This window comes from Pedobacter nototheniae (assembly GCF_032678625.1).
GTDB classification, from domain to species: domain Bacteria; phylum Bacteroidota; class Bacteroidia; order Sphingobacteriales; family Sphingobacteriaceae; genus Pedobacter; species Pedobacter nototheniae_A.
Map to the genome: position 1 here is coordinate 1 of NZ_JAVTSO010000011.1, position 57,671 is coordinate 57,671.

General features: G+C 38.1%; 40 protein-coding genes (1 of these 40 running past the window's edge). 20 read left to right on the plus strand and 20 right to left on the minus strand.

All coding sequences use genetic code 11. The features are described from left to right. Positions 1-133 precede the first annotated feature (133 nt). From R2Q77_RS20515 to R2Q77_RS20565, 11 genes are all read right to left on the minus strand, one after another. Positions 134-904, minus strand: a complete 771-nt coding sequence (locus R2Q77_RS20515) for a polysaccharide lyase family 7 protein (protein ID WP_316805579.1) — start codon at positions 902-904, stop codon at positions 134-136. A 10-nt stretch (positions 905-914) separates the two neighbouring features. Beyond that, positions 915-3,242, minus strand: a complete 2,328-nt coding sequence (locus R2Q77_RS20520; protein ID WP_316805580.1) for a polysaccharide lyase 6 family protein — start codon at positions 3,240-3,242, stop codon at positions 915-917. A gap of 57 nt (positions 3,243-3,299) precedes the next feature. Continuing rightward, positions 3,300-4,868: a hypothetical protein gene (locus R2Q77_RS20525; RefSeq protein WP_316805581.1), complete on the minus strand. Its 1,569-nt coding sequence runs from the start codon at positions 4,866-4,868 to the stop codon at positions 3,300-3,302. Between the two features lie 23 nt (positions 4,869-4,891). Further along, positions 4,892-6,547, minus strand: coding sequence for a RagB/SusD family nutrient uptake outer membrane protein (locus R2Q77_RS20530; RefSeq protein WP_316805582.1), 1,656 nt, complete (start codon positions 6,545-6,547; stop codon positions 4,892-4,894). 42 nt (positions 6,548-6,589) lie between these two features. Further along, positions 6,590-9,793: a TonB-dependent receptor gene (locus R2Q77_RS20535; RefSeq protein ID WP_316805583.1), complete on the minus strand. Its 3,204-nt coding sequence runs from the start codon at positions 9,791-9,793 to the stop codon at positions 6,590-6,592. Between the two features lie 343 nt (positions 9,794-10,136). Continuing rightward, positions 10,137-10,889, minus strand: coding sequence for a glucose 1-dehydrogenase (locus R2Q77_RS20540; RefSeq protein ID WP_316805584.1), 753 nt, complete (start codon positions 10,887-10,889; stop codon positions 10,137-10,139). A gap of 11 nt (positions 10,890-10,900) precedes the next feature. Next, positions 10,901-12,187, minus strand: coding sequence for an MFS transporter (locus R2Q77_RS20545; RefSeq protein WP_316805585.1), 1,287 nt, complete (start codon positions 12,185-12,187; stop codon positions 10,901-10,903). Between the two features lie 24 nt (positions 12,188-12,211). Further along, on the minus strand, positions 12,212-13,090 hold the full coding sequence (locus tag R2Q77_RS20550; RefSeq protein ID WP_316805586.1) for an alpha/beta hydrolase: 879 nt from the start codon (positions 13,088-13,090) through the stop codon (positions 12,212-12,214). Positions 13,091-13,124: 34 nt separating this feature from the next. Next, on the minus strand, positions 13,125-13,466 hold the full coding sequence (locus R2Q77_RS20555; RefSeq protein ID WP_316805587.1) for a cupin domain-containing protein: 342 nt from the start codon (positions 13,464-13,466) through the stop codon (positions 13,125-13,127). Between the two features lie 5 nt (positions 13,467-13,471). Beyond that, on the minus strand, positions 13,472-15,607 hold the full coding sequence (locus tag R2Q77_RS20560) for a heparinase II/III family protein (RefSeq protein WP_316805588.1): 2,136 nt from the start codon (positions 15,605-15,607) through the stop codon (positions 13,472-13,474). 71 nt (positions 15,608-15,678) lie between these two features. Continuing rightward, positions 15,679-16,416 carry a FadR/GntR family transcriptional regulator gene (locus tag R2Q77_RS20565; protein ID WP_316805589.1) on the minus strand — a complete coding sequence of 246 codons (738 nt, stop codon included), beginning with the start codon at positions 16,414-16,416 and terminating at the stop codon, positions 15,679-15,681. A 224-nt stretch (positions 16,417-16,640) separates the two neighbouring features. On the opposite strand from R2Q77_RS20565, the gene R2Q77_RS20570 reads away from it, so the two are divergent. The 3 genes from R2Q77_RS20570 (at position 16,641) to R2Q77_RS20580 (ending at position 18,543) form a co-directional block, all read left to right on the plus strand. Continuing rightward, positions 16,641-17,222, plus strand: a complete 582-nt coding sequence (locus R2Q77_RS20570; RefSeq protein WP_316805590.1) for a Crp/Fnr family transcriptional regulator — start codon at positions 16,641-16,643, stop codon at positions 17,220-17,222. Between the two features lie 70 nt (positions 17,223-17,292). Beyond that, complete coding sequence (locus R2Q77_RS20575) at positions 17,293-18,264, plus strand: zinc-binding alcohol dehydrogenase family protein (RefSeq protein ID WP_316805591.1); 972 nt, start codon at positions 17,293-17,295, stop codon at positions 18,262-18,264. Positions 18,265-18,393: 129 nt separating this feature from the next. Further along, positions 18,394-18,543, plus strand: coding sequence for a hypothetical protein (locus tag R2Q77_RS20580; RefSeq protein ID WP_316805592.1), 150 nt, complete (start codon positions 18,394-18,396; stop codon positions 18,541-18,543). 110 nt (positions 18,544-18,653) lie between these two features. Here R2Q77_RS20580 and R2Q77_RS20585 read toward each other — a convergent pair whose 3' ends face one another. Further along, positions 18,654-21,881 carry an amidohydrolase family protein gene (locus R2Q77_RS20585; protein ID WP_316805593.1) on the minus strand — a complete coding sequence of 1,076 codons (3,228 nt, stop codon included), beginning with the start codon at positions 21,879-21,881 and terminating at the stop codon, positions 18,654-18,656. Between the two features lie 74 nt (positions 21,882-21,955). Between R2Q77_RS20585 and R2Q77_RS20590 the strand changes: the two genes are divergently transcribed. The 5 genes from R2Q77_RS20590 to R2Q77_RS20610 all read left to right on the plus strand — a co-directional run bounded on the left by R2Q77_RS20590 (position 21,956) and on the right by R2Q77_RS20610 (position 28,315). After that, positions 21,956-23,848: an ATP-dependent DNA helicase RecQ gene (locus tag R2Q77_RS20590; protein ID WP_316805594.1), complete on the plus strand. Its 1,893-nt coding sequence runs from the start codon at positions 21,956-21,958 to the stop codon at positions 23,846-23,848. A 73-nt stretch (positions 23,849-23,921) separates the two neighbouring features. Then, positions 23,922-25,229: an MFS transporter gene (locus R2Q77_RS20595; protein WP_316805595.1), complete on the plus strand. Its 1,308-nt coding sequence runs from the start codon at positions 23,922-23,924 to the stop codon at positions 25,227-25,229. 25 nt (positions 25,230-25,254) lie between these two features. Further along, a complete protein-coding gene (locus R2Q77_RS20600) occupies positions 25,255-25,992 on the plus strand; it encodes a (Fe-S)-binding protein (RefSeq protein ID WP_316805596.1) in 738 nt (245 codons plus the stop codon). A gap of 184 nt (positions 25,993-26,176) precedes the next feature. Beyond that, positions 26,177-27,076: a hypothetical protein gene (locus R2Q77_RS20605; protein WP_316805597.1), complete on the plus strand. Its 900-nt coding sequence runs from the start codon at positions 26,177-26,179 to the stop codon at positions 27,074-27,076. 153 nt (positions 27,077-27,229) lie between these two features. Further along, entirely contained in the window at positions 27,230-28,315 is a 1,086-nt protein-coding gene (locus R2Q77_RS20610; RefSeq protein WP_316805598.1) for an acyltransferase, read from the plus strand. A gap of 1,290 nt (positions 28,316-29,605) precedes the next feature. Here R2Q77_RS20610 and pbpC read toward each other — a convergent pair. From pbpC to R2Q77_RS20625, 3 genes are all read right to left on the minus strand, one after another. Continuing rightward, positions 29,606-31,996: a penicillin-binding protein 1C gene (pbpC, locus tag R2Q77_RS20615; protein WP_316805599.1), complete on the minus strand. Its 2,391-nt coding sequence runs from the start codon at positions 31,994-31,996 to the stop codon at positions 29,606-29,608. Positions 31,997-32,032: 36 nt separating this feature from the next. Further along, positions 32,033-32,998 (minus strand): DUF6624 domain-containing protein, encoded by a 966-nt coding sequence (locus tag R2Q77_RS20620; protein WP_316805600.1) that lies wholly within the window; start codon positions 32,996-32,998, stop codon positions 32,033-32,035. A 136-nt stretch (positions 32,999-33,134) separates the two neighbouring features. After that, the gene (locus R2Q77_RS20625; protein ID WP_316805601.1) at positions 33,135-38,738 is read right to left on the minus strand and encodes an alpha-2-macroglobulin family protein; all 5,604 of its coding nucleotides are present in this window, start codon (positions 38,736-38,738) and stop codon (positions 33,135-33,137) included. Between the two features lie 129 nt (positions 38,739-38,867). Between R2Q77_RS20625 and R2Q77_RS20630 the strand changes: the two genes are divergently transcribed. Further along, positions 38,868-39,293, plus strand: a complete 426-nt coding sequence (locus R2Q77_RS20630) for a nuclear transport factor 2 family protein (RefSeq protein ID WP_316805602.1) — start codon at positions 38,868-38,870, stop codon at positions 39,291-39,293. Positions 39,294-39,378: 85 nt separating this feature from the next. On the opposite strand, the gene R2Q77_RS20635 is transcribed toward R2Q77_RS20630, so the two are convergent. Then, positions 39,379-39,783, minus strand: coding sequence for a hypothetical protein (locus R2Q77_RS20635; RefSeq protein ID WP_316805603.1), 405 nt, complete (start codon positions 39,781-39,783; stop codon positions 39,379-39,381). Between the two features lie 112 nt (positions 39,784-39,895). After that, positions 39,896-42,475, minus strand: a complete 2,580-nt coding sequence (gene topA, locus R2Q77_RS20640) for a type I DNA topoisomerase (RefSeq protein ID WP_316805604.1) — start codon at positions 42,473-42,475, stop codon at positions 39,896-39,898. A gap of 407 nt (positions 42,476-42,882) precedes the next feature. Here topA and R2Q77_RS20645 point away from each other — a divergent pair, with 407 nt between their 5' ends. After that, on the plus strand, positions 42,883-43,395 hold the full coding sequence (locus R2Q77_RS20645; RefSeq protein WP_316805605.1) for a glutathione peroxidase: 513 nt from the start codon (positions 42,883-42,885) through the stop codon (positions 43,393-43,395). Between the two features lie 71 nt (positions 43,396-43,466). Here the strand turns inward: R2Q77_RS20645 and aqpZ are convergent, their stop codons facing one another. Continuing rightward, a complete protein-coding gene (gene aqpZ / locus R2Q77_RS20650; RefSeq protein WP_316805606.1) occupies positions 43,467-44,174 on the minus strand; it encodes an aquaporin Z in 708 nt (235 codons plus the stop codon). A gap of 295 nt (positions 44,175-44,469) precedes the next feature. Next, positions 44,470-45,561, minus strand: a complete 1,092-nt coding sequence (gene mnmA / locus R2Q77_RS20655; protein ID WP_316805607.1) for a tRNA 2-thiouridine(34) synthase MnmA — start codon at positions 45,559-45,561, stop codon at positions 44,470-44,472. A 164-nt stretch (positions 45,562-45,725) separates the two neighbouring features. On the opposite strand from mnmA, the gene R2Q77_RS20660 reads away from it, so the two are divergent. From R2Q77_RS20660 to R2Q77_RS20675, 4 genes are all read left to right on the plus strand, one after another. After that, positions 45,726-45,938, plus strand: a complete 213-nt coding sequence (locus R2Q77_RS20660; RefSeq protein ID WP_316805608.1) for a hypothetical protein — start codon at positions 45,726-45,728, stop codon at positions 45,936-45,938. Positions 45,939-47,148: 1,210 nt separating this feature from the next. Next, positions 47,149-47,580, plus strand: coding sequence for a MarR family transcriptional regulator (locus R2Q77_RS20665; protein ID WP_316805609.1), 432 nt, complete (start codon positions 47,149-47,151; stop codon positions 47,578-47,580). Positions 47,581-47,604: 24 nt separating this feature from the next. Then, on the plus strand, positions 47,605-48,048 hold the full coding sequence (locus R2Q77_RS20670; protein WP_316805610.1) for an organic hydroperoxide resistance protein: 444 nt from the start codon (positions 47,605-47,607) through the stop codon (positions 48,046-48,048). A gap of 212 nt (positions 48,049-48,260) precedes the next feature. After that, complete coding sequence (locus tag R2Q77_RS20675) at positions 48,261-49,448, plus strand: GAF domain-containing sensor histidine kinase (RefSeq protein ID WP_316805611.1); 1,188 nt, start codon at positions 48,261-48,263, stop codon at positions 49,446-49,448. Positions 49,449-49,477: 29 nt separating this feature from the next. On the opposite strand, the gene R2Q77_RS20680 is transcribed toward R2Q77_RS20675, so the two are convergent. Beyond that, the gene (locus tag R2Q77_RS20680) at positions 49,478-49,825 is read right to left on the minus strand and encodes a hypothetical protein (RefSeq protein WP_316805612.1); all 348 of its coding nucleotides are present in this window, start codon (positions 49,823-49,825) and stop codon (positions 49,478-49,480) included. A 79-nt stretch (positions 49,826-49,904) separates the two neighbouring features. Here R2Q77_RS20680 and R2Q77_RS20685 point away from each other — a divergent pair, with 79 nt between their 5' ends. The 6 genes from R2Q77_RS20685 to R2Q77_RS20710 all read left to right on the plus strand — a co-directional run. After that, positions 49,905-50,099, plus strand: a complete 195-nt coding sequence (locus R2Q77_RS20685; RefSeq protein ID WP_316805613.1) for a hypothetical protein — start codon at positions 49,905-49,907, stop codon at positions 50,097-50,099. Between the two features lie 129 nt (positions 50,100-50,228). Next, positions 50,229-50,828, plus strand: coding sequence for an RNA polymerase sigma-70 factor (locus R2Q77_RS20690; RefSeq protein WP_316805614.1), 600 nt, complete (start codon positions 50,229-50,231; stop codon positions 50,826-50,828). An 86-nt stretch (positions 50,829-50,914) separates the two neighbouring features. Next, positions 50,915-52,081 (plus strand): FecR family protein, encoded by a 1,167-nt coding sequence (locus tag R2Q77_RS20695; RefSeq protein WP_316805615.1) that lies wholly within the window; start codon positions 50,915-50,917, stop codon positions 52,079-52,081. Positions 52,082-52,279: 198 nt separating this feature from the next. Further along, a complete protein-coding gene (locus tag R2Q77_RS20700; RefSeq protein ID WP_316805616.1) occupies positions 52,280-55,573 on the plus strand; it encodes a SusC/RagA family TonB-linked outer membrane protein in 3,294 nt (1,097 codons plus the stop codon). Between the two features lie 24 nt (positions 55,574-55,597). Further along, on the plus strand, positions 55,598-57,232 hold the full coding sequence (locus R2Q77_RS20705) for a SusD/RagB family nutrient-binding outer membrane lipoprotein (protein WP_316805617.1): 1,635 nt from the start codon (positions 55,598-55,600) through the stop codon (positions 57,230-57,232). Between the two features lie 44 nt (positions 57,233-57,276). Next, on the plus strand, positions 57,277-57,671 hold the 5' portion of the coding sequence (locus tag R2Q77_RS20710; RefSeq protein WP_316805618.1) for a DUF1735 and LamG domain-containing protein. Its footprint extends 730 nt past the window's final position; 395 of the gene's 1,125 nt are visible here — the first part of the coding sequence; the start codon lies at positions 57,277-57,279; the stop codon falls past the right edge of the window.

The window sequence follows — 57,671 nt, forward strand, 5'->3', positions numbered from 1 at the left end:
GGGTTATATGAGTAACTTTTGGCTGGTGATAACACCCAGCCAAAGGAAAATAAAAGGTCATCCAACTTTTATCAGGGGCAATTAATTATTATCGTGTGTGTATTCCAAACATCCACCTAAAAAGCCGAAACGATTACTCTTCGTGTTTTACCCAAACGTTATAAATTTCAACCTCTCCGTAGGCATCGCAAGATTCGCCCTCAGTTTTTTTCTTGCCTTTGCAGGATGACTGAACATAAGCCCCCGCTTTAAAATAAGCATTGGTGAAACTTCCATCGAATGTATACTTTAACTCATCGTTATAATAACATTGTGTTTGATTATTAGAAACCACAAATTTTACGGTGAAACGAGTTCCCAAAATGTAGCTGGGATCAAGAACCACACGGTCAGCACCATTTGCCGAAACCAGTAACTTTTTGTCTTCCAGTCTGAAGAAAATTACATATTTATCTGCATCATGAATTTGTCCGATTACAATGTGCTTTCTAACATCAGGCAGGTGAACTACCCGTTGATCAATAAATAAAGTATGTTTACCCGCAGATGAAGACCACGCAGCTGAAGTTTTTCCGTTATCCAGCATTTCGCGCAATTCGGTACGCGGGAAATTGGAGCCGCTTGTGGTTTCACCGCCGGCATTTGCCTTAAAACTTACGGCATCTTTATTCTTATTCAGAAAGAAATAATTTTCATCCAAATAAGTCTTTAATTCAGGTTGTTTTATTTCATCAGGGTTTCCATTATGTTCTGTGTTTACCGGAAGCGTAAGTTTCCAGTTTTGTAGATTTAAAACCTGACCAGGCACGGTTGCTTTTACATTAGTCTTGGCAGATTGTGCAAAAGCCATGTGGCTGCACAAACCTGTAAGGAGGAAAAGGAGGGATGCTTTTTTAAAATTCATTTTTATGATGCTATAGGATTAAACTGGCACCTAACCTTCCTTTTTTTGAAGATTGGTTAAGTAATGGAGCGCCTTCCTTTAAATTAAAATTCATGGTTTCGGGTTTAACAAAACCGGGTGTAATATGGTAAATAAATTTTCCACTCACTTTGCCGTAAGTAGAAGTAATTTTTCCGGATTGATAGAAATTACAGTAATTAACCATGACCTGGTCGGCGATGGTTTCTTCAAACCTGATGCTGCTTCCACCTTGCCCTGATTTATAAAATATACTGTTTGAAATTTTTGCATGCTGTACACCAATCAGCCGCAAAGCAGCACCCTTTTCGCGATTATCAACTTCGTTAAAGGTACATTGGTTAATGGTTAAAAACGGACCTAAAGTACTTTCATCATTGCCGCCACGGTATAAATTTAGTGCGCTGCCTAAAATATTACTGAATACACAATTTTCGATTATTGTATTCTCGGCATTGTAAATACCTTTGTCCTCTTTTTCTGCAGATAAATCGATCGCTGTTCCTGAAATGTTATGAAAAACTGAATTTTTGATTACTAAACTATCTGCAAAAGTACTTTTTGAAGCTTTTATAGCACTGAATGTACTTTCACCGAAATTCTTAAAATTGCAATTGTCAACATATAGATTGTAATGCATATTCATCGGTAAGGTGGTGCTTCTGATGGCAGATTGCACATCAGCAAAACTTTCGAATGCACCTGAGAAGGCTAAACCCTTAACGGTTAACGATCCACCATTTTCGATGGTGATGAATGCAGGCAAAGACTGATCGGAAACGCCAACCAATACAGGTTTTGTTTTTAACTCTTTAGCAGCCATTAAATCCAGCTTTGTGTGCACAATGATTTCCTTTGTTAATTTATAATTTCCGCTTTCGGTAAAAACCAAAGTATCTTGACCGCTCATTGAAGACAGAATGGAATTGATACGATCTGCATCACTTGCTTTTAAAAGGATTTTTCTGCCTGTTTTTTCTACAGCATCTTTTTCTGCTTTGTACCATGCAGCACCTGTTACAGCAGCTTTAAGAATAGTTAGTTTAGAAAGATCAGCACCTGCCTGGGTGGTTTCAGGAATCAAAATGCCATCAAGTGTTTTGTTTTTAGGTTTAACAGCGGTGAAGCCCGGAGGTAATTTTATTTTTAAAGCACAGCTTACTGCGTTGTTTTTAAAGCTTAAACCTTTGTCTTTGTTAAAATCTGTGTACACTGAATCCTTGTTGCTGATCATTAAATTATTGCTGAAAGAAACATTTTCTGGCGCAAGGGTGCGTTCCGCATCTTTTCCGGTTCCAAAATCAATATGGTCACAATTGATAAAAGTATTGCGGTAAATGCTGGCATCTTTTACCTGGTAATAACGGTTTATGGCCGAGTTTGGTACCCCATTCATAACAGCAAGGGCAGCGCGGAAAGCCGTGCCTTTAAGGTCTTTGAAAACGTTGTTAAATACTTTATGCCCCGGGTTAATTATCCTTACTCCACCGGTAAAAGGTTTATTGTTGCCCAGGAAAATATTATTTTCTACTACATTATTGCTGCCATGGCGTAGAACCAAACTGCCTTCGCATTCAAAAAAAGTATTATTGCTTACTTCATTCTGACCTGATTTAACCGATATAATCTCTACTTCGCCATTACAACGTTCAAAATAATTGTCTTTAATCTGTGTTTTGGATGGAGTTAAGGAATAACGGGATACGCCGATGCGCATGGTTTCGCCACCATTTGACCCCAGCCGTTGCCTGCCTTTAAAATAATTATGATCAATGCTGTGGAAGTTTTGCTGGCTTCTTTCATCGTTTAATTCGACAATTAACGTTGGGCCTGCATTAATTTTATTGATAATGGTACAATGATCTACCCGGTTATTTTTACCCCATAAAACAATCCAGTTATCGTTTTTGAAACGATCTGCCTGCGAAAAGTTTTCAATTACAAAACCACTTATCCGGCAATGGTTTGCCAGATTATCTGAACCGGTTTTAAAAACGATTAAATCGCCGTCTGCACTATAACCATGGTTAAAATGCAGATCAAAAAGCTCGAGGTAACTACCCGAAATACGCAAATTGGAAGCACCACTAATGGTTACACCGCCTGGTGTTTGCGGACGAATCTTAACCGGATTTTCTGCTGTTCCGTTTGCTTTCAGAATTAAGGTAACATCCTTCCAAAGCCCATCGGCCATTATAATTTCATCTCCGGGTTTAGCTTTAGCCACGGCCGTTTGCAACTCTTTACTATTGTGTACGAGCTGGGCGAAGCCTTTTGAAAAACAAAGCGTAAAGATTAAAAGTGTTACTAATCTCATCATATCTAAGCAAATAAAACCTGGCTAACCGCCGTAACGGCTGGCCAGGAATGAGTGTTTTTATTTTTGAATGTAAATATCGAATTTAATGGTAGAGGTACCTGTTGTTGAGGTAGCCTCTTTAGCACGTAACAGGGCATTTTTATAACCCGTACCACTAACATCAGGAATTCTTACATAAATAAGGTAAGCACTTGTGGTATTAAAAATGGCCGTTGTTGCAGCTGCCGTTGCATCAAATCTTGATGAACTGCTGCCCGGAACCGCAATACCGTTGGCGGTAAAGAAAGCATCGTCTATCACATCGATATTATTTGCATTATACTGCGCATAAATATTATCAATACCGGTTGTGCCTGGTACAAGTACACGGAATCTTGTAGCCCTTAATGCCCCGGTATTGGCTATAGACCACGATGTGCCATTACATTTAAAGTTGCTGGCTACACTGGCTGTATTGGTTGGACTGTAAAATGCCGGGCCCGTACTTGTTCCATAAAATAAGAAAGCCATTGTTGCTTCGCTCGCATTTAAATTACAATTGCCAGCGGTAGTACCAGTTTCAGCAAAAAATATGGTGTTGGTTCCGGTGGTCTGCGCATTCATTACTACATCACGATACAAGGTTGTACCATAATTTATATTGAGCGGAATAACTAACTCTGATTGAACATCTTCCAGGTCAACTGCCACCACTTTAAGGTTTGCAGCGCGTTTACGGTAGGTATAACTATAATTAAAGCTGTAATTTAAACTTGAATTTAAATTGCTTAGGCTCGAAACCAATGCATACGCACCCTGATAATCATCATAAACATCAATGCGTTTTAAACCTGTTACGGATGTAATGGTTCCGGTAAAAGCTGTGGGCGAACCTACGTTAGGGGTTATAGTTGCCGGGAAACTTACAAACTTAGGTTTAAATAAGGTTACATCAACCGGCATTGCAATAATCAGCTCGTTACTTTGTCCGTAAATATCTTTAGCCACAACTTTGATGTGTTGTGCTGCTTTACGGTACTTGTAAGCATAGTTTAATGCATACTGTTTAGCGTTAGATAAGCTGGTTATACTGTTGACCAAAACATAAGTGTTTTCGGTTTGATAATCATCATAAATATCAACCTGCGCCAAGCCATAATCAGAGGTAATGTTACCTGTAATTGCTGTATTGCCACCGTTTAAATCGGCGGTAAGTTTTATTGGGAAATCTTTTAACTGCGGTAAAGCCGGGTCAAAATAAGTGATTTTAATAAAACCCTCAACCGTACTGTTATCGGCCTGCTTTGCCAAAACTTTAACACCTGTTGCCTTACTCATATTATTGAGGGGAAAAGAAGTAGTAGGAATGGTAAAGGTATAATCTGTCGCATTATTTGGCGATGCTACAGCAATAAGCGAATCTGTTGCATTAGTTCTGATGAGATAGGCATAAACGTACCGAATGCCATCGCTGGAAGTAATCTGTGCGCTAACGTCTTTATTGGTGCTGAAAGATTTCGTAGCCCGGTTAAAGGTGTAATCATCGGCATTGAAACTCCCTAATCCGGCAGTTTCGGTTTTTTTGCAGGATGATAATACCACCATGCCTGCAAAAAGGTAGAGTAACGATTTTAATAATGTTCTCATAATTTTAAGTTTAAACAGTTGCATTAATAGCCCGGGTTTTGAGGAATAATGATCTCATTGTTTACATCTATTTCGCGTTGCGGAATTGGTAATAATGCTTTTTGTTCGGTTACATTTGCACCCAGAACATCAGCGGTACCACGTTTATATTTAGTGTAGAATAAAGCATAATCCAAAACATAATGGTTTTTGATGGTGGCAACCAATACTCCGTTGCGCACCAGGTCAAAAAATCGCTGGTTTTCAAAAGCCAGTTCTAAACGCCTTTCATTTAACATCGCCGTTTGGAAGCTTGATGCATCGGTAATGGCGCCTGTTCCTGATGCCGGATATAAGTAAAAGCCTGTATTAAAGGTGCCGGTGCTGTAGGTTCCTGCGCCTGCACGCTGGCGAATTTGGTTAACTATAGCCATGGAGCTTCCGGTTGCGCCATCAAAACCGGTGGCTTCTGCCTTCATTAAAAGAATATCGGCATAACGCAATACCGGAAAATCATTTTCTGCATCATTTTTATAGAGTTCGGCTGATATAAATTTATTGTTATAAAAAGGAGTAGAGGTACTTCCGTAGCTGGCAATGTTTATGGCTTTACGACTGTCGATCATGGTACTTGCCGATGGTGTTTTGTATGCGCTAACCAAATCAGACTGTGAAGGACAGTTATACCAGCTTCCATCTCCTGGTACTACCGCATCGCCACTACCACTCGGGGCAAACGAATTGGCCATTGGATTGCCTAAACCCACTAAGCCGGATTTATACCGCACGGCGAATAAAATCTCTTTGTTCATCTCGTTGTTAATAGAGAAAACCCGGGCGTAGGTAGTTTCCAGGCCATAACCACTGCTCGTAATGATATCGTTTAATATAGGTAAGGCATCTGCTTTTCGTCCTAAGGTTAAATAAACTTTAGCCAGTAAAGCTTCTGCAGCCCATGCGGTAGCGCGGCCTAAATCGGCAGCAGGAATGCTTCCATATGCTGTTCTGGTTAGTTGACTTTTAGCGCCTAACAAATCTGCTAAAATTAACTGATAGGTATCGGCCTGCGATGAACGGTTGATTTGCTTAGCTTCTGAAGGAATAACCGGTTCGGTTAATACAAACATGCCACCAAATAAACGCACAAGGTTGAAGTAGTGATAGGATCTTAAAAATAAAGCCTGGCCAACCAGTTGTGCTTTTTGTGCAGGTGTAACTTTGGCCGTAGCCTCGCCGTAAACCAATTGTCCGTTGCTGTAGCTTACACCTAAGCTTCTTAATACGTAATTAATATTGCGGATGTTTTTGTAAACACTTAAATAATAATTATAAATCTGAGGGTTTTGTGCACTCAAAGTATACAAATTCAGATCGTTAAAATCATCGTTAATGCTTGATGCACTGGTTGGCGCATGTTGCACCACGTTGTCGCTTCGCAGTTCGGTGAGCATCCACTCATAACTTAATGGCTCCTGCAGGCCGTTATAGCAACCTGTTAAAGCTGCATTTACTTCGGTAAAATTCCGGTAGTAATTTCCAACGGTAACGTTAGATTGAGGTTCTACATTGATTAATTTTTTACAGGAGGCCAATAGGAGTAAAATAACTACAGGCATTATAAATGATAATCTTTTTATTGCTGAATAATCCATTTTTGATGGATTTGAAGTGCTTTTTGTCAGCATGTTTAATGTTTTCATATGATTACATTTTTTTTTAAACTTGTCTAAATACTGCATCGTTTAAAAAGTTAAGTCTATACCAAAAGTGAACGTGCGGTTAACCGGAAAACCACCACTTTGATAACCCGATACTAAGGGCGAGGCATAATTTCCGCTTGTAATTCTTGCTTCAGGATTAATGCCCTTGTATGATTTTCCTGTAATGAAAAATACATTGTCTGCCGATCCGTATAACCTGAGGTTATTGATATGGATTTTCTTTAAGAAAGCTGATTTGAATGAGTAACCCAGGATTACGTTTCTTAAATAAGCATAAGATGCATCTTCAACAACATAATCGGTTAACATTACATCCGCATAAGTTCCAATACCGTAATAAGGTGTTTTTCCATCACCAGGGAAAGCCTCGCTAATCCAGCGGTTGTCTACAAATGCCTTGTCGTATTTACGGGTTTCGTTGTAATAAATATCACCGTTAATTAAATCGCCACCTTGTGAGCCTTGAAGCAAAATGCTTAGGTCGAAATTTTTGTAGCGGAAAGTATTGGTTATGCCCCAGGTAAAATCAGGATATGGATTTCCAATTGCCGTACGGTCTTTTTCATCAATAATGTGATCGCCATTCTGATCTATAATTTTTAAACTGCCTGGTGTAAAATAATTAGAAAGGATGGAAGAGGTTTGTCCGCTTGCCGTAATATCTGCCTGCGAAAGCCATACACCATCGGTTTTATAACCAAAAAACTGAACTGCGGGAGCACCCAGTATAGATGCATAAATCTCATTTCGGTTACCATAATTGTATTGATAAGCTTCGCCGCCTAATTTAATCAGCTTGTTGCGGTTAGCCGAAAAATTTAACGAGGTATTCCATTTAAAGTTTTTACTGTTAATATTGGTCGAACTTAATTCGAGTTCCAAACCTTTGTTTCTAACCGTTCCGTTGTTGTTCCAGTAAGAATCAGATCCGGTAAAAGATTCAGTGCCCTGTTGCAGCAATAAATCCTTAGTTGTAGAATAGTAGTAATCAACACCCAGGGTAATCCTGTTTTTCAATAAGCCAATATCTAAACCTATGTTGGCCGATCTGTTGGTTTCCCAGGTAATGTTACGGCCCGCAATTACAGCACCATTTGGAGCTTGGCCGGCATTAACATTTCCGGTTCCTTCCCCGAAAGAATAATTGGCTTTATATAAAAGATCTTCAAAAGAAAAATCGGTAATTCGGTTATTCCCTGTTTCGCCATAACTGGCTCGTACTTTTAATCCGCTTAACCAGTTTTGTGTTTTCTCCATAAATTTCTCGCTGCTGATTATCCATCCGGCCGATACCGCAGGAAACCATCCGTATTTATTTCCATCGCTAAACTTCGAACTTCCATCGGTACGTAAACTCGCCGAAAACAAGTATTTGTTTTTGTAATCGTAATTGATACGGCCTAAGTAGGAGATTAAACCTATCGGACCAACTTTAGCCGTATAAGTTTGTCCCTGATCTATTTGCGCAGCCTGTGCCAGAGTAGTAAAATCGTCGTTAGGCGAATTTAACCCGACCATATTGGATATTTCCTGGGTAGTTCTTTGCATGGTATAACCCAATAAGCCTGTAAAGTTGTGATTCTTGATACTCTTGGTATAGTTTAATGTGTTTTCCCATAAAACATCTACATTTTTTGACGTGTAAATGGTTCCTGAATTTACGTCGCCATCTTTACGGGCATTGCTTTTGGTTAAAATGTTGTTTTGTAACGAACTGTAATACCCACTTAATGATGATTTAAAAATTAATCCTTTAGAAATGGTATAAGATAGGTCTGTACCACCCTGCATACGAAATACTTCAGAAAAGCGGGTTTCTCTTGATGCAATAGAAACCGGTGTATTGTTGCTGGTAGAAAAAGGATTTAATGCGCCGGCACTGGTCCAGTAAGAACCATCGGGCATAAAACCCGCGTAATTTAGGTTGGCAAAATGCCTTGCCTGTACATAATCTCCTGCGCCTACATTTGCCCATTGCGTATTTTGATTTACGAAAGCCGATGTGAAAGTGCTATGATAAACCGGTAAAGAAGAATACCAGCGGTAATAATCGATGTAAGTATTTGCTGGTTTTTGTGTTTTGGTGTAGGTAGGGTTCATGTTTACACTCAGCGTTAATTTTGGCGTTAAATTGGCGTCAATTTTAACCCTTAAATTGCCTTTATTATTTTCGCTGTATTTCATTACCCCCTGATCTTGTTGCATGTTGCCCGAGATGTAATACCTCAGGTTTTTATTGCCACCCGAAACCCCCAACTGAACGTTATAAATTCCTGCGCTACGCAAACCTTCCTCTTGCCAGTTGGTTGGTTCGCCGCTGATTTGGTTTTCGATAACATAGGCCGCTCTTTCTATGTCCGTTATTTTGTTAAACCCAGTAGTTACACTTGGGTCTGTCATACGCAAGGCCGCTTCCTGAAAAAGCAAACTTGTATATTCAGATGTGGTCATTAAAGGATGCAGTTTATAGGCTTCCTTAATGCCGTAGTAAGTTTTAAAGGTATACCTTGGTTTATCAGCAACACCTTTTTTGGTGGTAATTAAAATTACGCCATTAGCCCCTCTGGAACCATAAATAGCTGCCGAAGCCGCATCTTTTAATACGTCAATAGATTCTACATCGTAAGAGTTGATAAAAGCCATCCCATCGGCAATAGGTTGCCCATCTACCACCACCAATGGATCTGCATTTGCACTTAAAGAAGTTGATCCCCGCACCCTTACAGTAGGATCAGAGCCTGCTTCTGAGGTAATGTTCTGGATGGTTAAACCCGCCAGTTTCCCAATTAATGCATTGTCCAGCCGCGAAGTCGGAATCTCATCCAGGTTATCGTTCTTTAATTTACTAACTGCGCCCGTTACCGAAGATTTTTTAACCGTTCCATAACCAATAACCACCACATCTTCCATCGTGGTTTTAAGCTCGGTTAGCGTGATGGTAATTTTTTCACTCTTAGTTACCGGATGACCATGTGGCTGGTAGCCCAAATAGTTAAAGATGAGCGTTTTTCCAATTTCTACAGTAATGGAAAATTCCCCATTGGTATTGGTCATGGTGCCCTGCGTTCCGTCCTTTACCTTTACAGAGGCGCCAGGCATAGTTTCACCTTCTGTATTTTTGACTACACCCTGAACCTTTACTTTGGTTTGGGCTGCAGCCGGATTTAAAAACAGAAAACATGAAAATACTGCCAGCAGAGTGCTTCGCAAATAAAATTGTTTCATATTGGTTATATTTTGGTTAGGTTATGCTTTGCAGCGTTAAATACAAGATTTAAACTGCTTGGCTTTTTTAGAGCCGGGTACGCTTTGTGTTTTTAAAGCCTGCCTTCATATTTTGATATTTCAGCAGGCTTGTGGAGCCACGTTATTCTTATCTGATTAATATTTTATTTCCCTCACATGAGATTCTTCACTTCGTTCTGAATGACAGAAGGGAGCATCTATTTTTCGCTTTTAAGGCATGCTGCAATGATTTAAAGTTCTAACATTGCATGCCCGCCACTTTTTATGTCCGTTTGTGCTTGCCGGAGCATTAGCCCCGGACAAACCCAATCAAACTATTTTTTTACGAGAAGTTTAATCCTCCGTTAATGTCAATGTTGGTTCCGGTAATGTAGCTCGATTCATCCGAAGCCAGGTAAACAATTAAATCAGCCACTTCTTTGGCTTCGCCTTCACGTTTAAGTAAAGTTGCATTTGCTACATTTACCCTTACTTCAGGCTTACTGAAAGTATCATGAAAAGTTGTAGCAATCATACCAGGTAAAACTGCATTTACCCGGATGTTTTTAGGGCCAACCTCTTTAGCCAGTGCCCTGGTATACGTCATAATGCCACCTTTAGCCGTTGCATAAGCGCTTGCACCCGGGCCACCACCATCTCTGCCGGCAAGAGAAGATAAGTTTACAATTGAAGAACCTGAGGGCATGTAAGGAATTGTTGCTCTGGATACCAGGTACACACTTTTAAGGTTTAAGTCCATTACCTGGTCCCAAAAATCTTCATCAAGTTCTGCGGTAGGTTTACGGGCAACCATGCCCCCGGCAACATTAACCAGGATGTTAATGTCCTGACCAAATGCAGCCTGTGTTTCTTTTACCAGGTTGGCTACGTCTTCTGATTTTGTTACATCCGATTTTACAATAATGGCTTCGCCACCTGCATTTTGGATTAGTTTAAGGGTTTCTTCGGCATTTTGCACATTGCCGTGGTAATTGATAACCACTTTAGCTCCCTGTGCAGCTAACTGGCAGGAAACTGCTCTGCCAATGTCTCTCGAACCACCGGTTACAATGGCTACTTTGTTTTTTAAACGCATAGATATTTTTATTATGATGTAATTATTTTTTTTGAAGTGATGTATTTAATACATATCCAGGTTATTGGAACCAGCACTGCGGCCAGCACAAAAAAGGATACATAACTGGTTTTGGTAATAATTGGAACTGCCCAGGTGGTTAATAGGGTTCCGGCAACGGCTGCAGTACCGCCCATACCTGCAACAGTACCCACGTTTTTACCGTTAAAGTAATCGCTTGGCAAGGTTTGGATATTGCCGATCAGAAACTGGAAACCGAATAGGGTAGAACCAATCAACGACATTGCAAGCGTTGGATTATCTTTTAAAGTTCCCAGAAAATAAACAATGGCTACCAGCGATACGAGCATAATGGCACAACCTACTGCGATGGCAGTTTTTCGTGCTTTAACTGCTGATTTACCTTTTTTTATGCACCAGGAAGAATAATAACCTCCAAGTAATCCGCCTATGGCAGCAAATAAATAGGGTACCCAGGTAAAAGACCCAATCTGCTTAATATCAAACATAAATTGTTCTTTTAAAAAGGTGGGCAACCAGGTAACGAACAACCACCAAACAGGATCGATAAAAAATCTGCCCATGATAATACCCCAGGTATTTCTGAATTTTAATAGTTCTTTCCAGGTTAAAACAGGTGCGGTATCGGCAACATTTTCTGCATCAGGGCTTTTATCTAAAATGTAATCTCTTTCCTTTTCAGTTAGCCAGCTGTGTTTATCAGGCGTAGCCTTATTAATAACCCACCACGGAATAACCCAGATTAAGCCTAAAACAGCAATCAGTACGAAAGTCATTTTCCAGCCAAAGGCAAGATAAAGAAGCGCAATAATAGGCGCAGAGATTACAGAACCCATGGAAGCACCTGCCCCAAATATGCCCTGAGCTATGGCTCTTTCTTTTGCCGGAAACCACTCTGCATTGCTTTTTGTAGCGCCTGGCCAGTTGCCGGCTTCACTGAAACCGAGTAAAAACCTGAAAACATTAAAAGAAATCAACGATCTGGCAAATGAATGCAAAGCAATAGAAATGCTCCACCCGATAATGGAAATAGTCATACCTAAACGTGTACCAACAGCATCCATCAGCTTACCCGTAAAGGTTTGCCCTAATGCATAGGCAATCATAAAAAAAGTAGTAATTAATGCCAGGGCACTTTTATTATCTGCATCAGCAATACCAAAATCCTTGTAAATGTAAGGCCACATAATGTTGATAGCACTTCTATCAATGTAATTGATTACTGTTGCCAGTGCAATCAACCCAATAATATACCATCTTAATCCTTTAATCTTCATCTCTCGCTTTTTATTCGGGTATGATTATAGTCCAAGACTCTTTAAAAAGTCCATTATTTTTTCATTCACCATGCTATTGTCTTCCTTCGTGAATTTGCCATGCAAGCCATCCTTAACCGTAATAAATTCGTTTTTTACGCCGAGCTGATCTAATTTTGCCTTTAATGCCACCGATTGTTCGTAAGGAACGGTCGGGTCAGCATCGCCATGCACAATAAAAGTTGGCGGACTTGTTTTTTTAGCCTGATAAAGTGGTGAAACCGATTTCGCAAAATTATCGTCTTTAGATTTAGCGCCCAGCCAGCTGGTAGCTGATTTACTGGTTTTATGTGTTCCATAAGCCCAATCCCAAACATCCGTAATGCCATATTTGTCTATTACTGCAGCAACTTTAATGTTTTCAGTACCCGGGCAATTGGTGTCGAATAAATGGTTGTTTTCCATGTATCCACCCATTAGTGCCAAGTGGCCGCCTGCCGAGCCGCCCATGATTACAATTTTATTGACATCAATATTTAAAGCTTTGGCATTTTTTATAATGTAAATCAAAGCACAGCGGGTATCTTCTACAGCTGCAGGAGCTGTAGCTGCGCCTGTTAAACGGTATTCTATATTGGCTACCGCATAACCACGTTTAAAGAAACCACTGAATCCGCTTTGGGATTCTTTTGTGCCTTTGTTCCAGCCACCACCATGAATGCTGATTACGATTGGCGATACACCTTTACTTGCCGGCGGTAAATACAAATCCATTTTACCTTCCCATCCGTCAACCTTAGTGTAAACCACATCAATTTGCTCGGTAAATCCTGCCGGATACTGAACTTTTTTAACCTCAGTTTCCTGAGCGTTGATCGCTGAATTAAAACATAGCAATCCAATTAACATGAATAAATATTTCATATTTTTCTAATATTTAGTGAGTTATAGGTTTTTTTTAGCTTTTAAGGAAATCTTCGCGGTGAGGGGTAAAAACATCTATCAAAACACCAGGTTCTATACATACACAGCCGTGTATTTCGTGGGGCGGCACATAAAATCCATCGCCTTTTCTGAGTATTTTTTTATTTTCACCGATGGTCATTTCAAAAACGCCGCTATCCACATAAGTAACCTGTGTGTGGTGGTGCTCGTGTAAAACGCCAATTGCTTTTGCCTCAAATTTGGCTTTCACCAGCATAATGCGGTCATCATAACCATACACTTTTCTTTTTACCCCATTGCCTAAATCTTCCCAGTCGGTTTCTGCTTCAATTTGAAATAAGTCGCTCTGTATCATCTTGCTTAATTGGTTTTTATAAAGTTGTTTTTGTCCTGATAATTAATTTGGTATTGATAAACCTGATCCTTCACTTTGAAAGAAATATTTATCTGTTGCTCATTTGCACTTAAAATTTTTAGCCCCGAAACCGAACTGCTTGCGCCTACAGAAGTTTCGCTGATTGGGTTTACCTTACCATGCGCTTCGGTAATGCTAAAGAAAACCTGGTTTTTTGCTTGTTTTTGTGAAAGCATAAAAGCCTTACTGTCTACTAAATTCATATCAGGATCATTAGCCCCTAATGAAAGTTGTTTAACCTGTATTTCCGAATCGGTGGTAAAATGAGTAGTATAAAAGCGTTTATTGTTTAAAATACTGATGGAACCACCTTTAGCATCCACGGTTGATTCTGCATTTAACCAAATATGCTCGTAACCATATTTGCTGCCCAATGCTTTAAGGTTATTTCTGTTTGCACTGATTTTAAAAGAAGAAGCAACCAATTGCCCCTTGTACCAGAAAGGCAAATCGTACTGGTGCGGCTGTTCAGATAGGGCCTGAAAAACATCAATTAATAAAGGTTTGGCTAACCCGGCTACTTTGAGCAGGGCAGTAGTTCTTTTCATTTTTACACCGGGGTAGGCTTCGTTCTCTGATGCACTAACCGACTGAAGATTAGCTTCTGCTTTAAAGAAAAGCTTTTCGGGATGCGATTTCTGCGCCAGATCAGCATCTAACTTAAAATTTGATGTTTCATCAACAACCAAGGTATTATGTGCTACAGTTTGTTTTGCCCAGCTTTTATTTTCAGGTAAATAATCGCCACCCTTTTTAGTTTCAATATTCAGAAAACGCGCTGCACCATAATCAGGGAAAATTTCTACACCGTGATCATAATATAAAATATTCAAGCGGTCGAAATGGCCATGCCCCATACCTTGCGATGCTGCTTTAAACAATACACATTGCTGGTCTTCATTACTTCCGGCTCTTAAAATGCCTAAACCACCATCCATTCCATTAATGCCATCACCAATCCATTGCGGGTTGTATGCAAAAGGCCTTGCTTTACCGGCAGCTAAATCAGCAGAAATTTTTAAACCTGCATCTGAAATAACCACTTCATTCTGTCTTTTGGCAATATCCAGTAATTCTGGTTGTGCCTTAATATCCGAATAGGCAATATCAACTCCGTATATCAGTTCTGCCGATTCGTAAGTTTTATCTTTAATGGCATCATTAATCGGAAAGAAAGTACCATCAGTATAAGTAAGCTGTAGCGAGGTGCTGATGGCTTTAGCCAATAACTGGTTGCGGTAATTAAATATCTGGCGTTTGGGCTCATAATTGTTTATGGCTTTGGCAAAAATCACAAAGGGAAGCAGCGCATAACGTTGGTAGTAAGGGCCTTCGGTGTAATATCCGTCAGGGGAAAAAAGCTGGTCGATTTGTGCTAAGTAACCTGTTTTTCCATCCTTATTTGATCCTTTAATTGCCATGTCTACATACTCGGGCTTATGCAGAACATAACCCGTCATGCCAACTGCTGCAATATCCCAGGTACCATGATTATGAATTTTATCAAAAGTTTCCTTACAATCGATGGTGAAAAACTTTAGCATCGGCATAAATAAATGCGATTCGATTGTTTTTCTGTCTGTAGCATTAATGGCATTATATGCCAGATCATACCCCTGTATGGTATACACCTGCCATACAAAATCGTTCAGGCTTTGCCAGAAAATTTTACCACCCTGGTGTCCTTCCTTACGTTTTGGATGCAAAGGCCATTGCTCATAATCAGCCGCATATTTTAACAAGATATTTTTAACGTAATCCGCATACTTTTTATCACCCGAAATCTGATAGGCAATACCGCAGTTTAAAATATGGGTGTAGTTTTTTTTGTGTTGTTCGTGGGTAAAGCCACCGCCACCATCGGCTGGTAGAGGTACATTTATGGTTTCGGTAAGTGCCATATCGGCATCTGCCTTAACCGATGCGTAAGATTTTTTTAATAATGGGTAAGTTTGAATCCCTTTTCTTATTGCAGCCACATTTTTGCCTGTCATCATGATACTCGGATGCTCCTGCGCACCAGAATACCAGGATAATAAAAGGCAAAACGAGAGCAATACTAACTTTTTTAAGTCGTTCATGTTTGGGGATGAATAATGTAAAATGATTGGTCTTAAACGTTTTTGTTTAAGGGTTTAAATAGTTCTTTTGTTTATACTTTCTGAATAATTTTTTGTGCTAAGTATCCTGCTTTACTAATCTGGTACATATCATCAAGATGTATGGCTATTGCATTTTCTGCGGCATCAATATCCTGATTTTCTATCGCCTTTAAAATCTCGCGATGTTCTCTTTTAGATTGCAAACCCCTGTTTTCGCCGCAAAGTTTGTTCTCGCTGATGTTTTTGATCAAATCCGGAATCAGGATAAGGATCATAGATTCGATGACCGAATTTTTAGAAGCTCTGGCAATTTTAATGTGAAAAATCATATCCTCTTCAACGGCATCCTGGCCACTGTCAATTTTATGCTCAAAATCTTCAATCGCCTCCCGTAAGCTAACCAAATCCTCTTCAGTTCTTCTTTCTGCGGCAAGTTTTATGGCATCCAGTTCCAGATAGTAACGCGCCTCAAGCAAAGCATTAAAATCATCTTTATTAAATTTAATAATATCTGTAATGAGGTTATCCATTACTTTAATGCCCATGCCCGCTACGTAAGTTCCACTTTGTGGGTTGGTTTTTAAAAGGCCGTAAAACTCTAATTTTAAAATCGCCTCGCGAACATAACTTCGGCCTACACCAAATTTTTCAGCGAGCATTCTTTCTGCAGGTAATCTGTCTCCAGGTTGTAGTTGTCCGGTAGAAATGAGTTGTTTCAGCTGGTTGATAATTTTATCAACAGGCGATTCTACTTCAATGGACTTTATGGTCTCAATAAACGATTTCATAAAATTATATTTGGTCAACCAATAATTGGTAGACCAAATATATAAAAGACATTAACAAACCGCAAAATATTTGATAAAAAATTGTTTGAGCTTGGTTGTAGGTATCCTCAATCATTGTTTAAAGCTCATTTTAAAGTTTATTATATTACAAATGATACATAAACAGGCAGAGGATAAAGTTTAATTTATTAATTATTTGCAATTTAGTTTTAAAATTTACGCCTATGTTTTCTCCATTTAACGAAGGATCAGCTTATTTACAACCCTACTGGGAAAAGTATATGGCCTTGCATAAACGTGTGGAGCTGCCTGCGCGCACGGTTTTATTAAACGAAGGTGAAATTTCAAAACGGTCCTTTTTAATTGAAAAAGGCTGTATCCGGGCATGGTTTAATAATCAAGGCAACGATACTACTTTTCAGTTTTTTTTCGAAAATGAGATTTTTTCTTCCAGGGAGAGCTTTAAGAAAAATATTCCGAGCATATGCACCTTCGAAACCATTGAACCCAGTGTGGTACATATTATTGAAAAAAAAGATTTTGAGCAGATAATGGCCGAGCTTGATAAAGACACCACATTCCTGAAGCAAATGCTGGATGTTCTGTTTGAAAGGCAGTTTCATTATATGAAAGAATTTTTATCAATGATTAGAGATACTCCGGAGCAGCGTTACTTAAATTTGTTGAATGATGCTCCATATGTTATTAAAAGGGTACCTCAGCATTACATAGCATCATATTTAGGGGTAAGCTCCGTTCATTTAAGCCGACTTAAAAGTAAGCTGCTAAAAGAGAAAAAAATATAAGCATTTGATAACATATGTTATCGCCCGATAGTGGCATTGTACCCGATCTTTGTTTTAAATATTTTAAAAAATGAAAGCAGCAATTTTATATAAGAAAGGCGAAACGCCTAAATATGGAGAAATAGAGCAGCCTGTTGCTCAAAGTGATCGCGAAATTATACTTACCGTTAAAGCCGCATCAGTTAAAAACCTCGATAAATCCAGGGCCAGCGGTGCACATTACAGCAGTGCAGTTCCTTTAGAAAAACCGCAAACAGTTGGTGTTGATGGAGTAGGTTTTTTAGAGGATGGCACACGTGTTTATGCAGCCGGAATAAGCGGTATGATTGCCGAAAAAGCTTTGGTAAATGTTAAAAGCATCGTGAAAATTCCTGATCACCTGGATGATGTAACAGCGGCAGCATTACCCAATGCAGTTTTAGGTGCTTCTGGCGCAATTCAGTTTAAGGCAAATGTACAAAGTGGACAAACCGTTTTAATTAATGGCGCTACCGGTGTAACCGGAATGGTAGCTGTACAAATTGCTAAACTATATGGTGCAAAAAAGGTAATTGTAACGGGCAGAAATGCAGATGCATTAAAATCCTTGCTTCAGTTGGGTGCTGATGAAGTTATTTCTTTAAAAGATACCGATGAAGTTATCATTGAAAATATTAAAAGGATACATAAACTAAATCAGGTTGATGTGGTTGTAGATTACCTTTGGGGTAAACCAGCCGAACTAATTCTTGCCGCACTTTTGGGTGATGGTGGAAATACACACCGGGTTAAGTTTGTAACCGTTGGCAGCATGGCAGGAGATAAAATTGAATTGTCTTCTTCGGTTTTAAGAAGTTCGGATATTGAACTTTCGGGATCTGGTTTTGGTAGCTTATCAGCTGAAAATATCGAAATCCTCTTTAAAGAAATTTTGCCGAAAATGCTGCAATATGCCGCTGATGGAAAATTGAAAATAGAAACCGTAACCGCCAAACTGGAAGATATTGAAACGGCCTGGAATGCGGAAATACCTTCTGGGAAGAGATTGGTTATTTTAATTTAATCCTCATATTTTTTTTCTGGTATAGTCAGATTTGATTTTTTTGAATGGCTTTAATCGAGTTGGTTAAAGCCGGTTGAAGGTTTAATGGCCTACCATTAAACCTTCATTTTGTAATGTGTTAAAAAGTAGATGATAAAAATTAAGAGTATCGAATTTAAAACCAGCAGTAGCCAGGATATTAATGATTTCCGATCTTTCATCAAGGCAACAAAGGCACTGATGTACGCCATTGCAGTTAAAGCCAGAAACAAATCAATTGTTTGTATACCCAATAAGTAATAGCCTTTATAAGAAAAAACAAGGCAAGCCAATATCAGGAAAACTACGGAGGTTATATTATATATTTTATTGGGTTGCATATTATTTTAATCATAAATTTAAATAAATGTTTAATCACAATGCGGAACGGTAAAAGTCCAGGTTTCGGCTTCAGTATTTGGAATAACATAACCATTTCCTTTAGCATTTTCGAACCATAATTTGCCGCGAAGTTTTTCACGCGTTCCTACTTCATTTAGGGTTGCGCTATCGTAAAGGCGGCCGTTAATCATCACATATTTAATTTTTTCGGAGTTTCTGATGTCATCTAACGGATTGGCATCCATAATTACTAAATCGGCCAGTTTGCCAACCTCCAAAGAACCAATTTCCTTATTCATACCTAAATAACCTGCACCATTTATTGTTGCATTTCTAATGGCCTGAAGTGGCGAAAATCCACCTTGTACCATCATCCACAATTCCCAGTGTGCACCTAAACCCTGTATCTGGCCGTGGGCGCCCAGGTTAACTTTTGTACCGCCATCAGCAATTTGTTTAGTTGCTTTTGCAATATCAATATGATTGTAATCCCCGTATTCGGAAGTTGTTCTGCGGCGCGCCCTGGCATCTATAATTGATCGTGGGGTATAGGTCATTAATTTTTCATTTTCCCATACATTGGTGCGGTCGTACCAATAATTTTCACCCCACTGGCCACCATATGCCACAATTAGCGTAGGGGTATAGCCCACTTCGGTATTGTTCCAGAAATTAATTACATCTTTATAAACAGGTAAAACCGGTATGCTGTGTTCAATCCCCGTATGGCCATCGGCAATCATATTCATATTGGTAAAAAAGGTCGATCCACCTTCTGGTACAACTTCCATTTTGAGCTGTCTTGCTGCTTCTAAAATCTGCTGGCGTTGCTCGCGACGTGGCTGGTTGTACGATTTAACTGAAAATGCACCTACTGCTTTTAACCTGCGGAGGTTGGCAAGGGCGTCATCCAAACTGTTAATAACCACTTTAAAATCGCCATCGGCACCGTATAAAATCGATCCTGTAGAATAAACCCTCGGGCCAATCATCCGCCCGGCTTTAAGCATTTCACTCTGGCTAAAAACCATTTCGGTATTGCTCGATGGATCATGAGAGGTTGTTACACCAAAGGCCAGATTTGCCATATAACTCCAGTCGTTTTGCGGCGTAATTCCATCAGGACTTGTACGTAAATGAGCATGCACATCCACAATGCCGGGCATAATGGTTTTTCCGTTTACATCAATAATTTTTGCATTTGCCGGAATGGTAATCGTTTCGTTTTTACCAATGGCAGTGATTTTATTTCCGTCGGTTAATATGGTGCCGTTCTCAATTACCTCATCGCCTTTCATTGAAATAATACGGGCACCTTTAAGCGCAATAATACCAGTGGGTACATCACTTTTTAAAATTAAATTAATATCTGTAGCGGTTGCGGAGGTTTTTGGTGTATTGCCATCAAAATTAAAGGCATTATTTACATCAATAGTGAAGTATTTTGGCCCCATTGTCCAATGCAAATTTCTACTGTCGGTACTCCATTGCATATAGGTACCACCATCAGCACTCACCTTGGTTACCGGAATTGCTTTATTTCCTGCAGATGCATCCTGAGCAGTTCCAACATTAATCATTGGGGTAATGTAAACGTTAAACAATTCGTTAAAAGCGAGCCATTTATTATCCGGGCTGATTACAAATTGATTGGCATATTGAGATGTAAAGTGTGTGCGTTCATTGGCGCCATTTAAGTCGATACTTTTTAAGGCTTTTTTCCCATCTACATAGCTCTGGAAATAAATTCTGGTATCGGTATTGTTAAACTGTGGTCTGATGCCATTTTCAGTAACTAAAGTTTTTGCACCACCACCCGAAGCCATCATAAAAATTCCGGTACCACGGCCATAACTATAACCTAAAACATCATTGCCAACACCTTTTCTGAATACAATTTTATCGCCTTTGGTGGAGTATTGTGGCGAATAGTAAAATCCTTTTTCATCACTTAAGGTAATTGTTTTACCGGTTTTAAGATCTGTTCTCTTTATGGCGCCTCTTAATTCGTCGTTCCAGGTGGTGTAAACCACATACTTTCCGTCAGGACTAAAGCTGGGTTCAAATTCAAAATCCATACCTGTAGTTAACCTTTCAGGAGTTCCATTTGGCATTTCTTTTTTATAAAGATACCCTGCAGCATTAAATACAACCATAGTGCCATCTGGCGAGGTAACCAGTTGTCGGAGCATTTTAGCTGAAAACTCATTTTTAAATACCTCTTGTTCAGAGTGTAATGCCTGTTGAACGGTTTGTGTGCTGTTTACCTGAAAGGGAATTTCGTCTGTTTGTAAGCTGGAAAGGTCGGTTTTTCTGATTTTCCCTTTTGCATAAAATACGAGTCCTTTACTATCTGGCATCCACCCAAAATTTGGATAAACTCCAAAAATAGCCCAGGTTTCCTGCTGGTCGTGCGACAAATCTTCATATACCGGCCATTCTTCACCAGTTTTCATATTTTGTACATATAAAACCGACTTTAAACGTACACGTTTTACAAAAGCCATTAAATTTCCATCCGGGGAAATCTGTGGACGGCAAGCACCACCTTGTTCGTTTACCAGGGTAGAAAGTTTGCCACTATTTAAATCCAGCTGGCGAATGGCATATATGGTTCCATTGGGGTCTTTACTGTATTCAAAATTTGGCCCCGGACTTATATCTTCGCTGAAAAAAACATATTTTCCATCAGGCGATACATTTGGCTCGCCGGCATCCTGCTGATCGTTTTTTCTTTTAGTTAACTGGATACCCTCTCCGCCATTTATGCTATACATCCACATTTCGCCGGCACCCAATGAGCGCGACGCTGTAAAATGTTTTCTGGCAACTAAATACTCGCTGTTGGGCATCCATGTAGCATTATTTAATAACCTGAAACTTTCTTTGGTAATCTGTTTTTTACCCGAACCATCCCGGTTCATGATCCAAATGTTGTCGCCACCACTTTTATCACTCGTAAAGGAAATGTATTTACCATTGGGGCTAAACCTGGGCTGAACATCCCATGCAATGCCTCCGCTTAACAACTTTGCACTTCCGCCGGTAACAGGTATGGTATAAATGTCGCCTAATAAATCAAAAACAATTTCTTTTCCATCTGCACTTACATCTAAGTTCATCCAGGTGCCTTCATCGGTATTAATGCTGAAGTTTTTAGTCGTTCCCTGGTATTTTTCAATGTCCCATTTTTTTTCCTGGGCCACAGAAGTGAGAACAAATAGAGAAAGCGTTGATAAGAAGAAAAATCTTTTCATTAAATTATTGAGATTAATTGTGCCGCAATTTAGTAATATGTGCCGCTTTTTTATAGTTTTGATACCGCCGATTTATGACAGCAATAGAGATTTTACAAAAGTATTGGGGACATCCGTCTTTCAGACCGTTACAGCAGGATATCATTACCTCAGTTTTGGAGAGGAAAGATAGTTTGGCACTTTTGCCAACAGGAGGAGGGAAATCCATTTGCTTCCAGGTACCTGCTTTGGTAATGGAAGGCATTTGCATTGTGGTTTCGCCGCTGGTTGCATTGATGAAAGACCAGGTAGAAAACCTTAAATCTAAAGGAATAGAAGCCATTGCCATTTATGGCGGTATGGGGAAGCGCGAAATAGACATTTTACTCGATAACTGTATTTATGGAAAAATAAAGTTCCTGTATTTATCTCCCGAAAGATTGCTTTCTGATTTGGTGAGGGTCAGGATTTCTTACATGAACGTTAACCTGATTGCAGTTGATGAGGCACATTGTATTTCGCAATGGGGTTATGATTTTCGACCGCCTTACCAACAAATTTCCAAATTAAGAGAAATTTTACCCGATGTACCAGTTTTAGCGCTTACAGCCACAGCTACAGAATTTGTACGAAAAGATATAATCGAAAAACTGGAGATGAAAGACCCACAGGTTTTTGTTAAAAGTTTTGCCCGGGATAACCTGAGTTATGTTGTTTTAGGACAGGAAGATAAGTATAAAAAGCTCATTGATATTTGCCGGAACGTAAAAGGAACTGGATTGGTTTATGTTCGCAACAGGCGCGAAACCGCTGAGGTTTCTAACTTTCTGAATCGAAACCAGCTTAAAGCCGATTTTTATCATGCAGGTTTAGAACGGGATGTCCGTTTTAAAAAACAGGAAGACTGGAAGTTGAACAAAACCCGGATTATGGTGGCCACTAATGCCTTTGGAATGGGTATTGATAAAGCCGATGTACGTTTTGTTGTGCATTTGGATTTACCCGAAAGCCTGGAAGCTTATTATCAGGAAGCCGGCAGGGCAGGACGGGATGAAAAAAGGAGTTATGCCGTTTTACTGGCCAACCATGCTGATGTTTTAAGTTTAGAATCACGATATATCGACAGTTTTCCGTCGGCAGAAGAAATTAGAAAAACCTACCATTACCTCGGCAATTATTTTCAGCTGGCTTTTGGTGCCGGAGAAGGATTAACCTTTCCTTTTGATGTAGCAGATTTTTGCAAAAGATTTAATTTAAGTGTGTTAAAAACATTGTCTGCTTTAAAATTTTTGGAGCACGATGGTTATATTACCCTTTCCGAAAGTGTGTTTTTACCCTCCAGGTTAATGTTTATCCTTTCCCATGAAGAGGTTTATCGTTTCCAGATTGAGAACCGGGCTTACGATAATTTGATTAAAACCATTCTTCGTTCATATGGAGGCGCATTTGATGGTTATGTAAAAGTTAATGAGGCCGAACTCGCTAAACGAACCGGATTTTCCTATACGGAAATCGTTTCCCTGCTGAATAAACTGCAGTCTATAGAATTGTTGTCTTATTTGCAACAAACCGATCAGCCACAGTTGCAATACGTAAGAGCAAGAGTAGATATGGATCATTTTGATGTGGATGCTAAATACCTTGAACTTAGAAAAGAAATTTTGCTGAAACAAATTAATGCCGTAGTGGCTTATGCATCAGGTTCAGTGTGCAGAAGCATGCAGTTGTTAAGTTACTTTGATGAGAACAATGCACCAAAGTGCGGCGTTTGTGATGTTTGCCTGGCAGAAAAAAAGCTGGAGAACGAGTCGCAGATTAATGATCAGCTTGATTTTGAAATTATTTCCCTGCTACAGCAACAACCGCTGGGCTTAGATGATTTAGTTCTGAATATGAAAATCGGGAATGAAAGTGAACGCTTAGAAGCCATAAGAGAGTTATTAGATGCCGGTAAAATTAAATCAGATGGTAAGAAATATTATCTTTAGACATTAAAAAATCCCCAGATAGTTTAGCAATAAAACTATATTTTAGCAGTTCCAATTCACTCTTTAAAAACAGATGACAGAAAAAAATAATAAAAAAGTAATCCGTTCGTGGGCTTTTTTCGACTGGGCAAATTCTGCCTATAACTTAGTAATTACCTCCACCATTTTTCCGGCTTATTATACCATTATTACTACAACCAAAGAACATGGCGATCATGTTAGTTTTTTTGGCAGAACATTTACCAATACCGCATTAAGCAATTATGCATTATCATTTGCTTACCTGATTATGGCTTTAGCTTTGCCTGTACTTTCTTCAATTGCAGATAACAGGGGCAATAAAAAAGCTTTTATGAAATTTTTCACCTACATGGGCGGATTGGCTTGTGCAGGCTTATTTTTTTTCGAGCTGAATACTTTAGAGCTCGGAATAATTTGTTTTGTATTGGCTGCCATGGGCTATATTGGTGGTGTATTGTTTAATAATTCTTATTTGCCTGAAATTGCAACAGAAGACCAGCAGGACAGGGTGAGTGCCCAGGGTTTTTCTTATGGTTATGTTGGTTCTGTTTTATTACAGCTTATTTGCTTTTTATTTGTACTAAAACCCGAGTGGTTTGGCATTACCGATGGTTCTTTGCCAGCCCGGATTTCTTTTCTTTTAGTGGGAATCTGGTGGATTGCTTTTGCACAAATTCCTTTTAAAAACTTGCCATCTGTTCATAAACAATACGAAAAGGTTAAACGAAACCTGATTAAAGATGGTTTCAATGAGCTATCAAAGGTATGGAACCTGGTTAAAAATATGAAGAAATTAAAAGGCTTCCTGTTTGCATTCTTCTTTTATTCAATGGGTGTACAAACCATTATGCTTGCCGCGGCAGGTTTTGCAGAAAAAACATTAAAACTCGGAACAGCAAAATTAATTGCAGTAATTTTAATTATCCAGTTGGTTGCTATCCCTGGTGCAATGTTAATGTCGTTTCTTTCTAAAAAATGGGGCAATACCAATGTGCTGATTTATGTAGTGTTAATTTGGATTGGCGCTTGTGTAGGTGGTTATTATGTAAGTAATGAATATCAATTTTATGCCTTATCGGCGGTGGTTGGTTTAATTATGGGCGGAATTCAATCTTTATCAAGATCTACTTATTCAAAGTTTTTACCCGAAAACACCCCTGATTCTACCTCATTCTTTAGTTTTTATGATGTTACTGAAAAATTAGCCATTGTAATTGGACTTTTCAGTTTTGCTTATATAGAAGAGGTAACTAGTAATATCCGGTATTCCATTATTGCTTTGGCATCATTTTTTATAGTTGGTTTAATCTTTTTAATGCTTCTCAAAAAAATAGAAGCAAGGCAAGCCCTAAAATTGTAAATTTACCCGCTTAAAGATTTTGTTGATGAAAGTAGAATTATTTGTTCCCTGTTTTGTAGATCAATTATACCCCGAAACCGCTTTTAATACCTTAAAGTTATTAGAAAAATCAGGATGTAAAGTCGAATACAATTCAAAACAAACCTGTTGCGGACAACCAGCATACAATGCCGGTTACTGGGATGAGGCAAAAGAAGTGGGTACAAAATTTTTAAATGATTTTACTGAAAATACTTATGTGGTAGCGCCTTCAGCATCATGTGTTGGAATGATTAAAGGCGGTTATAACGATTTGTTTACCAATACTATTGTACACAATAAGTGCCGGAGTCTACAATCCAATATATTCGAATTATCTGATTTTCTGGTTAATATTGCGAAAAAAGATTACTTCGGCGCAGAATTGGAAGGAAAGGCTGTTTATCATGACTCATGCAGTGCCTTACGCGAATGCAAAATTAAAGATGAACCCCGTCAGCTCCTTTCAAAAGTACATGGATTGGAAATGATTGAGATGAAAGATACCGATATGTGCTGTGGATTTGGTGGTACTTTTGCAGTTAAATTCGATGCCATTTCCTCAGCAATGGCCGAGCAAAAAGTTAACCATGCTTTAGACCAGAAAGCCGATTATATTATTTCCACAGATTTATCTTGCCTGCTACATTTACAAGGCTACATCGATAAAAATAACTTACCCATTAAAACAATGCATATTGCTGATGTTTTAACTAATGGCTGGTTGGAAAGTACCGAATATTAAATTCCGGCTTTAAAATTTCGTAAAAAAAGAGATACAAAATACAGCTCCAAAAGCAATAAATTCCTTTTTATTGATTAAAGGGAGGGTTTAACAAATTTTAACAGGGCAAATGTTAAAACAATAATACTTTTGTTTAAACCATTTCTATATTCCTGAATCAAACAACAAAACAAAATCTTAAAAAATGAAAAAAGTAATTTTTGCTCTTTTTGGTATCTTCTCAATTGTATTTGTTGCAAATGCACAAAAAAAGACCTCAGGAGCTATACAATATGAAGCTACGGTAGATCCGGCAGCAATGGCAGCGGCAAGTGGCATTAAAATTCCTGAACAAATGGCTGCGCGGATGCCTTCGAGCAGTAAAAGTAATTTTGAGCTTTTATTTAATGCTACAAATGCAAGTTATATGCCTGTTGAAGACAACGAGGATAGTAACGGAGCAGGCGGCGGCGGTGGCGGAATGGGACGTATGATGATGCGTTTTGGTGGCGCCGGCGGCAACAGAGAGTATTATTATACTTTTGCCGATCAAAAATTAACGGAGGTATTTGACTTAAATGATACCACTTACTACATGCCAAGTAAATTAACATTATCTACTTCAGGGCCAATTGGTTCTTTCAGAATGGGTGGTGGAAACCCTAATGATACAACTAAGGCAAAACCTGTAGCAGCACCCAAAATTGAAATTGTTAAAACGGATGCAACCAAAAAAATTATCGGATTTGATTGTAAAGAAGTGATTGTTAAATCGACCAGGACAATTAAGATATTAGATATGGATAAAGACGTAACCGAAGAAACACACATCTGGTATACAACAGATTTAGGTTTTAACTTTTCGCCGAATCCAAATATGTGGACAGAAGGTACAGTTTTGGCAATAGAAAGCAGAGGGAATAATACCATTGCTAAAAGTATCGAATACAGGGGTGTTAGTGCTAAAGATGTTACCGCTCCTAAAAAAGCCAAATTAATCACCGAAGAAGAATATAAAACTAAAATGGATAACATGATGAAACGTTTTAGGGGCAATGGTAACGGAAGACCGGGTGGCACAGGACAAATAAGAATGGGTAACTAAACCTGAAAATATTGTATTTAAAAGCCTGCTTTGTTTAAAATGAAGCAGGCTTTTTTATGTCTTAAAATAAATGTAAGATCAATGGTACAATTAGATTTTTGCCTCTTATAATAAAATAACTATTATTGGTGCAAAATTTAAGACTAACCAAACGTGATTACGGAAAACACTAATAATCTTTTAAGAACCAAGCAACATTTCGAAATTTTAGATGGCTTAAGAGGGGTTGCAGCTGTAGCAGTTGTAATTTACCACTTTATGGAAATTGCAATTACCGACTACAGTAAAAACTTTATCGGCCATGGTTATTTAGCCGTCGATTTCTTTTTTTGCTTATCAGGCTTTGTAATTGCCTACGCTTACGATAACCGGGCAGAAGGTATTGGTGTTTTGCAGTTTTTTAAATTAAGACTTATTCGTTTGCATCCACTGGTTATTATTGGATCCGTGCTTGGCTTGCTAACTTTTCTTTTTGATCCATACAGTGATTTTTATGCTGTATATGGTTTTGGGAAAACCTTAGCGCTGTTTTTAGCTTCGGCCTTATTAATTCCTTATCCGGCTATGCCTGAGCGTTACCTTAATCTTTTTTGTTTAAATGCACCAAGCTGGTCGTTATTTTGGGAATACATTGCCAATGTTTTCTACATTTTCTTTCTGTATAAAATTAATAAGAAAATACTACTTGTTTTAACGGTAATTGCCGCCACGCTGATCTGTTATGTTGCCGTTCGTTCAACTAATTTAGGTGGTGGCTGGGGTGGACCAAATTTTTGGGATGGTGGTGCAAGGGTTTTTTACTCCTTTTTAGCCGGTATGCTGATTTATCGTTCAAACCTGATTATTAAAAATAAACTTGGCTTTATTGGCATAAGTATTTTATTGGTTTTATCCTTTTTAGTCCCTTTTTCTAATGATTGGAATTGGTTAACTGAGCCAATAATTGTCCTGCTTTATTTTCCGCTTTTGGTTTCTTTAGGTGCAGGAGCTCAGTTAAGCCCATCTTTGAAAAAAGTCTGCAAGCTATCCGGAGAAATATCTTATCCGCTTTACATGACACATTACCCTTTTCTTTGGATATTTTTAACCTACGTAGCAGTAGTTAAACCTAAAATGTCGGTAATGGAAATTGTCATCCCGGTTTCTGTAGTGCTTTTAATTTTATTAGCCTATTTAGTTATGAAGTTTATAGACGAGCCGCTCAGAAAGTATTTAAAAGCAAAAATGATTAAAGCTTAGGTTATTGATTTTATATCAAACTGTTTTTAGAAAGCAAAGCTTGTTGTTAAATAACTTTTTGTTGGTGTTATCACCAGCGAAATGGCAAAGGGCGTCATTGCGAGGAGGTACGACGAAGCAATCTTTATAACTTTAAAACAGCATTAAATTATTTTCGTCTTGCTATTTATTCGATGATTTTTTAGCAACAAAGACCCTGAAATAAATTCAGGGTGACGGTTCCGTTTTTGGTTGGTGTTATCACCAAGCCAAAGGGAAAACGAAGGGCGTCATTGCGAGGAGGTACGACGAAGCAATCTTTATAACTTTAAAAACAGCATTAAATACTTTCCTATTTTTATTTTACTTTGTGTTGTTACCAATCAAGTGAAATTTTTTATTTTAGGAAAGCAAAGGCTTTAGCGCTTCGGAGGCCTTGTTCCTGCTTTACGCTGTATCCCGATAGAAAAAATCGGGGATGCCGCTTCAATCAGGTTTAAAGAACTAAAATGGTGTGCTAAAAAGGTTAACAGTGTACCTAAACCCGATCTGAGTGAATGCCCCGATTTTTCATCGGGCAGCAACGGGAGCGGGGCTGGACTATCCTAAGTACGTCTAAACATTCATTTCTTAATAACTTTTTGTAGATGTTTTAACTTTTGGTTGGTGTTATCACCAAGCCAAAGGGAAAGAGCGTCATTGCGAGGAGGTACGACGACGCAATCTTTATAACTTTAAAAACAACATTAAATTATTTTCGTTTTGCTGTTTATTCGATGGTTTTTTAACAATAAAGACCCTGAAATAAATTCAGGGTGACGGTCCAGTTTTTAGTTGGTGATAACACCAACCAAAGGGAATTATCGCCTGCGAAATGGAAAAGGGCGTCATTGGGAGGAGGTACGACGAAGCAATCCTTATAACTTTAAAAACAACATTAAATTATTTTCATTTTGCTGTTTATTCGATGGTTTTTTAACAATAAATACCCTGAAATAAATTCAGGGTGACGGTCCAGTTTTTAGTTGATGATAACACCAACCAAAGGGAATTATCGCCTGCGAAATGGAAAAGGGCGTCATTGGGAGGAGGTACGACGAAGCAATCTTTATAACTTTAAAAACAACATTAAATTATTTTCATCTTGCTATTTATTCGATGGTTTTTTAGCAATAAAGACCCTGAAATAAATTCAGGGTGACGGCCCAGTTTTTAGTTGGTGATAACACCAGGTAAAAGCTAAAGTAGTGCATAAACCCACCTTTGCTGAATTTATTTCAGCATCTTTTTTTAACAAGAAGAAGCTAAACTTCAGGGTGAACGCTGTATATTTTTCTTCTCTTTATCCAAAACTGTAAAAAACTGAACCAATCGTTCTCCGTTTTCATCAACGAGGGTTAAGGTATGCTTGCCGGCGGGCGGGCTAATGGCCAGCTGGTGATAATTGGTTGTGGTGGCTACATATTCATTGTCGATATGCCAGTATATTTTTGATGCGCTATTTCGGTGCGCTGCATTTAATACAATTTTTCCTCTTGAGCCATCCAGTTCTAATGGAATGTAAACGGTTGCACCGTTTTTTGGATAAATTAGTTCCATTACATTGTTTCCACCGGTATTTTCACACCCGGTTTTAAATGGAGGCAACATTTTATAATCGCTGTTCTTAATTTTATAATAGTACTCCATTGCCGGTGGAAGGATAAACCAGCTTTTGTGGACCATACTGGTTACGTTTTCGCATTGATCGGTTACGCGATAGGTTGCTGTTCTGTCTAAATGAATAATTTTATGGAAAGGGCAGATGGAAGTTTTTTCTCCGGCTGGTGGAACCATTTCTTCTATAACATCCACACAGTTTTCGCCTGCTTTATAACCACTTTGTTTACAAATTTTAATTTTTTTAAGTTTGGTTGTGGGTGTTTCAAACCATTTTCCATTCGGCAATAACCTAAAAATATCAAACAGAACCGGAGCAGCAGCTTCAATACCAACCAAACCTGGACGGCCTTCACCATCGGCATTGCCTACCCAAACACAAACAACATAATTGGGCGTTAAGCCCACAGCCCAGGCATCTCTAAAGCCAAAACTTGTTCCGGTTTTCCAGGCCACTCTTTGCGAAGAAGAAAACTGCTCCCATAAGCCTTCATCACCGGGCCGCATTACTTCTTCCATAGCGTTAAAAGTAGACCAAATAGAAGCATGATCTAAAAATGAATTCCGCTGTACATCAGCTTGATCTTTTTGCGTCTGCTTTACATATACTGCCTGCTGGTAATCTGCAGGATTGTACAAACCCTTGTATGTATTGTAGTGGTTTAACGTGCGCACCATGCCCATATATGTATTGGCTAAATCCCACATGGTTACTTCACTGCCACCTAAAATTAACGATAGTCCATAATGATCTGCTGGCTGGTTTAATGTGCCGATACCCAGTTTTTTTAACTTATCGTAAAATCTTTCATATTTGTATTGTTGCAACATTTTAACTGCAGGTATATTTAGTGATCTGCTGAGCGCTTTGTCTGCTGCAATTGCACCGTCATAACCTAAGTCGTAATTTTGAGGCGAATAGCCTGCTATCTGCGTTGGGATATCAGGAACTAATATATGTGGTAAAATAAAGCCATCATTAAGCATATTTGCATACAATAGGGGTTTTAAGGTACTGCCGGGGCTTCTTGGTGCCTTAATCATATCCACATGGCTTTGCAGTAGCGGATCATCGGGCTGGTAAATATTGCCAACATAACTCACTACTTCACCACTTCTTGCATCCAAAACCAAGGCTGAAATATTGTTGATATCGTTAGCACGATAGCGGTTATTGTATCTTTTTAAAATATAACTCACCTTAAGCTGAATGTTTTCGTTTAAGGTGGATGTGATTCTTGTTGAGTTAATGTTTAACGCCTTGCGTTCTGTTTTAAATCGGTTCAATAAATGCGGTGCATTTTGAGGCAGGGGTAATGGTTTACCTGGAACCGGTTCCAATTTTGATAAATTGGCTGTAGTTTGATCTATATATTTTAACTTAACCAGTTTATCGAGCAAATCATTCCGTTTTTTAATCAGTCTGACCGAATTCTTCCCCGGATGAACTAATGACGGGCTGTTAGGCAATACGGCAAGCGTAGCCATTTCGCCCCAGGAAAGGCTTTTAGCATCCCTGCCGTAGTAACGCCAGCTTGCGGCTTCAAGACCAACAACATTACTACCGAAAGGTGCATTGGCGGCATAAAGACCAATAATTTCTTTTTTAGAATATTTAAGCTCCAGCCTAAAAGCCAACAGGATTTCGAATAATTTTTGCCAGATCGTTCTGTCTTGCTTTCGGGATAACCGAATAACCTGCATAGTTAAAGTACTGCCACCACTCACTATACTTTTAGCTTTTAAATTTTGGCGCATTGCCCTGCTCATAGCTAAAAAGTCTACCCCAAAGTGGTTGTAAAATCGCTTGTCTTCAAAAGCAATAATACAATCTTTAAACTTAACCGGAACGCTATCAGCAACAGGAAAACGCCATTGCCCATCCTGAGCAATAGATGCACTTAATAAATTACCATTGCTGGCTTCTAAAACGAAAGATGTAGGAGATTTAAAAAGGTTTTTTGGCAGTGCAAAAAGAAAAAATAGCAACAGCAATAAACAAATACCATCTGAAATTACAATTACCTTAAATCTTTTGTCCATCAAGTGCTTTTTTGTGATCAAAGCAAATATAGGATTCTAATGTTCCATTTTCTCCCATTTTTCAATTTCAGGAAGCTGTTTTTTATAAGCCTCTACATCCCAAACCAATCCCCACTGTTTAACGTAATCTGCCAGTGGGCCTAACCCTACAGCAGCCCTTCGTTCATCTACATGGTCGGGGTCTACTAAAGGCAAAACATAAGTGCGTTTTTCAGCGCCGTTGGTTCCGATCTGACTTCCATAAGTTTGTTTTCTTCCTTCGCCAAGCGCAACCCGGTCTTCAAGCAGCGCTAAAGCACTTGCTTTAGCCTTACCTTCTTTTACAGCTAAACGCATCATGGGTAAATATTTTTGCTGAATGTTGAGGTCTGAGTGCTGTATAACCAAGAACAAAGTAAGGTTACCTTTATTGCCTATTTTATCTTCTCCCAACCATCCAAATTTGTCGAGTATTTTGGTAACTCTTAAGTTATTAATGCTATCATCATGATTCATTACTTTAATTAAGCTATCAACCGAATGGTGCTTGAATCCAAATTGCTTTTCTGCGTTTATATATTTAACTCTGTTTCCCTGATCTGTTGTATAAATTTCTTCCAGTTCTTCTTTTACAGGTTTATTATAATTGGCTTCTATTTTGGCTAAATTGTTTTTGAGTTTAGCCATTAGCTCAGTCCATTTCGGTGTATTATGAAGCGATTTCAAGTCGCCATCCGTTTCAGTATGTTGAAGGTTATTCCAGCCATTTTCTATACTTAAGTTTAAAAAATCAAGTGCATGGTTAGTGTCCTGGGCTAATGCGGCAGCGCATGCGGCATTATACAAGTCATTTTTATTATTTTTTTCAATTTGAAGCGCTTTAATGTAAGTTTCGTTTGACTGCTGATAATTTTTAGCCTTGTATAAACTGTCAGCTGTTGAAATTAAGTCTTTATAAATATGCTGTGCATTACAGGAAATGCAAACAAAAGTTAATAGCATAAAGGTTAAGCAGTTTTTCATAAAATTGATTTTGAACTAAGATAATAAAATTAAACTATATTGTTAGTTAGTTGTTTTTCAAAATAAGTGAGCCGGGTAGATTACAAAAAAGCCACAGGGAAAACCCTGTGGCTAAATTTAATACGAATAGGATTGCCTATTTAACAACCTGAACCCATTTTCCGGCTTCGGTGGCAGAAATATCATGGTTATACATGGCCTCACACTGTACCGCAGATAAATAATACTTGCCTAAGTAAGACGCATTAAGAAGTACTTTATACACTAAACTCTCATTTTCGCGGATATTAAAATAGGTAAACACGCGATCATCTCTAATGTCCTGATAAGTAAAAGGAGATGAAGCCAAAATACTCTGGTTATCATTAACACGGGTATTAATAATTTCCCAGCCCGAAGGGAAAATTTGTGTTAAAGCCATTTGTTCATAATAACCCATTTGCCCTGGATTTTTAATCGTTACTTCTGCATAAAAATCGGTTCCCTGTTTTAGTGTTGTAGGATCTAAAGGTTTGCCATTTAGATGTTTATAGTTTACATTCATATCCAAAACTTCTGGTCGGTTTGGTAAGAAATTATTTTGCCCGGCTACTGGCTGCCCCTGCAATACCAAACGTACAAACAATACATTATTTCCTTTATTGGTTACCGAGGCAGTATTGCCTTTAAAATTTAATGCAGTACTGTTCAGGTATTGGCTTGAATTTACCGGAACAGATTTTCCATCTAAAACGTATTGATAATTTAATTTATTCGAAGACTGATTTGAGCCACAAAACTTCGCAATTGCCAATAAACTATAAGCTGTTGTTTGCGTGCTGTACCAGGTATCTTCACCCAATTTGGTAGCCAAAGGCTGCAGGAGCGAAGCCGCTTTAGCTTTTTGGCCAAGTAAGGTTAATGTTTCCAATATCATTGCACCATCTCTAACGTCAGAACCGTAAGTGCCGCCAAGTTGATTATAAGGTTTAATAGAAGTATCTAATCCTTTAATCATGTTCTGCGCAACATCATTTTGACCAGCTAATTTATAAGCAGCAGCTAATCTCCATTTTGCAGCAACGGATAAATATTCAAATGCTCTTAAACGGTTCATTGCAGCCATTTCTGGTTTTTTAGCAAGGGCAAGCGTATATAAGCGGTAAGACTGAGATAAATCGCCACCATAAAAATTATTACTGTTTGGTGCCCAATTGTTTGCTTTAGTTCGTTGAAAACGTAATAATTCGTCTAATAAACCCACAGGAAGTGTATAGCCAGCATTTTGAGCCTCAATTAAAAAGTGGCCTCCATAATTGGTTCCCCATTCATCAGAACTGCCTTCGCCTGGCCAGTAAGATAAACCTCCATCTGTAGTCTGAAAGCTTTTTAAGCGATTTATACCAGCCCGAAGATTCTTTTCTGTGATTGCTTTCTGCTGTTCCGAAAGTGGACTGAGGCGATCTAAATACAGCTGAGGGAAAATGCCCGAAGTGGTTTGCTCAATGCAACCATGCGGATATTGAATTAAATAGCTTAAGCGTTTGCTGAGGTTAATTGCCGGGATAGAAGAAACTTCTAAAGTTCCTGAATTTGTTCCCTGCATACCAATTGAAGCATATTTTGTACCCCAGTTTTGCCCTGGTTGTACTGTAGCAGAAACGACGTTTGTAATATAAGGATTTGGGTTGCGAATATCCATTTCAACGTCGTACTCCGTTTTTTCAGCTCCACTTTGTGCGATTACCTTAACTTTTGCTACACCAACCTGGTTTGGCGCTTTAACTTCAAAGTAAGTCATCTGCTCGCCGGTTTGTTTATAGTAAAGCTGTTGTTTATTGGTGCCCTCTACAAGTAAATTTGTGGCCTGTAATTGTACCGAAACATTTTTCAGGTTATTTTCTGTAGCAAAAACGGTAACCGGCAAAGTAAAACTTTCTCCCGGCCCAATTACCCTTGGCAAGGTAGCCAAAACCATTAATGGTTTTTTAACCTGTACAGATTTTTCTGCAAAGCCATAAGCCGCCTCTTGTCCGGCAACAACCATAGCCCTAACTGCTCCAATATATTGAGGCAATTTAAATTTGTGGGTTTTACTTTCGCCTTTTCCTAAAGTAAATGGACCCATAAATTTAACCACTGCTTTAAAGCGGTTAGCTTTAGCAGGGTTAAGGTTTTTATTAATGCTTCCATCACCACCAATACTTAAAATGCGTTCCAAATTTCCTCCCCAGGCACCAATTACATAGTCGAATAAATCCCAGGTTTTAACGCCTAAACCTTCACGGGCATAAAATGCACTATGCGGATCTGGTGTTTTAAAACGCGTTAAATCTAATAAACCTTCATCAACCAGTGCAATGGTATAGGTCATGGCTTTGCCGCTTTGTTCAGCAACGGTAATTGTATTTTCAGTTTCGGGTTTAATTTTATCAGCCATTTTAATGGTTGGCTTTAAAATGGTTTGGGGATCTTCAACCGAAATAGGAATTGCACCATACATCCTGATCGGCAAATCATTAATTGTTTGTGCATGTGGCTGCAACAAAGTAATGTTCGCAAAAACATTGGGTGCCATTTCCTTTTCTGCCTTAAACTTAAATTGCGTTTGCCCTGCCTTCGTATCAATCCAATAGGTTTTTAATACACGGCTTCCGTTTTCAATTGAAACTAATGCTCTTCCGTTTTTACCTGTTGGAATGGTTAATGTAATGTCTTCACCCACCGTGAATTTCTCTTTATCAGCTGTGAATGATAACATGGATGCTTCAGTTGGATTATTGCCCTGCTCGCGTTGGGCCCAACCAGGCCAATCAATGTAAACCGATTTTCCGGTAACATGCCCACCGTTTAAATCGCGAACTAAAATTAAATAACGTCCCCATTCAGGTTCATCAATTCTTAAATTCCAGTTTCCTTTACCATTTGATAATGTAACCTGTTTGGTTTCGATAAGTTTATTGTACTGGTTTTGGGTAAAGTTGGCGTAAGTATATTGGTTATCCTGTTCCCACCACCAGCGCCACTGCGTTTTGTATAATTCTACCTGAACGGTTTTACTGCCACCAACTAGTTTTCCATCTGTATTTACGTTTACAATTTCAATTTTATGGTCTTGTCCTGTTATCAATCTGCCACTTAAACGATCGCCTTTTGGCGCCCTTACTCCAAGATAACTGTTGTAAACATGGTAGGGGATACTGAAATTATCAATGCTGAAATTACCGCCCGGTTCAAAAACTTTAGTCGTAAAATTAGCCCTCAAAACACCAGGAGCAGTATTATTCTCATTTAAATTGGTGTTGATTTGCGCCGTTCCATTCTGGTTCAGCGTACCCTCAAAAATAGTTTTAACCTGCGATTGGAAGTTCACCGTAGGATTATCAAAACTGAAGCCTTCAAATCCTTTAAACTTGGTTTCGGTAGTATTGAGGTTTACATCAACTTTTGCCTTTAAATTTTGTGCAACTGCGCCAAACAACCATTTTGCCGAAAGGGTAGAGGCTGATGCTCCCGAAGTTAAATAAGGACGGTTACCGATGTTGAAATCAATTTTTAAACGATTTGGCATCACGGTTTCAACCTTTAATGTTTTGGTAAAAGTAGCGCCGCCTGCTTTAACTTTAGCCATCCAGTCGCCAGTTGGCGAGGTACTTTCTGTTGCCGTTTTAAAAGTGTAAAAACCGTTTAGGGGCTTACCATTTATTAGACGCTTGTACAATTGTCCTTTGGGGTTATAAAATTCCATTGTTACCGGATAATTAGCCGGTAGTTTTTTTAATTTATCTTCCAGTACGAAAGAAATAAATAAGCTGTCGCCAGGACGCCAAACGCCCCTTTCTCCGTAAATAAAACCCTTTAAACCACTTTGAACTACGTCGCCACCAACATCAAACCTGCTTAATGGTAGGGAGTTTCCATCATCCAGCTTTAAATAACCACGTTCTGCTCCATTTTTAGCTATTAATAAAAAAGGCTGTCTCTTTAAATCAAAACGGGCAAAACCATCGCCATCGGTTTTAGCGGTATAAATAATTTGTTTCTGGTAATCCATTAACTCTAAGCTTATACCGCTTAATGGTTTGGCCGTTAATAAATCTGTGGCAACAATAAGCATACTGTTATCATTTCCACGCTTGGCAACCAGTCCAATATTGGATGCAATTAAATTTCTGCTTGCCCATTTTTCGTTGGTGTAGAAAGATGGGGTACAAGGATTATTTTTGTCATTCCAACGGTAGTTAGAAGGATAATAATTATTGTAACGTTTCCAGAAATCATCATCTTCATCAATCTTTTCCCCATAACTGTCACCATCGCCATAATAACTTTCTTCGTCATCATCCGCATTAGTTGTTCCTACTTTTTCATCATTGGCTTTACAGTTAAAAGCATTGTATTCTTGCCTGAAAGCAATGGTTACCCGGTACATGGCGCCCGGTTCAGTGCGGATCATTTTATCAAGATCCAGTGTAAAACGATTTTTCTTATGCAGGTTTAATGCTTTATCTTCATCTAAACGAATGGTTTTTTGTAAAATAGGCTTAGCCACCCTGCGCAGTTCGTTCCCATCTTTATAATTGTTGGTTTGGAAAAACTGGGGAATATTATTTTCATAAATTTTAATTACGGTTACATCAACAGCTTTTAAATTGACTGCTTCAAATGGCAGAACCAGTTTACCCGAATTGGGTAAAATAGTACCGGCTCCGGAAATAACTACAGCCGGAAGTTTATCTTCAAAAGTAATACTGGCCGTTTTGCCACCGGTTAGTTTTTTACCGTTAATATTTTCGATACCGGCATTTACATTTAAGGCAAAATTGCCTTTTAACTCTTCTGCCGCATATACTTTTACCTGGCTGGCATCAATTGTATATCTAAGATCGCTCAGGTTTCCAAGGGTTATCATTCCTGTTAAATCCTGGCCAACACCAATAGGTTCTGAAAATTGTACCAAAGCATAATCTTCTTCGCCTTGTACGGCCTTCATATCTAAAATTTCAAACTTATTTAATGCCGGAACACGGATTTCTTCAGTTCCTTTTTGGTCGGCATCCATTGCACTACCATTCCAGTTTATTTTCAGGGTTTGGTCGCTATCTTTTTTCCGGATGCTGTCGATCGTAAATTTTGATGTGTTTTTTGCCGGGTTGTGCTGCCATTTAATTTTAAGTTTTTGGTCAAAATCAGTTTCAATTGTTTTCTCAATTGCTTTGGTTTCTTCTTCATCAGCTGTTGATATTTCACCACTTAACTTCATGTATTCCAAAGAGGTATTGTTTTGAGAAACCAATCCGTTTTGGCTGAACATAATTCCAGGAGTGATGACTTTAAATTCAAAGTCGAAATCTTCAAGGCCCTTTTCAGTTGCGGATACTTCCGACAATTTAAAAGTAGCTTCATAGTTTTTTCCAGGTTTCAGATTTTCATCTGGCCTGAATTCTACAGTTTGCGGATCTATCCAGTACGTTTTTCCTGAAATGCCTGGTGAGAAATCAAATAAGGCTCTGCTGTCAGCTTTACCTAAATCCTGCATGCCCTGTGCAGCATTTGCCAGGTGAACACGAATAAAGCTCTTTTTTGAAATGGTGCCTGAAGTGTAAGCCTCAATGTATTTGGCATAGGCCTGATTGTCTTCGTTTGTTTTTCTTTTTCTGTTGAAGAAAATAAAAGCTATTGCTGCAATTGAAACCGCCAGCAAGCCGATAAAAATAAATTTCTTTTTTTTCGAGGAGGAGTAGGTAGATGGGTTTTCCATTATCTGATTTGGGTTAAGCGTGAGGTAAATTAGCCAAAAATATGCTTAAACAAAAAAAATACATTTCAACATTTGATACTTCCCCCTGATTTAGATATGTTTACAACAATCTAATCCCGATATAAAACTATGATGAAGAAATTATTTGCCTTTGCTGTGTTAATGTATTGTTCTGTAAACCTTTGCCTTGCCCAAAAGGCAGATGTAGAAAATGCAGTTCAACAATTAACCAAGCTTATGATTACACCAGATAGCGCTGCACTTGATAAAATAGTGCTTGGTAATTTAAGCTACGGACATTCAAGTGGAAAGATTCAAACCAAAACGGAATTTATGCATTCTTTGCTTTCTGGTGAATCGGATTTTGTAGATATTAATTTAACAGATCAACGCGTAATTGTTCAAAATAAAACAGCGTTGGTACGCCATACTTTGAATGCTAAAACGAACGATAAAAATGTGCCTGGGAACGTAAAGCTTTATATATTGCTGATTTGGTCTAAAGAAAAAACCGGATGGAAATTATTAGGCAGACAGGCAGTCAAAGTACCTTAGTCAGGGTTAAGCATCACAACCCAGAATATGAAAACACTTTCTGGGTTATTTTCTGCCAAAAGGACTTAAACACCGGATTAAAGATTTATTTAATCATTACGCCGGGTTTATTAACTAATGGAATTTTAATCAGATTCATATCAACAATGCTCTCTGGCAAAAAGATAAACTTCTTATCGTAAATGGTCGATCCGATGTAATAACTTAACCAGTATTCGTTGGTAAGGCCAAAAACCTCGGGATCAATCGCTTCAACGCCCGAGAAAGAATTGGCTTCCATATCGCCAATAAAATGTCTTAAAACAGAAGTTTTTACCGGTTTGCCCTCTTTTTCTCCATATCCCTTTGAGCTGATAATTACGTTTGTAATGGGCTCATTTTTTAAATTAACCAGGTAAACTGTCCAGTTTTTTACTTCCGGCGTTTCGCTCATTAACACAACGGCCATGGCAATGTCTTCAACTAAGTTTTCTGGTAAATCCGCTTTCAATTTTTTCTAATTATAATTAACCAACTGATAGAATTATTGAATGGAAGATTGATTTTAACAATCATTTATCCAAAGTTCAATTCATTAAAATTGACGTTATCAATAATTCTTGTTATTTCTTTTTTGCCACCGCTTTTTTTGCTGCAGGTTTCTTAGCTGTTGTTGTTTTCTTTTTCGGAGCTGCTTTTTTCTTGGTTTCAAAAGCATCAGGAACTTGTTCAACAATCATTTTCTTCACTACATCCAATTCAATATCAACCAGTTCTTCAGGTGTATATTTTTGCTTGGTAGTTTCGTTGTTTCTAAGTTTTAGCATCAATTTACCAAAACGAATAAATGGTCCCCAACGGCCGTTTTCAATAGAGATTTTTTCTTCCTCCCATGTTTTGATGTAACGGTTGGCTTCTTTTTCTACCTTTTTACCAATTAAAGTATCAATATCAGCCTGAGAAAGATTGTCGTAATCGTAACCTTTAGCCGGAATATTGATAAATAAATCGTTCCACTTTATAAAAGGGCCAAAACGGCCTTTACCTTTGGTTACCGGCAAACCTTCGTATTGAGCGATAGGTGCATCAGCATCCATTTTTTCTTTAATAATTTCAATCGCCCTGTTATAAGTAACCGCTAAAGGGTCCTCGTTTTTAGGTAGGGAAATAAAGCTTTCACCCCATTTTACATAAGGCCCAAAACGACCTACGCCAATAATCACTTCCTTGCCCTCGAAATCTTCCAGTTGAAATGGTAATTTAAAGAGCTCTAAAGCATCTTCTAAGGCAATTGTTCCTACAGACTGGTTGCGCATTAAGCTTGCGTAGCGAGGCTTTTCTTCGTCGTCAGCTTCGCCTATCTGAACCAATGGTCCAAATTTGCCTACTTTAGTATAAACATTTTTACCTGTCGCGGGGTCTGTTCCTAATAAACGTTCGCCGGTTGCACGTTCTGCTGTTTCTAAGGTGTTTTCTACCTCAAGGTGAAAAGGGTTATAGAACGAATGCAACATTTTAGTCCATTCCTGTAAGCCCTGCGCAATCTCATCAAACTCTTTTTCTACGTTTGCCGTGAAATTAAAATCAACAATTCCTTTAAAATGTTCAACTAAGAAGTCGTTTACAACTTCGCCAATATCGGTGGGGAAAAGCTTGGATTTTTCTGCTCCTGTAATTTCTGTTTTGGTTTCTTTTTTTACCTGGCCATCGGCTAAAATAATCGAAACAAACTGACGGGTTTTACCATCGCGATCTTCTTTTACCACATAACCACGATTTTGTACTGTAGAAATCGTTGGGGCATAAGTAGAAGGACGGCCAATGCCCAGTTCCTCCAGCTTTTTAACCAAACTGGCCTCTGTATATCTTGCGGGCGGACGAGAGTAACGCTCTGTTGCCTGCATTTCTTTTAACAATAACGCTTGTCCTTTTGTTAATGGCGGTAGGATAGAACCACCTTCTTTTTCCTCGTTTTCTTCGTCATCTGTAGATTCTAAATAAACCTTAAGGAAACCATCAAATTTTAAAACCTCACCTTCAGCAACCAAATGTTCCTTACGGGTTGAAGTTGAAATTTGTGCAGTTGTTTTTTCAAATAAAGCCTCACTCATTTGCGAAGCGATGGAACGTTTCCAGATTAAATCGTATAAACGTTTTTCAGAAATGTCACCATCAACCGTATGTCGGTCAAAATAAGTAGGGCGAATGGCTTCGTGAGCCTCTTGAGCACCTGCCGATTTGGTTTTATATTTTCTTGGCTGGTGGTATTGATCGCCGTAAGCAGATTTAATTTCAGCAGCAGCGGCCGCCAAAGCCGTATCCGATAAGTTTACCGAATCCGTTCTCATATACGTAATCTTACCAGCTTCATATAGACGTTGTGCAACCTGCATAGTTCTGGCTACCGAAAAACCCAATTTCCTGGAAGCTTCCTGCTGCAAGGTTGAAGTGGTAAAAGGAGCCGCCGGATTACGCTTTGCAGGTTTAGTTTCTAAACTGCTTATATCAAATTTTGCATTTACGCAATCCTGAAGAAATTTATTGGCTTCAGCTTCGTTTTCAAAGCGTTGTGGTAATTCTGCTTTAACAATTTCCTTTCCTTTTCCGGTTGAAAACTGTGCTGTAATTTTAAAAGCTGCAGTGGCGCTGAACTGGTTAATTTCCCGTTCTCTATCGACAATTAAACGCACGGCAACAGATTGCACGCGACCAGCCGACAAAGATGGTTTTACTTTTTTCCATAAAACGGGAGACAATTCAAAACCTACCAAACGATCCAAAACACGACGTGCCTGCTGAGCAAATACCAGGTTATAGTCAATCCCTCGCGGACTTTCAATGGCTTTTAAAATGGCAGGTTTTGTAATTTCATGAAAAACGATCCTTTTTGTCTTTTCGGTTTTTAAACCTAAAGTTTCAAATAAGTGCCATGAAATGGCTTCTCCCTCCCGGTCCTCATCGGACGCTAACCAGACCATTTCGGCATCTTTGGCTAACTTTTTCAGTTCGGCAACTACATTTTTCTTATCCGCCGGTACTTCATAAGTTTGGGCAAAATCATTTTTAATGTCAATTCCCATGTCTCCTTTTACTAAATCCCGAATGTGGCCATAGCTTGATTTCACAAGGAAATCTTTGCCTAAGTAGCCTTCGATAGTTTTAGCTTTTGCGGGTGATTCGACGATTAATAAATTTTTGGCCATGAAGTACGTTTTTCTGCAAATAAAGCTATAATTAAAGCATAAATCAAAACATGCGTATAATTTAATACAAATTTTTTGTCAAATTATAATGAAATGAAGCTATTTATTGGTTAATAAAGAACAGATTTCAATCGAAATTTAATTCTTTATAAAGCATGGCCTGTGGTACTTATGTGGGAGATAAATCAATCTTATACCTTCAATAAACATTTGCAGCGCGATTTTTAAGGTTGACAGCATTTAGATTAAAAGATGAACTCACTTATTATAGGTAAGCTGATAACTGGCAGACACGCATTTTTATTTAATATTCTAATCTGTTTTTATAGCATCCAGGATTAAATTTACAACAACATTACGCCAGCGGAAACTATTTGTGTCTATATTCGTATATAAAATAAAACGAAATGATAAGTACAATTCTAATCCTGCTAAACCTGTTGGTGACTCCACCAAAAAATGTTTACGATTTTAGCTTTAAAACCATCGATGGTAAAGAAATTAAACTGTCGAAATTTAAGGGCAAAAAAATCCTCATTGTTAATACAGCATCTAAATGTGGTTTTACGCCACAATATGAAGATCTGGAGAAATTACACAAACTTTATGGAAAAAAAGTGGTGTTAATTGGTTTCCCTGAAGGTGATTTTGGTGGACAAGAATTTTCTACAAATTCTGAAATTAAAGAATTTTGTACAGGAAAATACAATGTTTCATTTTTATTAGCCGAAAAAAGCAGTGTAATTGGTAAAGATATTAGTCCTTTATTTAAATACCTTACTACCCAGTCTGGTACGGAAGAACAAGGTGATATTAAATGGAATTTTGAGAAATTCTTAATTAATGAAAAAGGAGAGTTGGTACACCGTTTCCGTTCGAAAACTAAACCCTTAGACGAATCAATTACCAAGAACTTTTAAAAATATAGAAGATGTATCAGGATTGATGGAATATCAGATTCCATATGCTTGATACATCTTCCTTACAGGATTTAGTTTTTCTCTAATATCCATTTCCAAACAATAGCGCTTAAAATTGCTCCAATAAACGGCGCAACAATAAACAGCCACAGCTGACTAATGGCTTGTCCGCCAACTAAAAGGGCAGGACCAATACTACGTGCAGGGTTAACAGAAACACCCGTTACCGGGATTCCAACGATATGGATTAATACTAAACTTAATCCAATAGCTAAACCAGCAAATCCTCCGTTAATATTTTTGGTAGATGTAGAGCCGAAAATAACCAGTAAAAAAATGAAGGTGAGCACAACTTCAGCGATAAAACCAGCTTGTAAGTTATAATGTTGCGGAGAAAGTGCATCATATCCATTTTGCCCCAATCCATTTACAGCAACAGAATATTCGGGCTTGCCCGATGCAATGAGCATTAAAATACCAGCTCCGGCAATGGCACCTAAAATTTGTGCTACAATATAATAGGCCGCTTCTCCAATTTTCATCCTTCCGGCCACAACCATGCCTATTGAAATGGCGGGATTAATGTGGCAACCTGAAATATGTCCGATAGCATAAGCCATTGCGACAACAGATAAACCAAAAGCGAAAGAGATACCGAGTAAGCCAACACCGGTTGTGCCATTGGCGCCTGCTATTACTGCGCTGCCACAGCCCATTAAGACTAATACCAGCGTACCGAGAAATTCGGCACCAAACTTTGATAATTTGCTTGTTTCCATATAATTATTTGTTTAAAATTTAAATAAAAAACTATATAGGGACAGATTTGAACCAAAAGTAAATTAAAAATTAAATATTCAAACCTTTTTGGAATAAAATAAGCGAAAAATTATTTTTATTGTAGCTGTTGTTTTACAGGTTGTTTGTTAAAAATGGCTAAATTTTAAGTTAAAAGCAGTTTTTCGAAAAATTAACCTTGTTTAAACGTTTAAATTAAATGATGCGTTTAAATTGTGTTTTCAATAAAAAAGCCGGCTTAGAGCCGGCTTTTATTATAATATAGCATGGGATGGCTTAAATTAAAAAGCCCCCGCCTAATAAATCATTTCCTTCATAAAATACTGCAGATTGGCCCGGGGCAATTGCAGAAACTGAATGATCAAATACTACACGCATTTTATCTTTTTCCTGAACAATTGTACTTAGCATACCTGCATCTTTATATCGAATTTTAGTAATTACATCGTTCATTGGTTCTTCAATGCTGGCGTATTTAACCAGATTAACATTTCTAACCATGGCTTCCCGGCGCTCCAGTTCATCGGCCTTACCCAAAACCACCGTATTACTTTCTGGCAAAATTTGCGTTACAAACATCGGTTCGCCAAAAGCAACACCTAATCCTTTACGCTGTCCGATGGTATAAAAAGGATAACCTTTATGCTGTCCAACGATCATTCCGTTGCTTAAAATGAAATTTCCTCCTGCAACACGATCTTCAAGATCTTCAACCTTATGTTTTAAAAATGCCCTGTAATCATTATCCGGAACAAAACAAATTTCATAACTTTCTGATTTTTTAGCCAGTTCTTCCTGTCCCATATCCAGGGCCATTTGCCTGATTTCAGATTTGGCAAAGCTTCCCAAAGGAAATTTAGTCCGCGAAAGATTTTCCTGCGATACGCCCCAAAGTACATAAGACTGATCTTTATTTTCGTCTTTACCTTTAGATATCACATAACGCCCGCTATCCTGCTGGCGAATGTTTGCATAATGGCCAGTTGCAATAAATTCGCAATCCAGTTTATTCGCCCGTTTTAATAAAGCTTCCCATTTAATATGTGTATTACACAAAACACATGGATTTGGTGTACGCCCGGCCAGGTATTCATCAACAAAATTATCAATTACATAATCGCCAAATTCATCGCGAATATCCAATATATAATGGGGGAAACCATAATTTACAGCTAAGGTACGGGCATCGTTAATGCTATCTAAACTGCAACAGCCGGTCTCTTTGCTGCTGCCTCCAGCGCTTGCATAATCCCAGGTCTTCATGGTTAAGCCAATTACTTCATAACCCTGCTCGTGCAGCATCACTGCCGCTACCGAACTATCAACCCCGCCACTCATGGCTACCAGAATTCTACCGTGTTTACTCATTTTAATACTATTGGCTGCAAAAATAAGGTTTATTTAGCTGAAATTATTTAAAGCAAGTCAGTTACTTGTAAAAAGCTAAATGTAAAGGGCTAAATTGTCATGGTTTAACAGAGAATGCGGGCATAAGAAATTTCAAATCCGGATGTTTTTTTGAAAAGCAAGGTATGTGGTTCTTAGTAAGCCTTGTTCCTGCTTTACGCTGTATCTCGATAGAAAAAATCGGGGATGCCGCTTCAATCAGGTTTAACTCTTGCTCTGTGTTTTCGCCAATCAAAGGGAAGATTTGCTGTAAAAACTACGTTGTCTCTAAACCCGATTTGAGTGAATGCCCCGATTCTTCATCGGGCAGCAACGGAAGCGGGACTGTGGTTTCCTAAATGCTACAAACTGCTCATTTCCTGATTTTAATAATCAATTTAAAATAATGTTAACTTTTATCTGGTGATAGCATCAGCCAAAGGGGGCAGCGTTTGGTGTAACTTGGGGAGAAAACAATAAAGATTGCTTCACCCCATTACTCTGCCCTAAGCCTCTGTTCGCAATGACGAACAGGTGAGAGCTAAATGGCTGGTGATAACACCAGCCAAATGAAAATGCCGCTTCAATCAGGTTTAACTCTTGCTTAGTGTTTTCGCCAATCAAAGGGGAGATTTGCTGTAAAAACTACGTTGTTTCTAAACCCGATTTGAGTGAATGCCCCGATTCTTCATCGGGCAGCAACGCAAGCGGGACTGTAGTTCCCTAAATGCTACAAACTGCTCATTTCCTGGTTTTAATAATCAATTTAAAATAATGTTAACTTTTAGCTGGTGATAGCATCAGCGAAGGAGTGGCATTTGAGGGTAACTTGGGAAGAAAACAATAAAGATTGCTTCACGCCATCGCTCTGCCCTAAAGCACAGTTCGCAATGACGAATGTATTAAATCTAAATGGCCGATGATAACACCAGCCAAAGGAAAAACTTTTGGCTGGTGTTAACTCTTGCTTTGTGTTTTCGCCAATCAAAGGGGAGATTTGTTGTAAAAACTACGTTGCCTCTAAACCCGATTTGAGTGAATGCCCCGATTCTTCATCGGGCAGCAACGGAAGCGGGACTGTGGTTTCCTAAATGCTACAAACTGCTCATTTCCTGATTTTAATAGTCAATTTAAAATAATGTTAACTTTTAGCTGGTGATAGCATCAGCGAAGGAGCGGCATTTGAGGGTAACTTGGGAAGAAAACAATAAAGATTGCTTCACCCCATTACTCTGTCCCTAAGCCTCTGTTCGCAATGACGAATGTATTAAATCTAAATGGCCGGTGACAACACCAGCCAAAGGAAAAATAAACTAACAGGGTATTTCCAGCTCGTCCTCCTGCTGAATTTATTTAAGCATCCATTTATAACAAGAAAGACCTTGAAATAAATTCAGGATGACGGATACAAAGATAAAGGACATCATTGCGAGGAGGAACGAAGGAGAAATCTTTTAAGGAATTAAATGACCATGATTTAGGCTGCTTTGTAAGTTTTTAGTCATTCTTGAATTTTTATTTGAAATTTAATTGTGTACAATTTAATTTTGAGCAATTAATAATTTAATCATGGATATTCTAAAACTCGAAAACCAACTGTGTTTCCCTTTATATGCGCTATCGAGGGTAATTACGGCACATTATAAACCCTTGCTGGCGAAAATAGAATTAACCTATCCGCAATACTTGGTTATGCTGGTGTTATGGGAACATAAAACCTTATCAGTAAAAGATCTGGGAGAAAAATTAATGCTCGATTCGGGTACATTAACCCCTTTATTAAAACGACTTGAGGAAAAGGTCCTGGTTAGACGAGAGCGAAGTAAAATTGATGAGCGTATGGTTTTTATTAGTCTGTCAGATAAGGGATTGGCCTTAAAACAATTGGCGGCGCAAATTCCCTATGACCTGGCTTGTAGTTTAGATTTAAGCGAAGCTGAACTGGTATCTGTTAAAAACATCATTTTCGGATTGCTCGAAAAAACCAAAAAAGAAATTTAAAATTCACCATATAAATCAATTAAAATGTCAATAAAAGCAATTTATACAGCAACGGCTACTGCAACTGGTGGTAGAAATGGGCACGTAGTTTCATCTGATGAGGTTTTGAACCTGGAGGTAAGAATGCCAAAAGAATTAGGAGGTGCCGAAACGGGGTATACCAATCCTGAACAATTATTTGCTGCCGGTTATGCGGCATGTTTTGATAGTGCTTTAAGCTTGGTTATAAAAACTACGAAAGCAGAAGCAGGCGCTACAGCTGTTAGAGCCCATGTAGGAATTGGGAAAAATGAAGAAGGTGGCTTTGGTTTAACAGTTGTACTTGATGTTAATATTAGTGGTGTAAGTGCTGAATTAGCTAAATCTTTAGTAGACAAGGCACACCAGGTTTGCCCATATTCCAATGCAACCAAAGGTAATGTTGAAGTTACGCTAAATACGACAACCTTGGCACCAGAGCAATTTTAATTGTTATCACATCAATGCTGTTTAAACGAAACTTTTAAGGAAGTTTCGTTTAAATAATTTTTTAAGAATTTATACTGAACTTATACGGTAATTGGTGCAAATATTTAAATAGGCATACTAAAAATTATACCTTTGTAAAGGAAATGATAAAAATGTTAGAAGGTTTTTATCCAAACATTTTTTAAATTGCTTCAATTTATAATATTTAACTTTTGCAAATCCCTAAATCAAAAATCCTTACTGATATTGAGTTAATTAGTCGCATTTCGGCTGTATCTCATATCCTTGAAATTGTGTGCAATACAACTGGCATGGGCTTCGCTGCCGTAGCCCGTGTAACCGAAGATAGCTGGACGGCCTGTGCGGTTCATGATGAAATTAATTTTGGTTTGGCCGTTGGGGGCGAACTTAAATTAGAAACAACCATTTGCAACGAAATCCGCCAGCACAGAAAACCTGTCGTGATTAACCATGTTGCAGAAGATGAGCAATACATCAATCACCATACGCCTTTAATGTATGGTTTCCAAAGCTATATTTCCATGCCCATTAACTTAAAGGATGGATCATTCTTTGGAACCCTTTGCGCAATAGACCCTAAGCCAGCAGTAATTAATACCTCTACAATTGTAAATATGTTCAGGATGTTTGCTGATTTAATTGCTTTTCACCTGGATGCTTTGGAACAACTTGATTTAAGCGAAAGAACACTGCGTATTGAACGGGAAACATCAGAACTTAGGGAGCAGTTTATTGCCATTCTGGGTCACGATTTACGTAACCCTTTAAATGCGGTTTCTAACAGCGCACAATTGTTAAGCAAAATGAATGTTGATGAAAGAACCGTTAGACTGGGCAACATTATTAAAGATTCTGCTTACCGAATGAATGGCTTGATTGAAAATATGCTTGATTTTGCCAGCGGGCGATTGGGCGGTGGCATAACCATAAACCGCAACGCCAATGAAGATTTGCACCAGAATTTGGTGCAGGTGATTTCAGAAATGCAAGCCAATTTGCCTGAGAGAACCATTAAAACTTCATTTAATTTTAATGCACCTGTGCATGCAGATGGCAAAAGGATTGCACAGCTTTTTTCTAATTTATTAGGTAATGCCCTAAATTATAGCGCTGCAAATGCTGTTGTAAAAGTTACAGCAATCAGCAACGAAAAAGGTTTTTCGTTATGCGTTTCCAATCCGGGTAAACAAATTTCTGATGCAACCATGGGACGTCTTTTTCAGCCATTTTCAAGAGGAGAGGTAGAGCCAAACCAAAAAGGCTTGGGCTTAGGCCTTTATATTGCCTCTGAAATTGCAGTGGCACACGGTGGAAAACTGGAAGTAAGCTCAACCGCCGAACAAACCTGTTTTACCTTAAATTTGCCGGCATCTGTTTAGAACAGCCGTTATCGTTATAAAAAAAAGGATTAGAGTACACCGGTTAAATAGTTGGTAATAAACTGTTCTGTAGTGGCCGAAATGCCTTCTTCAGTATTGTTTTTTAAAACTTGTTCTACCTGGTTGTTTTCACTAAAGCTTGCTTCTGCAAAATTAAACTTTAAGGAAGCGCCTTCAAAAATACGTGTTTGCTCTTCTTCATCAGCCTTCATAGATACAAATGTGAGCGCTGTAATTTTTGATGTGCATTTATCAAATTTAATCCATTGGAAACGCTCATAAATTTCGGCGTTGGCCGGTAAATCACTTCTTTCTATTTCAATTATACTGATTTCGCTGTTTTCTAAATGATAAAGGCTTTTAAATATGGGCTCCATTTGTTAAAAATATAACTTCAGTTTATAGAAAACAAGTGATAGAAGGATTTAAGTATGTTAAAGAACTTATATTTGTGTTATGATAGTGAATTCGAAATTACCAACCTCTACTTTACTTGAGGTGAAGGTAAACGATAAAATTAACGACGAAAAAGGTACATCAGGAACTGTAAAAGATATTCTGATTCAGGAAACAGACGAATACCTTTTATTTCTTTTTACTTTAAGTGATGGCCAGTTAATTACTGTGAAGAAAGTAAAAAATATTTGTTAGTACATTAATCGATTTACTTTTGCATCCCGTTTTTCTAACCATTGGATAATCCGTTCTGTAAGAAAATTATTACAATATAGATTTAATAATTATCTTTCGTCAAACTTATAAAAGATATCCACCAAATAAATGGCACTTGTAACGCTAAGTAATGAAGCTGAGCTGATTAAGAAAGTTAGTCAGGGCGATAAGCGTGCCTTTACTATTTTATTCAACGCGCATTATAAATCTTTGGCGAGCTATGTTTTTAAACTAACTGAATCCTTAGAAGTAGCAGAAGAAATTGTCCAGGATGTTTTTATTAAAATTTGGTTAAAAAAAGAAAGTTTAGAACACATTCACCATTTCGGTAATTATATTTTTATCCTCTCTAAAAACCAAACGCTTAATTATTTACGGAAAAAGGCCAACGATGAACTTAAATTTAAGACTTGGGAAAAAGAATTTGAAGGAGAAAACCCTGAAGAGTCGAGCTACGAACAAGCTGAAAACTTTCGTTTATTAATAGATAAGGCAATAGAGAATTTACCGCCGCAGCAGAAAAAAATATATTTATTAAGCCGCGAAGAAAAGTTAAAATATGAAGAGATTGCTAAAATGCTGAATATTTCTCCTGAAACGGTTAAAAAACACATCTATGTAGCTTCTAAGGCCATAAAAGAATATGTTAAAAATCATATGGATGATATTGTTTTAATGATTTTATTGAGTCAGATCATTCTTTTATAAAAAAAAAATAAATTTCCACTACCACCTTTTTATTCAATTGGTGTCTTTAGTGTAAAGTCGTACTAATCCGGCTTTTGAAGAGCCAAATGTCCAATTCCGAATTCGCATATTTATTTAGCAAATATTTTGATAAAACGGCAACTGCAGAGGAGCGAGATGCTTTTATGCAGCACCTTGCTACATTAAAATCAGATATTGAGATAAACAAATTATTGGAAGAAGCGTATAATAACAATGTTGACCAGCTTGAATTTCCAGCGCCCATAAAAGCAAAAATTCTTCATAATATATTTAGTTCAGCGCATAAAACAAACCAAGTTAAAGTTTTTAAATTTTATAAGGGATGGATAAAGTATGCGGCTGCTATTCTTTTAATTTCATTGGGAATAGGTTTTTATTGGTACCAAAAACAATTGCAAAACCCTTTACTTACTTCAAACACAAAAGATATTCTACCAGGTGGCAACCGGGCCGTTTTAACATTAGGAAATGGTAAAAAGGTTATCCTGGATGATGCGGCAACCGGTTTATTAGCCGAACAGGGCAATATAGAAGTCAGAAAAGCAGCCGATGGACAAATTGTTTACAATATTAAAGAGGAGAGTGGGGCAGCTTCTGTAATTAATACCATTGAAACCCAAAATGGCGGACAATACCAGATTAATTTACCCGATGGAACTAAGGTTTGGCTGAATGCGGCTTCCACTTTAAAATATCCAACTTCTTTTGCCGCAAATGAGCGTAAGGTTGAACTTAAAGGAGAAGCTTATTTTGAAGTAGCCAAAAACGAAAAAAAGCCTTTTAAAGTGATGCTTAATAATGATGCTCAAATTAAAGTATTAGGTACTCATTTTAACATAAACGCATATCCGGAGGAGGAGAGTATTAATGCCACTTTATTAGAAGGATCTATTGCCATGAGCTCAGGCAAGCAAACAGAAAAAATTGTACCCGGACAGCAGGCACAAGCCTTTAACAGCCACAGAATCAATGTAGTTAATGATGTTAACGTTGATGAGGTGATTGCCTGGAAAAATGGTTTCTTTAGTGTTAGAACAGTTAGTTTACAGGACATTATGAAACAAGTGGAAAAATGGTATGATGTAAAAGTGATTTATAAAGATAATGTGCAAGCAGAATTTGTAGCCAAACTACCCAGAAATGTACGTTTATTGGCACTTATAAAACTTTTAGAATACACAAAACAAGTACATTTTAAACTGGAAGGAAAAACACTTTATGTAATGAAATAAGAAAGAACCTGCTTGACCTGAAAAACAAAAAAACCGATTTGCTGGGGGGCAAACCGGTTATAAAATAATCAGGTCTTAATTAATCCTTGCGAAGGAATTTTTTTAACCTAACTAACCAAATTTATGCGATTAAATGCTACAAACAAAAAATCACCCCGATTTTTTCGAGCAATCAGGCAATCTAAAACCTGTCTTGTTATGAAAATGGCCATCATTATGCTTTTAGCCACCATTACAATGGCTTCAGCAAAGAGCTATTCTCAAAATGTAACGCTCGATATGAAGAATACCAGGATGGAACTGGTTTTTAACAAGATTGAAAAATTAAGCGGTTACAGCTTTATTTACGAAAAAAACCTATTAAGGAATATAGGTAAAGTAGATGTTTCAGTTTACAATAAGCCTTTAAACGAGGCGATGAATATGGTACTTAACGGGCAACCTTTAGAGTATACAATAAGCGATAAATTTATTGTAATCTCTCCAAAAGCTACTCAAATAAAAAACAGTATTCTAATTAGTCCGGTTATTCAGTTTATCAAAATTACAGGCGTGGTAAAAGATACCTCCGGTGTAACCATTCCAAATGTTTCTATTTTAAATAAAAATACAGGAAAAGTTTCAGTAACGAACATGGAAGGGGCATTTACATTAGATGCCAATGCCGGCGATGTACTCCTTTTTTCATCAGTAGGTTATGTAAAACAGGAGATAAAAGTTGGTGCGGAAACCAAACTGAATGTTGTTTTAAAAGAAGAAAAAAATCAACTGGATCAGGTTGTGGTAACGGCACTTGGTATAAAGAAATCGGTAAGATCTTTAACCTATAATGTGCAAGAATTAAAAGGAGAGGAGTTGACAAAAAATAAAGATGCCAACTTTATAAATTCATTAACGGGTAAAGTTGCTGGTGTAACTATTAATGCCAGTTCATCAGGTATTGGTGGTGGTACACGTGTAGTAATGCGTGGTACTAAATCGATCAGTTTAAATAACAATGTTTTATACGTAGTGGATGGTATTCCTATTCCAAATAGTAATGGAGGGGCGGTTGTTACCGATGCATTTAAAGGTTCGGTTACGGGAGAAGGAATATCAAGTTTAAATGCAGATGATATTGAAAGCATTTCGGCACTTACCGGTCCTTCGGCAACAGCTTTATATGGCAATCAAGGTGCAAATGGTGTTATTGTAGTGACTACAAAAAAAGGTAGCGTGGGTAAACTGAAAATCACTCTATCCAATAATACCGATTTTTATAATCCTTTTATTTTACCAAAATTTCAGAATACCTACGGACAGGCCGATCCACAAAAATTCGAAAGCTGGGGCGCCAAACTTGCTGAGCCATCGAGCTATAATCCAAAAGATTTTTTTGAAACAGGTTATAATATATCAAATTCAGTTAGTTTATCCGGTGGTTCAGAAAAAAGTCAAACCTTCTTTTCTGCAGCTACAAATAATTCTAAAGGCATCATTCCAGATAATAAATACAATCGGTATAACTTTTATTTAAGGCATACGGCTAATTTAACAGATAAATTTACTGTTGATTTTAATGCCATGTATGTTAGAACATCAGATAATAACATGATTGCACAGGGCCAGTACCAAAACCCAATACTGCCACTTTATTTATTTCCTGCGGGCGATGACATCAGAAAATATGAAGTGTATTCGCGTTATAATGCCGATCGTAAAATATCAACTCAGTTTTGGCCTTACGGTAATTTAGGTTTGGGCGCTCAAAATCCATATTGGGTAGCCAAAGCACAAACCAATATGAATAATTTGGATAGATACATGTTAAGTGGTACGGCTAAATATAAAATATTTGATTGGTTTGATGTAACCGGGCGTGTGCGTGTTGATAATTCTAACTTGCAAAATGAGATTAAGCTACCCGCTGGAACAGATGGTGTTTTTGCTTCTCAATACGGATATTATTCTACTGGGAAAACAGGTTCAAAAAACTTATACTTTGATTTAATAGCCAGTATCAGAAGAAAAATAACAAATAAAATTAATTTTTTAACCAATTTCGGCGGTAGTTATCAGGACGATAAAATAGATGGTTTAACCGTTTTTGGAAATTTAACCCAGGTAGCCAATGCGTTTACAACGCTTGATAACATGAGCCCGCAAACAACTCCGGTTTACAGTCAAACGCAATTACAATCTACTTTTGCAACTGCTCAGTTCGACTACGATAAATGGCTGTATTTGGATGCTACCGGCCGGTACGAATGGCCATCGCAATTACCTAAAGATTTTGCAAACCAATCTTCTTATTTTTATCCTTCATTAGGTCTTTCTGCCGTAATCAGTGATGTAGTAAAGATGCCTAAAGCTATTTCTTTTATAAAAGTACGGGCATCCTATGCAGAAGTGGGTAGTCCGCCAAAATTTGGTGTAACAAACCCAACTTACAGTATAAATGCAAATGGTTTCAGGCCTGCACCTTTTCCCGAATATTTACCAGAAAGAACAAAATCGTATGAAGCAGGCTTAGATTTGAAATTTTTTAATAATGCCCTTACTTTTTCAGGTACCATTTACAAATCCAATACTACAAATCAGTTGTTAACCAAGCAAATAACTACTGGGTCTATTTATTCTGAGTTTTCTTACAATGCGGGCGATATTCAAAATAAGGGAATTGAAGCCAGTTTGGGTTATACCCTTAACTTAAATCAATTAACCTGGAATACCAGTGCTGTTTTCTCTTTAAACAGGAACAAGATTAACCGTTTATCAGAAGGTTTTGTAAATAGAATGACCGGGGAAGTTTTTGGTAAAGACAGTCTTAGCGTTAGTGCGCTGGGTTCGTTACAAAACATCCTTACGTTAGGTGGCAGCATGTCTGATTTATATGTTTCTCAAGTACTGAGAGAAGATAATCAAGGACACTTATGGATAAGCCCAACAGATGGAAGTATACAAACCATAAAAATACCTCAAAGATACATTGGACGTACCACGCCCGATTATAATATTGGCTGGAAAAATACTTTTACTTATAAAGGAATTGATTTATCCTTTTTAATTGATGCCCGTGTAGGTGGTGTTGGTGTTTCAGCAACTCAATCTATTATGGATGCTTATGGAGCATCGCAACAAACGGCTGATGACAGAGATAATGGCGGCGTTATGATTTATGGGAAAAAGTATAGCAATGTGCAGAATTTTTATAATGTAATTGGTGGCGCTTCAGGGGGCTCAGTTGGCCTGTTGGCTTATTATGTATATAGTGCAACCAATGTTAGGTTAAGAGAAGCTTCAATAGGGTATACCATACCAGGCAAATTGTTAAAAGGTAAGTTAGAAAGTATACGGGTTGCCTTAACAGGCAGAAACCTGTTTATGTTTTACAACAAAGCCCCGTTTGATCCTGAATCTACGGCCTCTACCGGCACCTACTATCAAGGGATAGATTATTTTCAACAGCCCAGTTACAGGAGTTTCGGTTTTAATGTAAGCGTACGTTTCTAATTCATAAAATTTAATTATTAAATTATGAACAATCAAAATACTTTTAAAGTAAATCATGTATCTATAAAGATCATATTTATATTTTTAATCGGCTTATCTCTGTCTTGTACTAAAAACTACGCCGATTATAATACCAATCCATATGTACCAACATTGGATCAACAAAATGCCGATAATTTTATAACTGGGAAAAGTTTTACAGATATGATGAATGCCATTATACCGGCTGCTGATGTAGGCTCGCAAACCGATTTTAGTAACAGTTACCAAATTTCAAACAATCTTGCAGGTGATGTTTTTTCTGGCTTTATGGGCCAGGCCGGAGATTGGGGTGGAAATACCAATAACCTTACCTATGGTTTTAATTTAGATTGGGTAAATGAACAATTTAAACTTAACGGCATGTTAATGGCCGCCTGGGTAAAAATTAAAAGCACAACAGACCTAAATAAAGATTCTTTGCAGTTCTCTGTTGCCCAGCTTATAAAAATAACAGGCGTTTCCCGAACAACCGATACGTATGGCCCGGTTCCGTACAGTTCGTTACCTACAGGAACCTTTACACCAGCTTATGATGGTCAGGATAAAATTTATTATTCGTTTTTTCCTGAATTAGATAAGGCCATTAATATTTTATATACACTGGGTGTTAAAGCGGGGAAACCTTTAGCTGCATATGATAAGATTTATGGTGGCGATTACCTGTTGTGGGCAAAATATGGAAACTCTTTAAAGCTGAGGCTGGCAATGAGAATGGCCTATGTTGATCCGGTAAATGCCAAAAAATATGCTGAAGAAGCTGTTAACAGCCCGGTTGGTTTTCTTACTCAAAAATCTGACGGTGCCCTGCAAGGCAAGGTAGTCACTGCTTCACCATATAAAAACCCGCTCGTTACTTTAACTGTAAACTATGCCGAGGCAAGGATGGGAGCTACTATGCAATCTATTTTATCGGGGTATAAAGATCCAAGGATCGGGATTTACTTTAATTTATCAACCGTAACAGGAAAAACAACGGAATATGTAGGGGTAAGAACTGGTATAAATGTAACCCGTAGCTTGTATCAGCCATTTTCTACATTAAAGGTTGCTGATAATACCCCAATGCCATGGATGCAGGCGTCGGAAGTTTATTTTCTTCTTGCAGAAGGTGCAATAAGGGGTTGGAATATGGGTGGCACGGCTCAGAATTTTTATGAATCGGGAATTAAAGTGGCTTTTGATGAGTCTGGTGCAACCATTCCTTCAACCTATTTGGCCGATAATACTTCTAAGCCTGTAAATTATGTAGACCCTGCAAATCCTTCCAATAATGCCGTATCGGATATTGCAGCCTCCACAACACTAACATCAACAATAAAATGGAATGAAGGTGTAACTTTTGAAGATAAGTTACAGCGTATAATAACCCAGAAATGGATTGCTTTGTATCCCAATGGTCAGGAAGCCTGGACAGAGTTTCGTAGAACGGGTTATCCTAAAATATTCCCAATTGTTTTAAACAGAAGTAATGGAACGGTAAATTCTGCTACACAGGTACGCCGATTACCTTATCCAGCCAAGCAATACCTGGATAACGGTACTCAGATAGCAAAAGGCCTGACATTACTTGGTGGTGCAGACAATGGCGCTACAAAATTATGGTGGGATAAAAAATAATGAGTCCTAATTTGATCTTCAATAATTTACTTAAGCATATTAACATGAATAATAAATTAAAAATATTTATCTTTTTTCTCATCGGAATCGCTGTGTATTCCTGTAAAAAAAATAAACTTCAGGATTTTGAGTCTGTTTATTTAACAGCGGCAGAAAAATCTACTACCACTACCTTATCAGCAGATGATAGCGGAGGTACTTTTGCAATCAGCGCAACTTCATCTCAACTGGTTCAAAATGATGTAAATGTAGAAATTGCAGCCGACCCTGCATTAATTGAGAAGTATAATACTTTAACGGGTAAAAAATATTCTACTTTACCTGTAGGGAGTTATAGCCTTGAATCTAATTCGGTAACCATTACCAAAGGAACTAATATTTCCAATAAAATAAACTTTAAAGTTTTATCTATAAAGGATTTTAAAGACGGGATTTCTTA

Coding starts and splice junctions, on each gene's coding strand:
- R2Q77_RS20515 (WP_316805579.1), bottom strand. CDS start 904: ATGAATTTTAAAAAAGCATCCCTCCTTTTCCTCCTTACAGGTTTGTGC.
- R2Q77_RS20520 (WP_316805580.1), bottom strand. CDS start 3,242: ATGATGAGATTAGTAACACTTTTAATCTTTACGCTTTGTTTTTCAAAA.
- R2Q77_RS20525 (WP_316805581.1), bottom strand. CDS start 4,868: ATGAGAACATTATTAAAATCGTTACTCTACCTTTTTGCAGGCATGGTG.
- R2Q77_RS20530 (WP_316805582.1), bottom strand. CDS start 6,547: ATGAAAACATTAAACATGCTGACAAAAAGCACTTCAAATCCATCAAAA.
- R2Q77_RS20535 (WP_316805583.1), bottom strand. CDS start 9,793: ATGAAACAATTTTATTTGCGAAGCACTCTGCTGGCAGTATTTTCATGT.
- R2Q77_RS20540 (WP_316805584.1), bottom strand. CDS start 10,889: ATGCGTTTAAAAAACAAAGTAGCCATTGTAACCGGTGGTTCGAGAGAC.
- R2Q77_RS20545 (WP_316805585.1), bottom strand. CDS start 12,187: ATGAAGATTAAAGGATTAAGATGGTATATTATTGGGTTGATTGCACTG.
- R2Q77_RS20550 (WP_316805586.1), bottom strand. CDS start 13,090: ATGAAATATTTATTCATGTTAATTGGATTGCTATGTTTTAATTCAGCG.
- R2Q77_RS20555 (WP_316805587.1), bottom strand. CDS start 13,466: ATGATACAGAGCGACTTATTTCAAATTGAAGCAGAAACCGACTGGGAA.
- R2Q77_RS20560 (WP_316805588.1), bottom strand. CDS start 15,607: ATGAACGACTTAAAAAAGTTAGTATTGCTCTCGTTTTGCCTTTTATTA.
- R2Q77_RS20565 (WP_316805589.1), bottom strand. CDS start 16,416: ATGAAATCGTTTATTGAGACCATAAAGTCCATTGAAGTAGAATCGCCT.
- R2Q77_RS20570 (WP_316805590.1), top strand. CDS start 16,641: ATGTTTTCTCCATTTAACGAAGGATCAGCTTATTTACAACCCTACTGG.
- R2Q77_RS20575 (WP_316805591.1), top strand. CDS start 17,293: ATGAAAGCAGCAATTTTATATAAGAAAGGCGAAACGCCTAAATATGGA.
- R2Q77_RS20580 (WP_316805592.1), top strand. CDS start 18,394: ATGATAAAAATTAAGAGTATCGAATTTAAAACCAGCAGTAGCCAGGAT.
- R2Q77_RS20585 (WP_316805593.1), bottom strand. CDS start 21,881: ATGAAAAGATTTTTCTTCTTATCAACGCTTTCTCTATTTGTTCTCACT.
- R2Q77_RS20590 (WP_316805594.1), top strand. CDS start 21,956: ATGACAGCAATAGAGATTTTACAAAAGTATTGGGGACATCCGTCTTTC.
- R2Q77_RS20595 (WP_316805595.1), top strand. CDS start 23,922: ATGACAGAAAAAAATAATAAAAAAGTAATCCGTTCGTGGGCTTTTTTC.
- R2Q77_RS20600 (WP_316805596.1), top strand. CDS start 25,255: ATGAAAGTAGAATTATTTGTTCCCTGTTTTGTAGATCAATTATACCCC.
- R2Q77_RS20605 (WP_316805597.1), top strand. CDS start 26,177: ATGAAAAAAGTAATTTTTGCTCTTTTTGGTATCTTCTCAATTGTATTT.
- pbpC (WP_316805599.1), bottom strand. CDS start 31,996: ATGGACAAAAGATTTAAGGTAATTGTAATTTCAGATGGTATTTGTTTA.
- R2Q77_RS20620 (WP_316805600.1), bottom strand. CDS start 32,998: ATGAAAAACTGCTTAACCTTTATGCTATTAACTTTTGTTTGCATTTCC.
- R2Q77_RS20625 (WP_316805601.1), bottom strand. CDS start 38,738: ATGGAAAACCCATCTACCTACTCCTCCTCGAAAAAAAAGAAATTTATT.
- R2Q77_RS20630 (WP_316805602.1), top strand. CDS start 38,868: ATGATGAAGAAATTATTTGCCTTTGCTGTGTTAATGTATTGTTCTGTA.
- topA (WP_316805604.1), bottom strand. CDS start 42,475: ATGGCCAAAAATTTATTAATCGTCGAATCACCCGCAAAAGCTAAAACT.
- R2Q77_RS20645 (WP_316805605.1), top strand. CDS start 42,883: ATGATAAGTACAATTCTAATCCTGCTAAACCTGTTGGTGACTCCACCA.
- aqpZ (WP_316805606.1), bottom strand. CDS start 44,174: ATGGAAACAAGCAAATTATCAAAGTTTGGTGCCGAATTTCTCGGTACG.
- mnmA (WP_316805607.1), bottom strand. CDS start 45,561: ATGAGTAAACACGGTAGAATTCTGGTAGCCATGAGTGGCGGGGTTGAT.
- R2Q77_RS20660 (WP_316805608.1), top strand. CDS start 45,726: ATGTGGTTCTTAGTAAGCCTTGTTCCTGCTTTACGCTGTATCTCGATA.
- R2Q77_RS20665 (WP_316805609.1), top strand. CDS start 47,149: ATGGATATTCTAAAACTCGAAAACCAACTGTGTTTCCCTTTATATGCG.
- R2Q77_RS20670 (WP_316805610.1), top strand. CDS start 47,605: ATGTCAATAAAAGCAATTTATACAGCAACGGCTACTGCAACTGGTGGT.
- R2Q77_RS20680 (WP_316805612.1), bottom strand. CDS start 49,825: ATGGAGCCCATATTTAAAAGCCTTTATCATTTAGAAAACAGCGAAATC.
- R2Q77_RS20685 (WP_316805613.1), top strand. CDS start 49,905: ATGATAGTGAATTCGAAATTACCAACCTCTACTTTACTTGAGGTGAAG.
- R2Q77_RS20690 (WP_316805614.1), top strand. CDS start 50,229: ATGGCACTTGTAACGCTAAGTAATGAAGCTGAGCTGATTAAGAAAGTT.
- R2Q77_RS20695 (WP_316805615.1), top strand. CDS start 50,915: ATGTCCAATTCCGAATTCGCATATTTATTTAGCAAATATTTTGATAAA.
- R2Q77_RS20700 (WP_316805616.1), top strand. CDS start 52,280: ATGAAAATGGCCATCATTATGCTTTTAGCCACCATTACAATGGCTTCA.
- R2Q77_RS20705 (WP_316805617.1), top strand. CDS start 55,598: ATGAACAATCAAAATACTTTTAAAGTAAATCATGTATCTATAAAGATC.